The following is a 55389-nucleotide window of genomic DNA, read 5'->3' as shown; positions in this document are numbered from 1 at the left end:
ATCGCCATGATGCACTTGTCGCGCTTCTCCGAAGAGCTGGTGCTGTGGACCAGTGCACAATTCCAGTTCATCGATCTGCCGGACCGCTTCTGCACCGGCAGCTCGATCATGCCGCAAAAGAAAAACCCCGACGTTCCGGAACTGGTGCGCGGCAAGAGCGGCCGGGTGTTCGGCGCGCTGATGGGCCTGTTGACCCTGATGAAAGGCCAGCCCCTGGCCTACAACAAGGACAACCAGGAAGACAAGGAACCGCTGTTCGACGCTGCCGACACCCTGCGCGACTCGCTGCGGGCCTTTGCCGACATGATCCCGGCGATCAAGCCAAAACACGCCATCATGCGTGAAGCGGCCCTGCGTGGCTTCTCCACCGCGACAGACCTCGCCGACTACCTGGTCCGCCGCGGCCTGCCGTTCCGTGACTGCCACGAAATCGTCGGCCACGCCGTGAAGTACGGCGTGGAAAGTGGCAAGGACCTGGCGGAAATGAGCCTGGAAGAACTGCGCAAGTTCAGCGACCAGATCGAGCAGGACGTGTTTGCCGTGCTGACCCTGGAAGGTTCGGTCAATGCCCGTAACCACATTGGCGGCACTGCACCGGCTCAGGTGAAGGCGGCGGTGGTTCGCGGCCAGGCGCTGCTGGCCAGCCGTTAAACGCTGAAAGCTTCGCTGGCGGCCGCTTGCGGCTCGCCAGCGAAAGCTCTACTTCCTTGAGGCGATCATCGCCAAAAATGCAGGCATCCCTGCCTCTTTGTCGGCATTGATGCGCTGCGCAATCGGCGTTTCCTGCAAGCGCTCCAGCAATGCCCTGGCCGCCGGCAGCTCTGCCAACAGGTCCAGCTCGAACAGTTTTTTACCCACCGCACAGGCCAGGCTGACGCTGTACAGGAAGTACAGATCGGCGATGCTCAGGCTGTCCCCCGCCACGTAGGGGGCAAACTTGCCATGCCGCCCCAGGGACGCAATACCCAGCAGCAACTCGCCCTTGGCTTTTTCCTTGATCGCGTCGGGTACCGACATGCCAAAAAACGCCTCGGCGAAACACGCGCGGGCGGGCAGTTCGATGTACAGCTCGATTTCCTTGGCCAGTGCCAGCACCTGAGCCCGCTCGAACGGTGCCTTGGGCAGCAGCGCAGGGCCAGCCTGGGTGTCTTCAAGGTACTGCAGGATCACACTCGTCTCATTGACAAACCCCTGCTCGACCTCCAACACCGGGACTTTGCCGCGCGGGCTGATCGCCAACGCCTCCGGGCTTTGGCCGGCATAAAAGGCGACCTCCTCGAACGCCAGGCCCTTCTCCAGCAAGGCGTGCTTGACCATGTTGTAGTAATTACTGACGGAAAAACCATAAAGCTTGAGCATCACAAAGCCTCCAGGCCGTGCAGGGGGTTGGCAGCGACTGTTATAGATCCTCGGGCGCACTCTCGCCAGCAGCATCACGGCGCTGAATGCAGGTAAACTGCAGGCCTTACCTTGAGGAGCCTGCCATGAGCGAGCTGACCCCCGGCACCAATGCGAACGACGACATCGACGACGAAACGTTCGCCGAGAACACCCTGATCGAAGCCATCGAAAACCAGATCGAAAGCGATAACCCGCCTGCGGCCAAAGCCACCTTCAACAAACTGACCCTGGTGGGTTACGAGCGCGAGGAAATCCTCAACCTGATGGCCCACGTGCTGGCGGTGGAAATCGACGCGATCCTCGAAGAAGACCGCGCGTTCGACACCCAGTGGTACGAAGCCGCCCTGCGCGCCCTGCCCGAGCTGCCACCGGAAAAGAAATAAGAATCACCCCAGCGGGCGAAAAGCCCGCAGCCAACACTGGACAGCTCGCCCGAGTGCGTTCACCTTAGGGGCGCTACAGTCATATTCCTAGAAAGTCTGGAGTCCTTATGTCGCTTACCCCTGAGCTGGTTGCCGAACTGGAAATCCTTGCACTCTTCAACCTGGACAGTTCCCAGGAAGGTTTGAAAATTCATCAGACCGCTGCCCCGAAAGCTATTGCTGCCGCACAACGCCTGTTCGAAAAAGAATTGATCGATCAACCCGACGGCGGTTATCTGACCAGCCTGGGGCGTGACGCCGCGCAGAATGTGCAGACTCTACTGACCATCCTGTCCGTCGAAGAAACCGCATAACGACACCGGTATCGCCCACGGGAACCCCTGTATCGGGATTTCCGCGGGCAGACTGTCGCCAAGCGATAGAAATTTGGCGCCAGAAATCACTAATCAGCTTAAAAGTCCTGCGCGCGAGGCTGTAGACTGACTCCCGCCCTGAGACTTTCCCACGTTCGTTGACTGCGAGCCGGTTTGAGCTGACATGACCCGCACCCATGAAATCCGCCCCGACCTGGACGAGGGAATCGATCGCAAGGTTCTCAGTCAGTTGCGCGCACGCTTCCTCACGCTCAATGAAGGCCGCATGGCCCGGGCCATGGAAGGGTTATCGCCGCGCCAGCAAATGGTCCTCAAGCTGCTGCCGCTGTTTTTCCATGTCAATCATCCCCTGTTGCCGGGCTACGTCTCGGGCAGCACCCCTGCCGGAGTGGCGAACTTCGAACCTGACGCCGCCACCCTCGCGGAAGCGCAGCGCCTGACCCGATCCTTTTCCTACAAGGCCCGTCGCGGCAACTCACCACAGCCGATTCACGGCCTGTTCCTGATGGGCAGCCTCGGCACCCTGGCCCAGGCCGATCAGAGCGACATGGACCTGTGGATCTGCCACGCCCCGGACCTCAGTGCGGACGAGCTCGCCGAACTGGGCAAAAAATCTCAGTTGCTCGAAGCCTGGGCCGCCAGCCAGGGCGCCGAGGCCCATTGCTTTCTGATCGAGCCGCAGCGGTTTGTCCGCGGCGAGCGTGATAGCCAGCTCAGCTCCGAAGACTGCGGCACCACCCAGCACTACCTGCTGCTGGACGAGTTCTATCGCACCGCAATCTGGCTCGCCGGGCGCACGCCGATCTGGTGGCTGGTGCCGGTGTATGAAGAAGCCGGCTACGAGCTGTACACCCATACCCTGCTGTCCAAACGCTTTATTCGCGCCGACGAGACCCTTGATCTCGGTCACCTGACCCACATTCCGCCCGGCGAGTTCATCGGTGCCGGGCTCTGGCAATTGTTCAAAGGCATTGAGTCGCCCTACAAGTCGGTGCTCAAGCTGCTGCTGATCGAGGTCTACGCCAGCGAGCATCCGCAGGTCGAATGCCTGAGCCTGCGCTTCAAGCAGGCCGTGTTTGCCAACCGCCTGGAGCTGGACGAGCTCGACCCCTACATCATGGTGTACCGGCGCATCGAGCACTACCTGAGCGCCCGGGGCGAGACGGAGCGCCTGGAGCTGGTGCGTCGCGCCTTGTACCTCAAGGTCAACCGCAAACTCACCGGGGCCAACGCTCAACGCAACAGCCGCTGGCAGAATCAGCTCCTGCAGCGACTGGCCGAAGAGTGGCGCTGGGACCATCGACAGCTGGCACTGCTCGACAGCCGCAGCCAGTGGAAGGTCCGTCAGGTCAGCGCGGAGCGCCGGGCCCTGGTCAACGAGCTCAACTTCAGCTATCGCTTCCTCAGCCAGTTTGCCCGCACGGAACGCAGCGTCAGCCTGATCAACAAACGCGACCTCAATGTACTCGGCCGTCGGCTCTATGCGGCCTTCGAACGCAAGGCCGACAAGGTCGAGTTCATCAACCCGGGCATTGCCCCGGACCTGGCCGAAGACACCCTGACACTGGTGCACTCCACCAACAAAAAAGCCCCCGGGCAAACCCAATGGGGCCTGTACAACGGCAGCCTGGGCAACCTGGAGTGGGAGCACTTCGCGCCGCTCAAGCGCAGCAGCCAACTCTTGGAGTTGCTGACCTGGTGCCACCGTAACGGCGTGATCGACAGCAGCACGCGCCTGGCACTGCACCCGGGCAGCAGCGACCTGAGTGAGTTCGAGCTGTTCAACCTGCTGGGCAGCCTGCAACAGACCATCGCCCTGCCCCTGGCCAGCGTCGACGAGGAGCCACTGCTGCGTGCCAGCGAGCCGGTCGAAGTGCTGATCCTGGTGAACGTGGGCATCGACCCGCTCAAGCATCACCGCGACCTGAATATCCTGATGACCACCGAGCGCACCGACTCGCTGAGTTATGCCGGGGTCCGCGAAAACCTGGTACTGACCCTCGACCAGGTCACGCTCAACAGCTGGAATGAAGTGCTGGTCAATCGTCATGAGGGGCCCCATGCCCTGCTCGACTGCCTGCGCGACTACCTCAACCACCTGCCCCAAGGCCCCCGGCAACCGCACCTGCGGGTCCAGTGTTTCTGCCACAACCGCGCGCCGTTCATTGCCCGGCGCGTCGAAGAAATCTTCGACACCGCACAGCACCTGCTGCTGAGCGACCTCAACCAGCGCTACCTGATTCAGGTCCAGCAGCACTACCACGTGCTGGAGTTGGTGCCCGGACAGGTCCGGCATGTGGCCCTGGGCACCCTGCCCGCACTGCTCGACTACCTGGGCCAGGAGCAGAGCGCCTACAGCCCGCTGCACCTGGACCCGATGGCCCTGGAAGAACTCGACCTGGCGCTGATCCTGCCGATGGGCCAGCCCGGCTGTATTCAAGTGTTCTACCGCGTCGGCGACAGCGGGGCCGAGCTGTACGTGCTGGATGAGTTCAACGCCCTGTGGCACCAGCGCCAGCCCTATCACGATGACAGCAGCCTGCTGGTGCCCCTGCAGCGATTCGTGCAGTCGATCCTGTTCCGCCGCGATGCCATGCTGCCCATGGACGCCACGCAGCCGCTGCCGCAACTGGACATCCACTACTACCAGTTGCTGCCTGCGGGCACTGGGCGTGCGCGCCGGGTCGAGCCGCAGCCAGCACCGCAGATACCCGCCGACAGGCCGCGCTATGACGTGCAGGCGATTGTCGGCAAAGCTGCGCCGGGGAAGGTGCAGGTCACCCTGTATTGCAATCAACGGGAGTACAGCGAACTGGAGTACGGCGATCAGCTGTTTGCCGTGGTGGCGCGGGAGATCGTCGGGCAACGCCGGGAGTTGCAGCCCTATCGCTGCTACATCACCGACCTGGATCTGTCAGGGCTGCTGGGTGACAGCCCGGGCTCGAGCAATCTGTACCTGCGCTACAAGGCAGACCTGGAGCGCGCTTTGAACAAGGCGCTCGAACAGGTTTGAAGCCTTCTCAGAGGGAGAAATCGCCGCCATTGGCCGGCTGGTTTTCGACTTCGAGCAGGGTCAGCTTCAGGGTCTTGCCACTCGGCGCCGGCCAGTCGATGTGCTGGCCAACCTTCAGGCCCAGCAAGGCGCTGCCGACCGGTGCAAGAATGGAAATCTTGCCTTCGTCGGCATTCGCGTCCTTGGGATAGACCAGGGTCAGGTGATAGTCCTTGCCGCTGCTTTCTTCACGGCAATGAACACGCGAGTTCATGGTTACGACATCGGCAGGCACCTCATCGTGACCGACCAGAGTATCGGCGCGATCCAGTTCGGTTTGCAGCGCGATCACGCCCGGCAGCGTGTCATCCAGGCTGTCGATCAGGCGCTCCAGACGTTGTACGTCCAGACGGGTAAGAGTGATGGAAGGTACGGTCATGATTCAGGCAGACTCCTTTCTTCTGCACGAAAAAAGCAAAACCCCGCCATAAACAGGCGGGGTTTTCACGCGCCTCGATGGGTTGAGGCGTAACCGGACACTATCACAGCTCAAAAAATATACAAGCCGGTCGCGGCAGGTGTCGCCTACGGAGCGATGCGGGCACGGCGATTGTGCGCCTGGGCGCAAATCACCCGGCGTCGTTCATCGTCCGCCGAACGCCATTCACGAATGTCCTCGACATGGCGAAAACAGCCCTTGCAGACTTTCTCCTCGTCCAGCCGGCAGACATTGGTGCAGGGCGACGGCACGGCCGGGCTGACATTGCTGTACAGCGGCTTGGGCGCACGAACGGGGGCAGGTTCAGTCACGCTGTCAGAGACCTTCGAAGTCGAGCTCGGCGTCGGCTTGCTGCTTGACGATGCGCTCAAGCATTTCGCCCAGTTGCTCTTCGCTCTTGTCACACATCCAGCGCTCGCTTTCTTCGTCGTAGTCGAAGTGGAAACCGCCGGACACCGCTGCCAGCCACAACTGACGCAGTGGCTCCTGGCGGCTGAAGATCAACTGGCTGCCGCCTTCGAACTTGACGGTCAGGACCCCGGCCGAACTTTCCAGATCCACATCCAGGCCGCTGTCGTCGAAAATATCTTCCAGTGTCTGCTGGGTGGCATCGACCAGGTCGTGGAAACGGGCTTCAGTCAAACTCATTGCGGCAACCTCAAAAAGTGTCTACTTACGCTCAAGCGCCGCAAGATACGGACGCGCCCCGGCGATTGCAAAGGATACCGACCAAGCACCGGACAAGGTGGACCCATAAACGCCCACCACTGACTGCCCGATCGCAGGCGGCGGGCAAAGGCCCGCCGGACGGGTGGCCCGTCGCATAGGCAAGCTGCCGGGTGGCCGGTATACTCCGGCGCAATTAACGCATTCTCAAGGATTTCGCCATGAAGCGCCTGATCTCTTCCCTTGCTGCGCTCGCTTCGCTCGTCGCTTTTACCTGCCTGTTATCAGCCTGCGGTCAAAAAGGCCCGCTGTACCTGCCCGATGACAGCAAGCCTGCTGATGAACAGGCGAAATCGTCGCAGTCCAAAGCGCACGAACACAGCAACAGCAACAGCACCTACTAAGGGAACATCATGGACGCTTTTAACTACCGTGACGGTGAGCTGTTCGCGGAAGGTGTTGCCTTGTCCGCCATCGCCGAGCGCTTTGGCACCCCCACCTATGTCTACTCCCGTGCGCACATCGAAGCCCAGTACCTGGCGTATGCCGATGCCCTGGCAGGCACCCCGCACCTGGTCTGCTTCGCGGTCAAGGCCAACTCCAACCTGGGTGTACTGAATGTCCTGGCGCGCCTGGGCGCCGGTTTTGACATCGTCTCCCGTGGCGAGCTGGAACGGGTTCTGGCTGCAGGCGGCGCGGCCGACAAGATCGTGTTCTCCGGTGTTGGCAAGACCCGCGACGACATGCGCCGTGCTCTGGAAGTCGGCGTGCACTGCTTCAACGTCGAGTCCACCGATGAGCTGGAGCGCCTGCAAGTGGTGGCCGCCGAGTTGGGTGTGCGTGCACCGATCTCGCTGCGCGTGAACCCGGACGTCGATGCCGGCACCCACCCGTACATCTCCACCGGCCTCAAAGAAAACAAGTTCGGCATCGCTATCGCCGACGCCGAAGACGTCTATGTGCGCGCCGCCCAACTGCCGAACCTGGAAGTGGTCGGCGTCGATTGCCACATCGGTTCGCAACTGACCACCCTGCCCCCGTTCATTGATGCCCTCGACCGCCTGCTGGCGTTGATCGACCGCCTCAGCGATTGCGGGATCTACCTGCGCCACATCGATTTGGGGGGTGGCCTGGGTGTGCGTTATCGCGATGAAGAGCCACCGCTGGCGGCCGACTACATCAAGGCCGTGCGCGAGCGTATCGACGGTCGCGACCTGGCGCTGGTGTTCGAGCCAGGTCGCTTCATCGTCGCCAACGCCGGCGTGCTGCTGACCCAGGTCGAGTACCTCAAGCACACCGAACACAAGGATTTCGCCATCGTCGACGCGGCGATGAACGACCTGATCCGCCCGGCGCTGTACCAGGCCTGGATGGACGTCACGGCCGTGCGCCCACGCGACAACGCCGCCCGTGCCTACGACATCGTCGGCCCGATCTGCGAAACCGGTGACTTCCTGGCCAAGGATCGTCAACTGGCGCTGGAAGAAGGCGACCTGCTGGCGGTGCATTCGGCCGGTGCCTACGGGTTTGTCATGAGTTCCAACTACAACACCCGCGGCCGTTGCGCCGAAGTGCTGGTGGACGGTGACCAGGCATTTGAAGTGCGTCGCCGCGAGACGGTAGCCGAGTTGTTTGCTGGCGAAAGCCTGCTGCCGGAGTAACCCCATGCTGCTGCGTTTTACCAAGATGCACGGCCTGGGCAACGACTTCATGGTCCTCGACCTGGTCAGCCAGCACGCGCACATTCTGCCCAAGCACGCCAAACAATGGGGTGACCGACACACCGGTGTCGGCTTCGACCAGTTGTTGATCGTCGAAGCACCGAGCAACCCGGAGGTGGATTTCCGTTACCGGATCTTCAACTCCGATGGCTCTGAAGTGGAGCAATGCGGCAATGGCGCGCGTTGCTTCGCCCGTTTTGTGCTGGACAAGCGCCTGACGGCCAAGCGCCAGATCCGCGTCGAGACCAAGAGCGGCATTATCGAACTCGATATCCGCAATGACGGTCAGATCAGCGTCAACATGGGGGCACCGCGCCTGGTACCGGCGGACATCCCGTTCCAGGCCGACGTGCAAGCCAACAGCTACCCGGTCGAGGTCGACGGCCAGACCGTCGAGTTGGCCGCCGTGTCCATGGGCAACCCGCACGCCGTGCTGCGCGTGAACGACATCAACAACGCGCCGGTGCATGCACTGGGGCCGAAGATCGAACATCACCCGCGCTTTCCGGCACGGGTCAACGTCGGTTTCCTTCAGGTCATCGACCGCAATCGTGCGCAGCTGCGCGTCTGGGAACGGGGTGCCGGGGAAACCCAGGCCTGCGGTACCGGTGCCTGCGCCGCTGCAGTGGCCGCGATCAGCCAGGGGTGGATGGATTCGCCGCTATTGATCGACCTGCCCGGCGGGCGCTTGTCCATTGAATGGGCAGGCCCTGGCCAACCGGTGATGATGACCGGTCCGGCAGTGCGCGTATACGAAGGACAAGTGCGTCTTTGAGTGAGCCAAATCCATGACTGATCAGCCCAAGGTTCCAGCCCCGCAGCCCGACGAATGCCCTTCCGAGAGCCTGGAGGCGGCGGCAATTGCCGCGTACCTTGAGGCTCATCCGGATTTCTTCGTCGAACACGAGGACCTGCTCCCGGCCCTGCGCATACCGCACCAGCGTGGCGACACCATCTCGCTGGTCGAGCGGCAGATGAAAATCCTGCGCGAACGCAACATCGAGATGCGCCACCGCCTTTCGCAGTTGATGGATGTCGCCCGCGACAACGATCGGCTGTTCGACAAGACCCGCCGCCTGATCCTCGCCCTGATGGACGCCAACAGCCTGGATGACCTGGTCATCAGTGTCGAAGACAGCCTGCGCCAGGACTTCCAGGTGCCCTTTGTCAGCCTGATCCTGTTCAGCGACGAGCCCTTGCCGGTCGGCCGCTGGGTCAGCGATGCCGAAGCGCACAAGGCCATTGGCGGGCTGCTGTCCGAAGGCAAGAGCGTCAGCGGCACCCTGCGCGAGCATGAACTGGACTTCCTGTTTGGCGAAGAACAACGCCTGCAGATCGGCTCCACGGCCGTGGTCGCCATCAGTCACCAGGGCCTGCACGGTGTGCTGGCCATCGCCAGCCGTGACCCGCAGCACTACAAAAGCTCGGTAGGCACCCTGTTCCTCAGCTACATCGCCGAAGTCATGGGCCGCGTCTTGCCACGGGTCAACACCACCCTGCGCTCGGTACGCTGACCATGGAACGGCAACTGGACGCCTACTGCGAGCACTTGCGCAGTGAGCGTCAGGTGTCGCCACACACGCTTGAAGCCTACCGCCGCGACTTGAACAAGGTCCTGGCACACTGCGAGAAGCTGCACATCGCCAGCTGGAGCGCACTGGACATTCAGCGCCTGCGCGGCCTGGTCGCGCGCCTGCATGCCCAGGGCCAGTCATCGCGCAGCCTGGCGCGCCTGCTGTCGGCCGTGCGCGGGCTCTATCACTACCTGAACCGCGAAGGCCTGTGCGACCACGACCCGGCCAATGGCCTGGCCCCGCCCAAAGGCGAGCGCCGCCTGCCCAAGACCCTCGACACCGACCGCACACTGCAGCTGCTCGAAGGGGCGGTCGAGGACGACTTCCTGGCCCGTCGCGACCAGGCGATTCTCGAGCTGTTCTACTCCAGCGGCCTGCGCCTGTCGGAGCTCACCGGCCTGAACCTCGACCAGCTCGACCTCGCGGACGGCCTGGTGCAAGTGCTCGGTAAGGGCAGCAAGACCCGAGTGCTGCCCATCGGCAGGAAAGCCCGCGAGGCCCTGGAATACTGGCTGCCCTTGCGCGCCCTGGCCAATCCGCCGGACGATGCGCTATTCGTCAGCCAAAAAGGCCGGCGCCTCGGTTCACGCGCCGTGCAACTGCGGGTCAAGGCCGCAGGCGAGCGGGAGTTGGGGCAGAACCTGCACCCGCACATGCTCAGGCACTCCTTCGCCAGCCACGTGCTGGAGTCCTCCCAGGACTTGCGCGCCGTGCAGGAACTGCTTGGACACTCGGACATCAAGACCACCCAGATCTACACCCACCTGGACTTCCAGCACCTGGCCACGGTCTACGACAGCGCCCACCCTCGGGCCAAACGCATCAAGGGCGATGAGCAATGACAATCCAACTGATCACCTTCGACCTCGACGACACCCTGTGGGACACCGCCCCGGTGATCGTCAGCGCGGAAGCCGCACTGCGCCAATGGCTAACCGAGCACACGCCGGTCCTGGGCGCCTTGCCGGTCGAGCATTTGTGGGCCATCCGTGAACGGGTACTCAGCCTCGAACCCCAGCTCAAGCATCGCATCAGCGCCTTGCGTCGCCGGGTGTTGCTGCACGCCCTGGAAGAAGCCGGCTACGCCCACCCACAGGCCAGCGAACTGGCCGAGCAAGCGTTCGAAGTCTTCCTGCACGCACGGCACCAGCTCGAGATTTTCCCCGAGGTGCAACCGACGCTGGAGATCCTGCGCAACCGCTACGCCCTGGGCGTGGTCACCAACGGCAACGCCGATGTGCGCCGCCTGGGGCTGGCTGACTACTTCAAGTTTGCCCTGTGCGCCGAAGACATCGGCATCGCCAAGCCCGACGCCCGCCTGTTCCACGAAGCCCTGCAGCGTGGTGCAACCACGGCCGCCAGCGCGGTGCATGTCGGCGATCATCCCGGTGATGACATTGCCGGGGCCCAGCAAGCGGGATTGCGCGCCATCTGGTTCAACCCGATGGGCAAGGCGTGGGAAGCAGACAAGGCACCGGATGCCGAGATTCGTTGCCTGACAGAACTGCCAGAGTTGCTGGCACGCTGGTCGGAGCTGCGTTAAGCCCGAGCGTGTGGTATTGAACCGGAGGCGATGCCCCTCCATCACCCATGAAAAAGCCCGCAGCGACGGCGGGCTTTTTCAATCAGCACAGTGCAGACCCTTAGATAGGTCGGCTGCCGTACTTGTTATCAGGCTTCTTTGGTGGATCGGCCACCACGTTGGCCTCGACTTCCTGAACCTTGCCGCCTTTGGCCAGGAACTCTTCCATCGCACGTGCCAGAGCATCACGCTCCTTGTTCTTGGCTTCAACGCTCGGCAGTTCGTCTACCGACACCGCAGCCTTGGCCTTGCCTTTGGCGGTCGGGACCGGCGTATCGTCGCCACCGTCGTCGTCAGCAACGTCTTCCGCTGCTGCTTCAAGGCCTTCTTCGGTCTCGTCTTCGTCGCCTACTTCGAGGTCGTCGTTTTCCAGATCATCGTCGCTCATGTTCTACCTCATGACTTGCGAAAAGCAGATTAGTTATAGCCCAGCTTCGTCGTCTGTCGACGACTGCCAGAAAAAATTCAAAATCCACTGGTAACCAGCGGTTTATGCCCCTTCACCGTGTACGGTGGCGAGGACTTTACGAGCACCGCCATGATCACGGTGCTCGCCCAGATAAACACCTTGCCAGCTACCTAACGCCAATCGGCCCGCCGTGATCGGCAAACTCAATTGACAGCCTAGCAAACTGGCCTTGAAGTGCGCCGGGAGGTCGTCCAGGCCTTCGTCGTTATGCTCATAGCCGGCTGCGCCTTGTGGGATCAGCCGGTTGAAAAACCGTTCGAAGTCGCGACGTACCGCCGGATCGGCGTTCTCGTTGATGGTCAACGACGCCGAGGTATGCTGCAGCCATAAGTGCAACAGACCGACCCGACATGCCTTGAGTTCAGGCAAGCCGGCGAGTAACTCGTCCGTCACCAGATGAAAGCCCCGGGGCTTGGCCCGCAGGGTAATCAGAGTCTGTTGCCACATACAGTTCTCCGCACGTTCGGGGCGCATTCTAGCGCGCTCTGGGAAAAAACAAAGACCCTAATATTCGCGCCATGCTGTAAGCCATCGCCCCTGGAAAAACCGCTGCGGCAAACCTCGTCAAAGCTGTCTGAAAAATCCTTTCAGCCTGGGCCTGAGTGACAAATCCAGGATAAAAAAATGCCCGGCAAGCCGGGCAAGTTTTTTTCGGCGCCTGCTTACAGGTTGTAGCCGCGCTCGTTGTGTTGTGCCAGGTCCAGGCCGACGGCCTCTTCCTCTTCGGTCACGCGCAGCCCCATCACGGCATCAAGTACCTTGAGGATGATGTAGGTGACGATCGCGGTGTAGATCACCGTGAAACCCACGCCTTTGCACTGAATCCAGACTTGTGCGGCGATGTCGGTCACGGTGCCGAAGCCACCCAGCGACGGAGCAGCAAACACGCCGGTGAGGATGGCGCCGAGGATACCGCCAATGCCGTGCACGCCGAAGGCGTCGAGGGAATCGTCGTAGCCCATTTTGCGTTTCAGGGTCGTGGCGCAGAAGAAGCACACCACGCCGGCCGACAGGCCGATCACCAGGGCGCCCATCGGGCCCACGGTACCCGCGGCTGGAGTAATGGCCACCAGGCCGGCAACCACACCCGAGGCGATGCCCAGGGCACTAGGTTTGCCGTGGGTCAGCCACTCGGCCAGCATCCAGCCCAGGGCAGCGGCAGCGGTTGCGATCTGGGTTACCAGCATTGCCATACCGGCAGTACCGTTGGCCGCCGCGGCGGAACCGGCGTTGAAACCGAACCAGCCAACCCACAGCATGGCCGCGCCCATCAAGGTGTAGCCCAGGTTGTGCGGCGCCATTGGGGTGGTTGGGAAACCCTTGCGCTTGCCCAGCACCAGGCAGGCCACCAGACCGGCGATACCGGCGTTGATGTGCACCACGGTGCCGCCTGCGAAGTCCAGGACGCCCCAGTCCCACATCAGGCCGCCGTTGCCGGCCCAGACCATGTGCGCGATCGGTGCATACACCAGGGTGAACCACACACCCATGAAGATCAGCATTGCGGAGAACTTCATCCGCTCGGCGAAGGCACCGACGATCAGCGCCGGGGTGATGATCGCGAAGGTCATCTGGAAGGTGATGAACACCGCTTCAGGGAACAGTGCCGCCGGCCCTGTCACGCTCGCCGGGGTGACACCGGCCAGGAACGCCTTGCCCATGCCGCCGAAGAACGAGTTGAAGTTGACGACGCCCTGCTCCATGCCCGTGGTATCGAACGCAATGCTGTAGCCATAAATGACCCACAGGACGCTGATCAGACCGGTAATGGCGAAGCACTGCATCATCACGGAAAGAATGTTTTTGGAGCGCACCATGCCGCCGTAGAACAGCGCAAGGCCGGGAATGGTCATGAACAGCACCAAGGCTGTCGCGGTCAGCATCCAGGCGGTATCGCCAGAGTTGAGGACTGGAGCCGCCACTTCGTCTGCCGCCATGGCCAGGCTGGGCATTACGAGGGACAACAGGGCTCCTAGCCCTGCGAATTTACGCAGAGTCATATTGTTTTCTCCTGGGGCGTTGGGGTTGTGGCGGCTTAGATTGCGTCGGTATCGGTTTCGCCGGTACGGATGCGAATAGCCTGTTCCAGATTGACCACGAAGATCTTGCCGTCACCAATCTTGCCGGTGTTGGCCGCCTTGGTTATCGCCTCGATAACCCGGTCCAGATCCTTGTCGTCAATGGCGACATCGATCTTCACCTTGGGCAGGAAATCGACCACGTACTCCGCGCCGCGATACAGCTCGGTGTGACCCTTCTGCCGACCGAAGCCTTTGACCTCAGTGACGGTAATGCCCTGCACGCCGATCTCGGACAATGCCTCGCGGACGTCATCCAGTTTGAACGGCTTGATGATGGCAGTGACTAGCTTCATGAAAACTCTCTCCCGAATTGGTGGACTTGCCCCAGGAAAACAAACCCGACTCAAGTCTAAGCGCAGTGCCTGGCTTTGTAACGCATCGTCGGCCGTACCTGCCCGACTGACGCCAGTTAACCGCTGCCGACGAAACTCCCCGCTTCGCCTGCCGCACTGCATTCGTCACAGCGACTGCATCAGTGCATGGGTCACAGAGGTCTTAGCAGAAAGCTTGCCATCTCCAGAAAAACCACTGATTTCAATCCCTTGCCATTGAAACCAAGCGATTGCACGAAAGTGCGCGCACAGATACGCACAATAACGGTGCGCCGACCAACCAGCGAATGCGCGAAAAGCGTGCGCCGTAGCAGCACAAATGAGCCTGAACGCTGCGTGATACACTGCCCGCCATCAGTTTAAGGACTCCCTCACATGCTCGCGCCCAAAGACCTCCTCGACGCCCTGAGCGGCCACGCCTCCCGCCTGTTCAGCGGCGACACCCCGCTGCCCAAAAGCGAAATCGAAAGCCAGTTCAAGGCCCTGCTGCAAAGCGGCTTCAGCAAGCTGGACCTGGTCAGCCGGGAAGAATTCGACAGCCAGATGGTCGTCCTGGCCCGCACCCGGGCACGCCTGGAAAGCCTTGAAGCGAAAGTCGCGGAGCTGGAAGCCAGGCTCAATCCGCCTGCCGAGTAATACTCTGCCCCATGGTGGGAGCGACCCTGCTCGCGATGGACGTCAACGATACTGCGTCAAGCCTGACTCAACGCGTCGTCCTTGAGTGCTTCGCGAGCAAGCTAGCGCCTACGCAAAACCCCGCACAGGCCGCCGGCAACATCCTGCGAATCTTTGCCACCCCGCGCGCTGCGCTAAAACACCCCCTCGCAACTACCCTTGAACAACCGCAGGAAGCGGTTCTTTTTCGTTCAAGGAATGCTCATGTCCCTGTCCATCGTCCACAGCCGCGCCCAGATTGGCGTGGAGGCGCCGGCTGTCACCGTTGAAGTCCACCTGGCCAATGGCTTGCCATCACTGACGATGGTCGGCTTGCCCGAAGCGGCGGTCAAAGAGAGCAAGGATCGGGTGCGCAGCGCGATCATCAATTCGGGCCTGCAGTTTCCGGCACGGCGCATCACCTTGAATCTCGCCCCCGCCGACTTGCCCAAGGACGGCGGGCGCTTCGACCTGGCGATTGCCCTGGGGATACTTTCGGCCAGCGTACAGGTGCCCACCCTGACCCTGGACGACGTGGAGTGCCTGGGCGAACTGGCGCTGTCCGGTGAGGTGCGGGCCGTACGCGGAGTGCTGCCGGCCGCCCTGGCGGCGCGCCAGGCCGGCCGGGTGCTGGTGGTGCCCTGGGCGAATGCCGAGGAAGCCTGCCTGGCCTCCGGACTCAAGGTGATCGCGGTGCATCACTTGCTGGAGGTGGTCGCTCACTTCAATGGCCATACCCCCATCGAACCTTATCGCTCCAATGGCTTGCTCCACGCCATCAAGCCCTACCCCGACTTGAGCGAAGTACAGGGCCAGGCCGCCGCCAAGCGGGCCCTGCTGATTGCCGCAGCGGGCGTCCATAACCTGCTGTTCAGCGGACCACCCGGCACCGGGAAAACCCTGCTGGCCAGTCGCTTGCCCGGGTTGCTGCCGCCGCTGACGGAAAGCGAGGCGCTGGAAGTGGCGGCGATCCAGTCGGTTGCCAGTGGTGTGCCGTTGAGTCATTGGCCGCAACGTCCTTTCCGCCAACCCCATCACTCAGCGTCCGGCCCGGCGCTGGTGGGTGGCAGTTCAAAACCCCAGCCCGGGGAAATCACCCTGGCCCATCACGGCGTGCTGTTTCTTGACGAGTTGCCGGAGTTCGATCGCAAGGTGCTGGAGGTATTACGAGAGCCGCTGGAGTCCGGTCATATCGTGATTGCCCGGGCCCGGGACCGCGTGCGTTTCCCGGCCCGTTTCCAGTTGGTGGCGGCCATGAACCCCTGCCCCTGTGGCTATCTGGGCGAACCCAGCGGCCGCTGCTCCTGCACCCCGGAGATGGTCCAGCGTTATCGGCACAAGCTCTCCGGCCCGCTGCTCGACCGCATCGACCTGCACCTGACCGTCGCCCGCGAAGCCACTGCACTCAATCCCGCCACCCAGCCGGGTGACAACTCCGCCTGTGCCGCCGAGCGCGTGGCCAGGGCTCGCGAGGTTCAGCAGCAGCGCCAGGGCTGCCCCAACGCCTTCCTCGACCTGCCTGGCCTGCGCCAGCATTGCCAGTTATCCACAGCAGACGAACACTGGCTGGAGAGCGCCTGCGAACGCCTGACCCTGTCGCTCAGGGCCGCCCACCGACTGCTCAAGGTCGCCCGCACCCTGGCCGATCTCGAGCACGTTCAGGGCATCAGCCGCGAACACCTGGCCGAAGCGCTGCACTATCGGCCGACCAATCAGTGAGTTTGCCGCCGACTCATTCCAGACGCTCGACGTCCGGCAACTCCATGGCCTGCGCTTCGCCTTGCAGGAAGTCGCTGAGCCGGCGCAAACGTTCACCACCTGGGCGGGTTTTCGGCCACACCAGGTAGTAATTCAGGCCACTGGCAACGGCGGTCGGCCAGGGCAGGCTCAGGCGCCCCTGTGCCACATCCTCGGCCACCATCAACAGGTCACCCATGGACACCCCATAGCCACGCGCCGCGGCGATCATCCCCAGCTCCAGGGTATCGAACACTTGCCCGCCCTTGAGCGACACCAGCTCGGAGAGCCCCATGCGCTCCAGCCAACTGCGCCAGTCGCGACGATCAGGGGTGGGGTGCAGCAGTTCGGTAAGGGCCAGCCGCTCGACATCCCAGGGCTGATCGTTGAGCAGGTTCGGCGCACCGACCGGGATCAACAGCTCCGCGAACAGGTAACTGGCTTCCCAGTCCGGTGGAAAATGCCCGTTGCTCAGCAATACCGCGCAGTCGAAGGGTTCATGATTGAAATCCACCGAGTCGACGTCCATCCAGGCGCTGGTCAGTTGCACTTCATTGCCCGGCTGCAGATGCCGAAAGCGGCTGAGCCGCGCCAGCAACCAGCGCATGGTCAGGGTCGAAGGGGCTTTCATGCGCAAGATGTCATCTTCGCTGCGCAAGGTGCTGCAGGCGCGCTCCAGGGCACCAAAACCTTCACGCACACCGGGCAGCAACAGGCGAGCGGCCTCGGTCAATTGCAGGTTGCGACCACTGCGCTGAAACAGTCGGCAGGCAAAGTGCTCTTCCAGTGTCCGGATATGCCGGCTGACGGCGCTCTGGGTAATCGACAGTTCTTGCGCGGCACGGGTGAACGAACTGTGGCGGGCCGCAGCCTCGAAAGCACGCAGGGCATACAGCGGAGGAAGACGACGGGACATCGGGAAAGCTCCTATAGCGCAATGGGCAAACCCTAGCAGAATCTCCCCAGCATGAGTTTTAATCATGCCAGCGATCGTTTTTATCCCTTTGTGCATTCGCCTCGGAGCGCCGAGAATCAGCGGCTCACCCCTATTTCCAGGAAACCCGCGTGATGACCATGCAGCATCCAGCACGTATCGAACTGCGGGCCATCCTACGGCTGGCGGGGCCGTTGATCGCCTCGCAGTTGGCGCACATGCTGATGGTGCTCACCGACACCTTGATGATGGCCAAAATCAGTCCCGAGGCGCTGGCCGGTGGAGGCCTGGGTGCGGCGACCTATTCGTTCGTATCGATCTTCTGCATCGGCGTGATCGCCGCAGTTGGCACGCTGGTGTCGATCCGCCAGGGCGCAGGCGACATTCCGGGTGCGGCACGCCTGACCCAAGCCGGGTTATGGCTGGCTTGGCTGATGGCGTTGGTCGCGGGCCTGCTGCTGTGGAACCTCAAGCCGGTCCTGCTGTTGTTCGGCCAGACGGCCAGCAACGTCGAGATGGCCGGCCAGTTCCTGTTGATCCTGCCGTTTGCCTTGCCTGGCTACCTGAGCTTCATGGCCTTGCGCGGCTTCACCAGCGCCATTGGCCACGCCACGCCGGTGATGGTCATCAGCGTCATCGGCACCCTGGCCAACTTCCTGCTCAACTACGCGCTGATCACCGGCATGTTCGGCCTGCCGAAATTGGGCCTGATGGGGATCGGCCTGGTGACTGCGATCGTGGCCAACTGCATGGCCCTGGGCCTGGCCTGGCACATTCGCCGGCACCCGGCGTACGAGGCTTACCCGTTGCGCGCAGGCCTGTCCCGGCCCAATCGCCAGTACCTGCGGGAGCTGTGGCGACTGGGCCTGCCGATTGGCGGTACTTATGCGGTCGAGGTCGGGCTGTTCGCCTTCGCGGCCCTGTGCATGGGCACCATGGGCAGCACGCAACTGGGCGCCCATCAGATTGCCCTGCAGATTGTCTCGGTAGCGTTCATGGTGCCGGCGGGGTTGTCCTATGCCATCACCATGCGCATCGGCCAGCATTACGGCGCCGGGCAACTGCTCGATGCACGCCTGGCCGGACGTGTAGGCATCAGCTTTGGCGCGGTGGCGATGCTCGGTTTCGCCATGGTGTTCTGGCTGCTGCCCAATGAACTGGTCGGCTTGTTCCTGGACCACAACGACCCGCAGTTTGCCGACGTCATCCAACTGGCCGTCAGCCTGCTGGCCGTGGCCGCGTGGTTCGAGCTGTTCGACGGCGTGCAGACCATCGCCATGGGCTGCATACGTGGCCTCAAAGACGCCAAGACCACCTTCCTGGTAGGCCTGGGCTGCTATTGGCTGATCGGCGCTCCGGCCGCCTGGTGGATGGCCTTCCACCTGCACTGGGGGCCGACCGGCGTCTGGTGGGGCCTGGCCCTGGGGCTGGCCTGTGCGGCGGTGAGCCTGACGCTGGGGTTTGAATGGAAGATGAGACGGATGATTCGCCAGGAGCCGGCGCCGCACGCTGATTTCCAGATGCCTCAGCCGGATTGACCCGCCTGTGGGGCGAGCTCAGTTGACGATTTCCAGCACCGGCTGCTGGCTGGAGCCGAACGTCAGGTATTCCACCAGTTCGCTCAGCGGCAACGGCTTGCTGATCAGGTAGCCCTGCACCTGGTCGCAACCGAAGCCGCGCAACAGCTCTAGTTGCTCCGGGGTTTCGACGCCCTCGGCGACCACCTCCAGATGGAGGTTGTGAGCCAGGTTGATCATCGCGTGGACCAGCTTGCGATTCTCCTCACGCCGCTCCATGCCTGCGACAAAGCTCTTGTCGATTTTCAACAAGGCGATCGGCAGGCTGTTGAGGTGCACGAACGAGGAGAACCCGGTGCCAAAGTCGTCCAGGGAAAACCGCACGCCGAGTCGCCCCAGGGCATCCATGGTCTGCTGGACCAGATCACTGCGCCGCATCACCGCGGTTTCAGTGAGTTCGAACTCCAGCCACTGCGCATCGACTCCCCGCTCGGTGATCAGGCGGCTCAAGGTCGAGAGCAACTGGCTGTCCTGGAACTGGCGGAATGACAGGTTGACCGCCATGTGCAACGGCGGCAGGCCGCGCTCGCGCAACGCCTGCATGTCCCGCAGAGCGCGGGAGATGACCCAGTAGCCAAGCGGCACGATCAGCCCGCTCTGCTCGGCGAGCGGCACAAACTCACTGGGCGGCAACAAGCCACGCTCGGCATGTCGCCAGCGCACCAGGGCTTCGAGGCCGACAATCTGCCCGTCCTCCAGGTTCAGCCGTGGCTGGTAATGCAGCTCCAGCTCGTCGCGGCGCAAGGCTCGGCGCAACTCGCTTTCCAGGTCCGCCATGCTGCGGGCGTTGCGGTTGATCCGCTCGTTGAAGATATGGAAGGTGCAACCCTGGGTGCTCTTGGCCTGCTGCATGGCGATATGGGCATGCCACATCAGCGGGTCGGCCCCGGCCTGGGCGCGTGCGTGGGCAATCCCCAGGCTGGCGCCGATCAACAGGCTTTCACCGTCGATCCAGTAGGGTTCGGACAAGGCTTCGGTGATGCGCTCGGCCATCCACTCGGCGCGTTGTGGCGCGCGGCGGGTGTCGATGAGCAAGGCAAATTCATCACTGCCCAGCCGCGCCAGTTGATCACCGGCCTCCAACTGGCTCTTGAGCCGCGCAACCACCTGCAAAATCAACCGGTCGCCGGCCTGATGGCCCAGGGCGTCGTTGGCGTAGCGAAAGTTGTCGAGGTCCAGGTGCCCCAGTGCCAGGCCCCGGCCGTCATTTTCCGCCAGGCGCGTGGCCAGCAAGGTCTGGAAGCCCTGGCGATTGGCGATGCCGGTCAAGGGGTCCTGTTCGGCAAGACGCTGCAAAGTGTTTTCCAGCACCCCGCGCTCACGCACATGCCGTAGGCAACGCCGCAGCATGCCCGCATCCAGTGCATCGCGCACCAGCCAGTCGCTGACACCGTCCGGCGGGGTGAGGGGTTCGTGTTCGAGCAGCAACACCGTTGGCAGGCTGCACCGCCCCGGCTCCGGTTGCAGGGCAGGAATAGTCAGCAGGACCGCAGTGCGGTTGTCGGTAAATAGACTGCTCACCGACTCCCAGGTCGGTGCACTGATCAGCACAGCCGAGCTCCCCATCGGAGCCAGACACTCGCGCAACAACGCTGCCCACACTGGCTCTTCGGCCAGCAGCAACAAGCGCAAGGGTTCGACAGGCGTAGACAAGCTAGCTCCCTAGACTCTGCAAAGGTGTTGGCGGCGGCATTATGACGCACCGATGATCAATGACAAATGCCATTGATTCTCAATAATAGCGTTGTGCCACTTCAGAGATCGAACATTAGACGCAAATTCTTCCTGCATCCTGCGCGAAAGTAACAAAACCGGCAAATACAGATCGAGTGCTGCGTCACAAGTCGGAGAGAGGCGGCAGAATCCGTGCATCCTGTTAAAATGCCCGCCCTTTTCGCAAACGACTCCTTTTTCCGTCATGTCCCGACTCAATCCCCGGCAGCAAGAAGCCGTGAGCTACGTCGGCGGCCCTCTTTTGGTGCTCGCCGGCGCTGGCTCCGGCAAGACCAGCGTGATCACCCGCAAGATCGCGCATCTGATCCAGAACTGCGGCATTCGCGCCCAGTACATCGTCGCCATGACCTTTACCAACAAGGCGGCGCGCGAGATGAAGGAGCGCGTCGGCACCCTGCTCAAGGGCGGTGAAGGCCGCGGCCTGACGGTGTGCACCTTCCACAACCTGGGGCTGAACATCATCCGCAAGGAGCATGTGCGCCTGGGCTACAAGCCCGGTTTCTCGATCTTCGACGAAACCGACGTCAAGTCCCTGATGACCGACATCATGCAGAAGGAATACTCGGGCGACGACGGCGTCGACGAGATCAAGAACATGATCGGCGCCTGGAAGAACGACCTGATCCTGCCGCCCGAGGCGCTGGAGAATGCGCGCAATCCCAAAGAACAGACCGCGGCCATCGTCTACACCCACTACCAGCGCACGCTCAAGGCGTTCAACGCAGTGGACTTCGACGACCTGATCCTGTTGCCGGTCAAGCTGTTCCAGGAACACGCCGACATCCTCGAAAAGTGGCAGAACAAAGTCCGCTACCTGCTGGTGGACGAGTACCAGGACACCAACGCCAGCCAGTATTTGCTGGTGAAGTTGCTGATCGGCAAGCGCAACCAGTTCACCGTGGTGGGCGACGATGACCAGTCGATCTACGCCTGGCGCGGCGCCCGTCCGGAAAACCTGATGTTGCTCAAGGACGACTACCCGTCCTTGAAAGTGGTGATGCTGGAGCAGAACTACCGCTCCACCAGCCGCATCCTGCGCTGCGCCAACGTGCTGATCTCCAACAACCCCCACGAGTTTGAAAAACAACTGTGGAGTGAGATGGGCCACGGGGACGAGATCCGCGTGATTCGCTGCCGCAACGAAGATGCCGAAGCCGAGCGCGTGGCCGTGGAAATCCTCAGCCTGCACCTGCGCACCGACCGCCCGTACAGCGATTTTGCGATCCTCTACCGGGGCAACTACCAGGCCAAGCTGATCGAGCTCAAGTTGCAGCACCACCAGGTGCCGTATCGCCTGTCCGGCGGCAACAGCTTTTTCGGACGCCAGGAAGTCAAAGACCTGATGGCCTACTTCCGGCTGATTGTGAACCCGGACGACGACAACGCCTTCCTGCGCGTGATCAACGTCCCGCGCCGGGAAATCGGCTCGACCACCCTGGAAAAGCTCGGCAACTACGCCACCGAACGCAAGATTTCGATGTACGCCGCCACCGACGAGATCGGCCTGGGCGAGCACCTGGACAACCGCTTCACCGACCGCCTGGCGCGCTTCAAGCGCTTCATGGACAAGGTCCGCGAGCAATGCGCCGGCGAAGACCCGATTTCGGCCCTGCGCAGCATGGTCATGGACATCGATTACGAGAACTGGCTGCGCACCAACAGCTCCAGCGACAAGGCCGCCGACTACCGCATGGGCAACGTCTGGTTCCTGATCGAGGCGTTGAAAAACACCCTCGAGAAGGACGAAGAAGGCGACATGACCGTGGAGGATGCCATTGGCAAGCTGGTCCTGCGTGACATGCTCGAACGCCAGCAGGAAGAGGAAGACGGCGCCGAAGGCGTGCAGATGATGACCTTGCACGCCTCCAAGGGCCTGGAATTCCCCTACGTGTTCATCATGGGCATGGAAGAAGAAATCCTCCCGCACCGCTCCAGCATCGAAGCCGACACCATCGAAGAAGAACGTCGCCTGGCCTATGTCGGGATTACCCGCGCACGCCAGACCCTGGCCTTCACCTTTGCCGCCAAGCGCAAGCAGTACGGCGAGATCATCGACTGCTCCCCGAGCCGGTTCCTCGATGAGCTGCCGCCGGACGACCTGGCCTGGGAAGGCAATGACGACACCCCGACCGAAGTCAAAGCCGTGCGCGGTAATACCGCATTGGCCGATATACGCGCGATGTTAAAGCGCTAGAATCGACTACTTTTTAATCTACTTTCGGCGCCGTCGCGCCACCAGAGGAAGCTGTTGTGGAAGCACTGCACAAGAAAATTCGCGAAGAAGGCATAGTGCTTTCCGACCAGGTCCTGAAAGTCGACGCCTTTCTGAACCACCAGATCGACCCGGCTTTGATGAAGCTGATCGGCGACGAATTCGCCGCGCTGTTCAAGGACTCGGGCATCACCAAGATCGTCACCATCGAAGCCTCCGGCATTGCCCCGGCTATCATGACCGGCCTGAACCTGGGCGTTCCGGTGATCTTCGCCCGCAAGCACCAGTCCCTGACCCTGACTGAAAACCTGCTGTCGGCGACCGTGTACTCGTTCACCAAGCAGACCGAAAGCACCGTGGCCATCTCCCCGCGCCACCTGACCAGCAGCGACCGCGTGCTGATCATCGATGACTTCCTGGCCAACGGTAAGGCGTCCCAGGCCCTGATTTCGATCATCAAGCAGGCGGGCGCCACCGTGGCCGGCCTGGGCATCGTGATCGAGAAGTCGTTCCAGGGCGGCCGCGCCGAGCTGGACTCCCAGGGCTACCGAGTAGAATCCCTGGCCCGGGTCAAATCCCTGGCAGGCGGCGTAGTGACCTTTATCGAGTAATGCCCCCCGGCTCGCTCCCACCGATGTTTGGTGGGGGCCGCTACTGCGCCGTGGCCTTCAAGCCTGCCAGCAGTAACCGCTGATACAGATCCTGCTTCAAGCCCTCAGGCTTCGTCAGTTGCATGCGCGCCAGGTGCTGCGGGTACTCTGACGGCGGCGGCGCATCCAGCGCTGCCTTGCCCAACTGCAGGATCTCGGTCAGCTTGAATTTGCTCTTGAGCCAGTTCAACGCCCGCAACACGTCCCGCTCCTCGCTGGAAAAATCACTGCCCAACGGATACTCCGGGAACAACTGCGGGTGCCGCGCGGCGATGGCCTGCAAACGCTGCGGGGTATTGTCGGTGAAGCGCGCGTCCAGGCGGAAATCCTTCGCCAGCTTGCCGGCTTTCTGCGCCTGCTCGATCAAGCCGGGCTGGAAACGTGAGTCGCTGATGTTGAGCAGCAATTCGATGACCTTGGCATCGGTTTGACCGCGCAGGTCGGCGATCCCGTACTCGGTGATCACGATGTCGCGCAGGTGCCGCGGGATCGTGCAGTGGCCGTACTGCCAGACGATGTTGGAGCTGATGTCGCCACCGGACTCACGGCAACTGCGCAGAATCAGGATCGAGCGCGCGCCCTCCAGGGCATGGCCCTGGGCGACAAAGTTGTATTGCCCGCCGACCCCACTCAGCACCCGCCCATCTTCCAGTTGGTCGGCCACCCCGGCCCCCATCAGGGTCATGGTGAAGGCACTGTTGATGAAGCGTGCATCCTGGCGCTGCAAGCGCTTGAGCTGCTCCTGGCCGTACAGCTCGTTGATATAGCTGATGGCGGTCATGTTGAATTCGCCGAGCTGGTCCCGGGGCAGATCGCGCAGGCGCTGATAGAAGCTGCGCGGGCCGAGGAAGAATCCACCGTGAATCGACACGCCCCCCTGCGCCACCGTCTCATCCAGGGTGCCCGCATTGGCCTGCTGTTGCAGGGCAATGCTGGGGTAAACCTTGCGCCGCACGATGCCGGCGTCAGACAACGCCAGCAGGCCGTTGACGAACATCTCGCTGCAACCGTACAGCCCCTTGGCAAAAGGCTCGACGCCACCTTCGCGACTGATCAGGGGGGCCCAGTAGTGCGCGTCGAGGTCGGTCAGCAGCGTGCGGTACTGCTCGTTGTCCGCTTGCCGCGCGAGCAACGCGGCGGTCAGCGCATCGCCCATGGAGCCAATGCCGATCTGCAAGGTGCCGCCGTCGCGCACCAGGGTGCTGGCGTGCAGGCCAATGAAATGATCCTGGAAACCCACTGGCATGTTGGGGGTGGAAAACAGGGTGCTGCGCTCCTCCTCGTCGATCAGCCAATCGAACGTCTGGCGGTCGACTTCTGAATCGCCGGGCATGTACGGCAGGTCGCTGTGCACCTGGCCGAGCATCAGGATGGTTTCGCCCGCCGCCCTGCGCTTGGCGATCATGGGCAGCAGGTCGAGGGTGATATCGGGATTGCAGCTCAGGCTCAGGCGGCCCGGATGCTGCGGGTCCTGGGCCACCAACTGCGCCACCAGGTTCAAGCCAGCGGCGTTGATATCCCGGGCGGCGTGGCTGTAATTGCTGCTGACGTAGTCCTGCTGTGCCGAGGCGCTGTGCAGCAAGCTGCCAGGCTGCATGAAAAATTGCTGGATGTGGATGTTCGCGGGCAGTTGGTCTTTACGCAGGTCCGCGAGGAAGTCCAGCTCCGGGTAGTCGCCAAACACGCGCTCGATGAAAGGCTCCAGGAACCGCCGCTGCAGGCCGTCGCCCAAGGGCGGACGCCCCAGGCTCAAGGCGGTATAGACCGTCAGTTGGCGCTCGGGCAACTGGGCGATGCGCTGATAGAGCGCGTTGACGAAGCGGTTGGGCTTGCCCAACCCCAACGGCATGCCCAGGTGGATGTGCGCGGGTAATCGCGCCAGTACTTCATCGACTGCCTGCTCGATTGAAACGGACTGCACCATCAGACCCCTCCCGACCTATCCATGAACAACGCTTGCCCGAGCTTGCCGGGTCTTGCGCGCCATGACCAGTCGTGAGGTCAAATCCCAGGCACAAAAAAGCCGCTCGCAAGCGGCTTTTTTGCTGAAGATGGCGGCTTATTTCAGGCCGGACATCTTCTGGATAGCGCCTTTGAGGTCATCATCGGAGCAATCTGCGCAGGTGCCTTTAGGTGGCATTGCGTTGATCCCGGTGATGGCCTTGGCCAGGATGCCGTCAAGGCCGCCCTGGTGATCGGCACGCTCTTTCCAGGCTGCAGTGTCACCGATTTTCGGTGCACCCAGCAGGCCACTGCCGTGGCAAGCGTTGCAATGTTTGGCAATGATCTCGTCCGGGGTTTTCGCCCCGCCGCCGCCTGCCGAAGCAGCGACTTCCATCCCCTTGCACTCCTGACCTTGCACACAGACCTGACCGACTGGTTCAAGGCGTTTGGCAATATCGTCGTTGGTCGCAGCTTGAGCGCTGACTGCCCAAAGGGCCAATACGGTTGCTGGTGCGGCCAGCATTTTCATAATTAGGTTCACGCGTACACCCTCAATGGTGGCTAGTCACGCCCACGGCCACGGTTTCGCAGGCGGGCGCAAGTATAACGGTTAGCCCGCCACACTGAAACAACCCTAAAGTCCTAGGGGTATTAAGTCATGGCGAAATACTGCTCGGGCGCCTCGAAAAACCTTGGCGGACGCCTCTTTTCTTAGAAATTGGCCGGCGTGGCTGCGCTGATTAGTCGCGCTGGCGCATCAAACGGATTGCGGAAACGATGGGGCTTGGTGCTTTCAAAGTAGTAGCTGTCACCGGCTTCGAGCACGAAGGTCTCAAGCCCGACCACCAGTTCCAGACGCCCTTCAAGCAGAATCCCGGTTTCCTCCCCTTCGTGGATGAGCATCTCTTCACCGGTATCGGCACCCGGTGGATAGATCTCGTTGAGGAAGGCGATTGCACGGCTCGGATGGGCCTTGCCCACCAGTTTCATGGTCACCGCGCCATCAGAGATATCGATCAGCTCGCTGGCTTTATAGACGATCTGCGTGGGTTTTTCCTGGAGGATCTCTTCGGAAAAGAACTCGACCATGGACATGGGGATGCCGCCAAGCACCTTCCTCAGCGAACTGATGGAAGGGCTGACACTGTTTTTCTCGATCATGGAAATGGTGCTGTTGGTCACACCCGCGCGTTTGGCGAGCTCACGCTGGGAAAGACCTTTGAGTTTACGGATCGATTGCAGTCGTTCACCGACGTCCAATGCATTTGCCTCCCAGGATTCAGGTTATGTAAATATTGAGCGTTATCATGGCGACAGCGTTCAGTATTTACAACACTTGAGCCCAGGTCCTGTTCGGCAGAAGCCCGGCGGCTGTAGCCCGCGGCCCGTCAGACCTCGGAATAGAGCCGTGGCACCCGACGCAGGTTGCAGAAGATCTGATAAGGAATGGTGTCCGCAGCCATCGCGATATCGCTGGCGAGGATGTTCTTGCCCCATAACTCGACCGTCGAGCCCAGGCCTGCCTGGGGCACATCGGTCAAATCGATGCACAGCATGTCCATCGACACTCGCCCCAGCAACTGACTGCGCTGCCCCGCCACCAACACCGGCGTACCGGTCGGCGCCTGACGCGGATAGCCGTCGGCATAGCCCATGGCGACCACGCCAAGGCGCATGGGTTTAGGCGTGATGAAGCGGGCGCCATAACCCACGGGTTCACCGGCGGGCAACTCGCGCACACTGATGACTTTCGACTCCAGGGTCATCACCGGTTGTAAACGCGCGGCCACCGCGTTGGCTTCCTCGAACGGGGTGGCGCCGTACAGCATGATGCCGGGACGCACCCAGTCGCTAGGCACCTGCGGCCAACCCAGCACCGCCGGGGAGTTACGCAGGCTGACCTGCGCCGACAAGCCCTGGCGCGCCGCTTCAAATACCGCGACCTGCTCGCTGGCGCTGTTGCTGTCGAGCTCATCGGCGCGGGCGAAGTGGCTCATCAGCACGATCTTCGCGACCTTGCCGCTGGCCAGCAGCCGTTGATACGCCGCCTGATAGTCCGCCGGGTGCAGACCGACCCGGTGCATGCCCGAGTCCAGCTTGAGCCAGACCGTGATCGGCTTGCGCAGCGTAGCCTGCTCGATGGCTTCGAGCTGCCACAACGAATGCACCACGCACCACAAATCCTGCTCGACGATCAGCGACAGCTCATCGGCTTCGAAAAAGCCTTCGAGCAGCAGCACCGGCGCACGAATTCCAGCAGCGCGCAGCTCCAGGGCTTCTTCGATGCAGGCCACGGCAAACCCATCGGCATCCGCTTCCAGCGCCTGGGCACAGCGCACTGCGCCATGGCCATAGGCATCGGCCTTGATCACCGCGAGGGCGCGCGCCCCCGAGACTTCACGGGCCAGTTGGTAGTTGTGACGCAGGGCTTGCAGATCAATCAGGGCACGAGCAGGACGCATGGCGGCAGGCTTCCAGGCGGTTGGCGGGGGGGAAAGAAAAAACCGGTGCTGGAGACAGTATGAACCGCCAACAGCACCGGCAGAGGGATCATTTACGGCAGCGCGGCAACGACCGACATTTCCACCAGGATTTCCGGTTCACACAGCTTGGCTTCCACCGTCGCCCGCGCTGGCGCGACGTTCTTGGGCAGCCAGCTGTCCCAGACACTGTTCATGCCCTGGAAATCGGCATCGATGTCTTTCAGGTAGATCGTCACCGACAGCAACCGGGTCTTGTCGGTACCGGCCAGGTCCAGCAAACGCTCGATGTTGGCCAGGGTCTCGCGGGTCTGCTGTTCAATCCCGGCGTTCATGTCGTCGCCGACCTGTCCCGCCAGGTACACCGTACCGCTGTGGACTACGATCTGGCTCAAACGCTCATTGGTGAGCTGGCGCTGGATTGACATGTTTTGCAGACTCCTGGTGGGTGTTGCCATAACGGGAAATATCGAGGCCTTCGGCGCTGATCTGCGGCGTTTTCTTGGCCATCAGGTCAGCCAGCAGGCGGCCGGAGCCACACGCCATGGTCCAACCGAGCGTGCCGTGGCCGGTGTTCAGGAACAGGTTCTTGAACGGGGTGGCACCGACAATCGGCGTGCCATCCGGCGTGGTCGGACGCAGACCGGTCCAGAAGCTGGCTTGCTGCAGGTCGCCGCCCTGAGGATAGAGATCGTTGACGATCATCTCCAGCGTTTCACGCCGACGCGGATTCAGCGACAGGTCAAAACCGGCAATCTCCGCCATGCCGCCGACGCGGATGCGGTTGTCGAAACGGGTAATCGCGACCTTGTAGGTCTCGTCGAGAATGGTCGAGGTCGGGGCCATGGCCGGATTGGTGATCGGCACGGTCAGCGAGTAACCCTTGAGCGGATACACCGGGGCCTTGATGCCCAACGGCTTGAGCAACTGCGGCGAGTAACTGCCCAGCGCCAGCACGTAGCGGTCGGCGGTTTCGAGCTTGCCGTCGATCCACACGCCGTTGATCCGGTCACCGGCGAAGTCCAGGCGCTGGATGTCCTGGCCGAAGCGGAATTCAACACCCAGCTTGATCGCCATTTCCGCCAGGCGGGTGGTGAAAATCTGGCAGTCGCCGGTCTGGTCGTTCGGCAGGCGCAGGGCACCGGCCAGGATGTCGGTGACGCTGGCCAGGGCCGGTTCGACGCGGGCAATGCCGGCGCGGTCGAGCAGCTCGAACGGTACGCCGGACTCCTTGAGTACCGCGATGTCCTTGGCGGCGCCATCAAGTTGCGCCTGGGTGCGGAACAGCTGGGTGGTCCCCAGGCTGCGGCCTTCGTAGGCGATGCCGGTTTCGGCACGCAATTCGTCGAGGCAGTCACGGCTGTACTCGGACAGACGGACCATGCGCTCCTTGTTCACCGCATAACGGCTGGCGGTGCAGTTGCGCAGCATCTGCGCCATCCACAGGTACTGGTCGATATCGGCGGTGGCCTTGATGGCCAGCGGGGCGTGGCGCTGCAGCAGCCACTTGATGGCCTTGAGCGGCACACCCGGGGCAGCCCATGGCGACGCATAGCCCGGCGATACCTGGCCGGCGTTGGCGAAACTGGTTTCCATGGCAGCGGCCGGTTGACGATCCACAACCGTCACTTCAAAGCCGGCCCGAGCCAGATAGTAGGCACTGGCGGTACCGATTACGCCGCTACCCAAGACCAGAACGCGCATTTTTTTATCCCTCATCGCGGCAAACCGCTGACGTTGTTGTGTACAAGCATTGATGAGCGCAGTGTAAAAAACATTTGCCAGTGCTTTTCACTATATAAGTGCCTATATTTGGCGACAATTCTCGGCAATTTGGCTTTTCACGGAGGCGCATCCCCTATGCGGACCAACACTCAAACCAAACGCGAGCTGGACAAGATCGACCGCAACATCCTGCGCATCCTCCAGGCTGACGGGCGCATTTCGTTTACCGAGCTGGGGGAGAAGGTCGGCCTGTCGACCACGCCCTGTACCGAGCGGGTGCGGCGCCTGGAGCGCGAAGGGATCATCATGGGCTACAACGCCCGGCTCAATCCGCAACACCTCAAGGGCAGCCTGCTGGTGTTCGTCGAGATCAGCCTGGACTACAAGTCCGGTGACACCTTCGAAGAATTCCGCCGCGCGGTGCTGAAACTGCCTCACGTACTGGAATGCCACCTGGTGTCCGGGGATTTCGACTACCTGGTGAAGGCGCGGATTTCCGAGATGGCCTCATACCGCAAATTGCTCGGCGATATCCTGCTCAAACTGCCCCACGTGCGTGAGTCCAAGAGCTACATCGTGATGGAAGAGGTGAAGGAGAGTTTGTGCTTGCCGATTCCGGATTGAGGCTTGTGGTGCGTGTTTGGACGCTTCGCGAGCCCTAGACCAGAACCTGTCGGTTCGCAGCCATGTACTCGAACACCTGTGCCTCGGCCCGTGGGTGGATCAACTCCACCGGCCCACGACCGTTGGGGCATGGCAGGGTCTTGGTGGTGCCGAACAAGCGACAGATCAGCGGCCGCTCCTCGTACACGGTGCAGCCGTTGGGGCCCAGGTGTACGCAGTTCAGTTCTTCCAGGGCGGCATCCTGCTCGGCGCGGGTCTTGCGTGGCAGGCGGGACATTTCTTCCGGCGAGGTGGTGACCGGACCACAGCAGTCATGACAGCCGGGCACGCACTCGAATGTGGGGATCTGCTGGCGCAGGGTACGAACGGTCTCGCGGTTGCAGCTCATCGAAACAAATACCCCTAAGGTGAACAAGGACGGATTTTGCCCTAAAAGCCCTGCGCCAGACAGCAACAACCGACCAGTGTTGCCCAGGCTGAAAGGTCCGGCTTATGCTCCGTAAAATTTACTCAACACCCGATAATCAGGATCATCCCATGACTGCCCGTGTTCAGCCGCCTGTCCCGAGCACCCACATCGCCTCCTATTACGCCGCCAGCAGCCTGCCGCAGCCGGATCATCCGGTGCTTGCGGGTGAACAGCTGGCCGACGTGTGCGTGGTGGGCGGCGGCTTTTCCGGGCTGAACACGGCCATCGAACTGGCCCAGCGCGGCCTCAGCGTGGTGCTGCTGGAGGCACACAAGATCGGCTGGGGCGCCAGCGGACGTAATGGCGGGCAGTTGATTCGTGGCGTCGGCCATGGCCTGGACCAGTTCAGCAATGTGCTGGGGGCCGAAGGCGTCCGCCAGATGAAACTGATGGGCCTGGAAGCGGTGGACATCGTTCGCCAGCGGGTCGAGCAGTTCCAGATCCCCTGCGACCTGACCTGGGGCTACTGCGACCTGGCCAACAAACCCCGCGACCTGGAAGGTTTCGCCGCAGACGCGGACGAGCTGCGCAGCCTCGGCTATCGCCACAGCACCCGTCTGCTGCAAGCCCACGAAATGCACAGCGTGGTCGGCTCGGACCGCTACGTGGGCGGGCTGATTGACATGGGTTCGGGCCACCTGCACCCGCTGAACCTGGCCTTGGGTGAAGCCGCCGCTGCCCAGCAACTGGGGGTCCGCCTGTTCGAGCAATCGGCAGTGACCCGCATCGACTACGGGCCTGAGGTCAAGGTCCATACCGCGCAAGGTTCGGTCCGCGCCAAGACCCTGGTGCTGGGTTGCAACGCTTACCTCAATCACCTCAACCCGCACCTGAGCGGCAAGGTGCTGCCCGCCGGCAGCTACATCATCGCCACCGAACCCCTGAGTGAAGAGCAAGCCCACGCCTTGCTGCCGCAGAACATGGCCGTGTGCGACCAACGCGTGGCACTGGACTATTACCGGCTTTCGGCGGACCGGCGCCTGCTGTTTGGCGGCGCCTGCCACTATTCGGGCCGCGATCCGGCAGACATCGGCGCCTACATGCGGCCGAAGATGCTGGAGGTTTTCCCGCAACTGAGCGCGGTGAAGATCGACTATCAGTGGGGCGGCATGATCGGCATTGGCGCCAACCGCCTGCCCCAGATCGGCCGGCTCAAGGACCAGCCGAATGTGTATTACGCCCAGGCGTACTCCGGACACGGGGTGAATGCCACTCACCTGGCCGGCAAACTGCTGGGTGAGGCCATCAGCGGCCAGCACAGCGGCGGTTTCGACCTGTTCGCCAAAGTACCGCACGTGACCTTCCCGGGCGGCCGCTACCTGCGCTCGCCACTGCTGGCCCTGGGGATGTTGTGGCACCGGCTCAAAGAGCTGGCCTGAGCCGAAGGCCGTTCAAAGCCGCCAGAACGGCTTCAGCGCCTCCTCCTTCGCCTGCTCATGACTCAAGCCGACGTCGCGCAGTTGTTCCGGGGTGAGTTCGAGCAAGGCCTTGCGCGTGTGCAGACGATGCCAGAGCAGGCCCCAGCGCCCCAGGCAGGACGGCGCATTGCGGATCGCCGTCGGCTGCATGCCCTGATCGTGCCCTGCCACCAGTTCCTGACTGTGTAACGTCAGCCGCACATCGCTCAAGCCGTTCATTTTTAGTGCTCCTGTTTACTTGGGTAGCCAGAGATTCCATGATGCGCGGGCAGGCAAAACCATTACAGATTCAATGGACCTGTATTACATCCATACAGATTTGCCGAATTAACCGCTGAATGATGGTTTTTTGCCTAATCTGTACTGGTCCCTCCTCTCTCGCCGAGGCCGCACCATGACGCTGTACGTCAACCTCGCCGAATTGCTCGGCACGCGCATCGAACAGGGCTTCTACCGGCCCGGTGACCGCCTGCCGTCGGTGCGGGCCTTGAGTGTCGAGCATGGCGTCAGCCTGAGCACCGTGCAGCAGGCCTATCGGGTGCTGGAGGACAACGGGCTGGCGCGGCCAAAGCCCAAGTCCGGCTACTTTGTCCCTGTGGGGCGCGAACTGCCCGAACTGCCGGCGGTGGGCCGCCCGGCCCAGCGCCCGGTGGACATTTCCCAGTGGGACCAGGTGCTGGAGCTGATCCGCGCCGTGCCCCGCAAGGACGTGGTGCAACTGGGCCGCGGCATGCCGGATATCACCACACCGACCATGAAACCCCTGCTGCGCAGCCTGGCGCGCATCAGCCGACGCCAGGACATGCCGGGGCTGTATTACGACAACATCTACGGGGTGCTGGAACTGCGTGAGCAGATCGCCCGCCTGCTGCTCGATTCCGGCAGCCAACTGAGCGCCAGCGACCTGGTGATCACCACCGGTTGCCACGAAGCGTTGTCCTCCAGCATTCGCGCCATCTGCGAGCCGGGCGACATCGTGGCCGTGGATTCGCCAAGCTTCCACGGCGCCATGCAGACCCTCAAGGGGTTGGGCATGAAGGCCCTGGAGATTCCCACCGACCCCCTCACCGGGATCAGCCTCGACGCCCTGGAACTGGCCCTCGAGCAGTGGCCAATCAAAGCCATACAGTTGACCCCCAACTGCAACAACCCGCTGGGCTACATCATGCCGGAATCGCGCAAACGTGCGCTGTTGACCCTGGCACAACGGTTTGACGTGGCCATTATCGAGGACGATGTGTATGGCGAACTGGCCTACACCTACCCTCGACCGCGCACCATCAAGTCCTTCGATGAAGACGGTCGCGTGCTGCTCTGCAGTTCGTTTTCCAAGACCCTGGCGCCCGGCCTGCGGATCGGCTGGGTCGCTCCGGGACGCTACCTGGAGCGGGTGCTGCACATGAAATACATCAGCACGGGCTCGACCGCACCACAGCCACAAATCGCCATCGCCGAGTTCCTCAAGGGCGGGCATTTCGAGCCGCATTTGCGGCGGATGCGCAACCAGTACCAGCGCAACCGCGACCTGATGCTCGATTGGGTCAGCCGCTACTTTCCCCTCGGCACCCGCGCCAGCCGCCCCCAGGGCAGCTTCATGCTGTGGGTCGAACTGCCGGAGGGCTTCGATACGCTCAAGCTCAATCGGGTGCTGCTCGACCAGGGCGTACAGATTGCCGTGGGCAGCATTTTTTCCGCCTCAGGCAAGTACCGTAACTGCCTGCGCATGAACTACGCGGCCAAACCCACGGCCCAGGTCGAGGAAGCCGTGCGCAAGGTGGGCGCAGCGGCGATCGCCCTGCTGGCCGAGAACCGTTAGCGCCTCTGGAAACTCGATGTCCGACAGTTTCCCAGGCGCCATCGCCACGCCATGACGACATCGCCAACCGTGCCATACTCCAAACCTGCCCTTTTGCGGGAACATTCGACTTGCGCCCAGAAAAAGCCCTGCTCTGCGTGTTGTTCGCCGCGTTGCTGAGCAGTTGCGCCTCGCTCAACGTACCCCGTGAACCCAGCCAGGCGTTGCCGGCTGCCGAGTCTGCCTTCGGGCGCTCGATCCAGGCCCAGGCCGCCCCCCATGCAGGGCGATCCGGATTTCGCCTGCTATCGGACAGCAGCGAGGCCTTTGCCGCCCGTGCCGAGTTGATCCGCAACGCGCAGCGCAGCCTCGACCTGCAGTACTACATCGTGCAAGACGGCATCAGCACCCGATTGCTGGTCAGCGAACTGCTCAAGGCCGCTGACCGTGGCGTGCGGGTGCGCATCCTGCTTGACGACCTCACCAGCGATGGCCAGGTCCAGACCATTGCCACACTGGCCGCTCACCCACAGATTCAGATTCGCCTGTTCAATCCGCTGGAGCTGGGTCGCGGTACCGGTGTCACCCGCGCCATGGGCCGGCTATTCAATCTCTCGCAGCAGCACCGTCGCATGCACAACAAGCTGTGGCTGGCGGACAGCAGCGCCGCCATCGTCGGCGGGCGCAACCTGGGTGACGAGTACTTCGACGCGCAGCCCAAGCTCAATTTCACTGACATCGACCTGCTGGGTGTCGGACCTGTCGCTGAACAGCTCGGCCACAGTTTCGATCAGTACTGGAACAGCGCCCTGAGCACGCCGATCGATGAGTTGGTCTCCAGCCAGCCCACGGCCAACGATCTGGCCAAGACGCGGGCGCAGCTGCAAGCGTCCCTGGACGAAAGCCATCGGCAGAACCAGGCCCTGTACCAACAATTGAAGGCCTACCAGACCGATCCGCGCCTGGACCTCTGGCGCAGCGAGCTGATCTGGGCCTGGAACCAGGCGCTGTGGGACGCGCCGAGTAAGGTGCTGGCCAAGGGTGAGCCAGATCCGTAACTGCTGCTGACCACCCAACTGACCCCTGAACTGCAAGGGGTGAGCAAAGAGCTGATCATGATCTCGGCGTACTTTGTGCCTGGCCCACCCGGGCTGGTGTACCTCACAGGGCGGGCCGATGCCGGGGTGTCCGTCAGCTTCCTGACCAACTCGCTGGAGGCCACCGACGTGCCCGCCGTCCACGGCGGCTACGCCCCCTACCGCAAGGCGCTGCTGGAACACGGCGTGCAACTGTTTGAACTGCGCCGGCAACCAGGCGCAGGTGGCGGTAGCGGACCAAGCCTGTTTCGCAGCGCCAGCTACCGCGGCTCCGAATCCAGCCTGCACAGCAAGGCGATCATCTTCGATCGGCAAAAGGCATTCATCGGTTCATTCAACTTCGACCCGCGTTCGGTGCTGTGGAATACCGAAGTCGGGGTGCTGGTCGACAGTCAGGCGCTTGCCGAGCGAGTTCGCGAACTCGCCCTGGAAGGCATGGCGCCTCCCCTCAGCTATGCGGTGCGGTTACAGGAGGGTCAACTGGTCTGGGTCACTGAAGACGATGGCAAGCTGCACACCCTGACCCGCGAACCGGGAAATGGGTGGCGCCGCTTCAATGCCTGGTTCAGCGACATCCTGGGCCTGGAACGGCTACTGTGAACCCCGGCCCACAGTGGCCACAGGTCAAACCGGCTCCGCCGCCTCGCCAAACGCCCCTTGGCGCAGCAACAGCAGCACCAGGCCAAAGGCCCCGGCTGCCATCAGCAACGGCAAGGCGTGCCCGCTGACCCACTGACTGCCGGCACCGGCTGCAAGCGGGCCGATCAGACAACCGATCCCCCACAGCTGGGCGATGTGGGCGTTGGCCCGCACCAGCGCATCATCGCGATAACGCTCGCCCACCAGAATCAGCGACAGGGTGAACAAGCCGCCGGCACTGGCACCGAACAGCACCCACAGCGGCCAGATCAGCAGCGTGTCGAGCAACAGCGGGATCGCCAGGCTCGACAGCATCAGGATCACCGCGCAGCCGGCAAACAAGGTTCGCCGCGACAGATAGTCCGCGAGGGCACCAATGGGCAGTTGCAGCAAGGCATCGCCGACGACCACGGTGCTGACCATGGCCAGGGCAATGTCTGCGGTGAACCCCTGTTGCAGGCAGTACACCGGCAGCAAGGTCAGGATCATCGCCTCGAACGCAGCAAACAACGACACCGCCCAGGCGATGGCCGGCAGGCCGCGACAGAAACCCAGCAAGTCACTGAAGGTCACACTCAGGGCTTCGCTGCTCGGCGCCCCGCTACGCCCCAACAAGACCAGCGGTGAAGTCACCAGCAGCGCGACCCCGACCCAGAAACCGATGTCGTTGTCGGTGCCCAGCACCCCCAGCAGCAACGGCCCAGCCAATTGGCTCAAGGCATAGCTGCAGCCATACAGCGCCACCAGCCGACCGCGCCATTGCTCAACCACCAACTGGTTGATCCAGCTCTCGCCGAGAATGAACACGATGGTCAGGATGACCCCGATCATCAGCCGCAGTACCAGCCACACCGGGTAGCTGGGCAACAACGCCAGCAGGCCGATGGAGAGGGCTCCGGCCCACAGGCACAGGCGCATCAGGTTGGCCGTGCCCAGGCGGGCCGCCAGGTGGCTGGAGATCTTCGCCCCCAGCAGGACGCCAATGGCCGGCATGGCCGCCATCACCCCGATAGCAAACGAGCCGTAGCCCCAGCTTTCCAGGCGAAACGACACCAGCGGCATGCTGACGCCCAGGGCCAGGCCGACACTCAGGACCGAGGCCAGAACGGCGAAATAAGTCGCCCAACGCATGTTCCACGCTCCTGTGGATATTTTCATGTGTGGCACAAAGCATTGTGGGAGCGAACCTGCTCACGATGGCGGCGCAACATTCAACACGACGTCGACTGTCATACCACTATCGCGAGCAGGCTCGCTCCCACAAGGGATCTGCGTCGTTCAGGGAGCCAGGCTCCCTGAAAGGCTTACAGCTTGATCCAGGTCGCCTTCAGCTCGGTGTACTTGTCGAAGGCGTGCAGCGACTTGTCACGGCCGTTGCCCGATTGCTTGAAGCCACCGAACGGGGCGGTCATGTCGCCGCCATCGTACTGGTTGACCCACACGCTACCGGCGCGCAGGGCCTTGGCCGTCAGGTGAGCCTTGGAGATGTCCCGGGTCCATACCGCTGCGGCCAGGCCATAGGGCGTGTCGTTGGCGATCTGGACGGCCTCTTCGGCGGTATCGAAGGTGATGACCGACAGTACCGGGCCAAAAATTTCTTCCTGGGCGATCTTCATGGCATTGCTCACGCCGTCGAAAATCGTCGGCTCCACGTAGGTGCCACCGGTTTCCTCAAGAATACGCTTGCCGCCCGCCACCAGTTTGGCGCCGTCGGTATGGCCAGACTCGATGTACGACAGCACGGTATTCATTTGCTGGGTATCGACCAACGCACCCACGGTAGTGGACGGGTCCAGCGGATTGCCCGGCTTCCAGGTTTTCAGGGCCTCGATCACCAGTGGCAGGAACGTGTCCTTGATCGAACGCTCCACCAGCAGGCGTGAACCGGCGGTGCAGACTTCGCCCTGGTTGAACGCAATCGCGCCGGCAGCGGATTCGGCGGCGGCCTGCAGGTCCGGTGCATCGGCAAACACGATGTTCGGGCTCTTGCCGCCGGCTTCCAGCCAGACGCGCTTCATGTTCGACTCACCGGAGTAGATCATCAGTTGCTTGGCGATCTTGGTCGAGCCGGTGAACACCAGGGTATCGACGTCCATGTGCAGGGCCAGGGCCTTGCCCACGGTGTGGCCGTAGCCTGGCAGCACGTTGAGCACGCCTTTGGGGATACCGGCCTCGACGGCCAGGGCCGCGATGCGGATGGCGGTCAATGGGGATTTTTCGGACGGCTTGAGGATCACCGAGTTACCGGTGGACAGCGCCGGACCGAGTTTCCAGCAAGCCATCATCAGCGGGAAGTTCCACGGCACGATAGCGCCAACCACGCCCACTGGCTCACGGGTCACCAGACCCAGTTGATCATGAGGGGTCGCCGCCACTTCATCGTAGATCTTGTCGATGGCTTCACCGCTCCAGCTCAGTGCCTGGGCGGCACCCGGAACGTCGATGCCCAGGGAATCGCTGATCGGCTTGCCCATGTCCAGGGTTTCCAGCAGGGCCAGCTCCTGGGCATTTTGCTTGAGCAGGCCGGCGAAACGGATCATGACGGCCTTGCGCTTGGCCGGAGCCAGGCGGGACCAGACACCGGAATTGAACGTGGCACGGGCATTGTCCACGGCGCGCTGGGCGTCGGCGGCATCACAGCTGGCAATCTTGCCCAGCAGACGGCCATCGACCGGGCTGATGCACTCGAAGGTCTCGCCAGAGACCGCGTCGGTGTATTCGCCATTGATGTAGGCGCGGCCTTCGATTTTCAGGTCGCGGGCACGTTGTTCCCAGTCGGCACGAGTCAGGGTGGTCATACGAGTGTCCTCCTCTTATTAAATACGACACCCGCGTTCTTCACGGGCGCTGTCAGGAATTCTGCCCGGCCAGCCTTGAAATCGGCCCGAGGCACCCGCCACCCTAAACCAGCCGCCCCTCAAGTTTCAATATATTTGACATAAGGCCGGCAAACGACCTTGCGATGTTCATTTTAATAAACATAGACTCGGGGCTTTCCAAGCAAACACGGGGGGATTACCAGTATGAGCATCCAGGACATCGTCGATTTCAGCCAGGCCGGCACCGCCGCCGAACGCTACCGCCCGGACGCGGCCAAAATCCTCAAGGGCGACCCTGAGCAAACCGTCTACAACCACTACAACAGCCCGTGCGGCCAGCTCAATGCCGGTGTCTGGGAGGGCGCGGTCGGGCAGTGGACGGTCAATTTCACCGAACACGAGTACTGCGAAATCGTCCAGGGGGTTTCGGTGCTACGCGACACCGAAGGCCATGCCAAGACCCTGCGCACCGGTGATCGGTTTGTCATCCCAGCCGGATTCCGGGGCACCTGGGAAGTCCTGGAAACATGCCGCAAGATCTACGTGGCGTTTGAACAGAAACCATAGATATATACCGCACATCGGGTCATGGCTCAGAGGAGAATCGAACTGTCCCAACGGACAATAATCGTTCACTTAAAGGATTAATGAACATGACCAATGAAGAAGTCCTCCAACAGCTTCAACACCTGATCGGCCAGCCTTATGTGGCTTCCATGAAGGCCTACATCAGCGAACTGACTGCGCGACGCGTAGTCGGCGCCAGTGAAGTCGCGACCAAGGAACTGGATAGCACGCGAATTCACGTCGTCACCAATGCCTCCGGCACCATTGAGGCGTTCAACTTCGGTTGAGTGCTCGCCGAGCGGCACTGGCGTAAGTAAAAAGGCCGGTATCTCGCGATACCGGCCTTTTTTTAGCAAGAGCGCACAGGACGTGCCTCAATCCAGACCCACAACGCAAGGAGGCAACATGCCCGACACTCAAGACTCATGCGACGTCACGATCGCTGAATACACCATCGGCCAGACCTGCACCCCTCAGTTGCTCGAGGAGGTACGAGCCCAGGCCAATGGCGCACCGGTGCGGGTCACCGGCCCTCGCTACGCCTCAGACCACAAGCGAGTCCCACGACGAATCAGCCTGCTGACCAATGCCGACAATGTCATTGTCAGCATTCAGTGCGGTTGAGCACGTGAAGCTTTTCCCCCGGCCACAAAAAAGGCCCGTATCTTGCGATACGGGCCTTTTTCTTAAGAGGGAAAAATCAATTACTTGATTTTGCCTTCTTTGTAGATCACGTGCTTGCGAACAACCGGATCAAATTTCTTGATCTCGATTTTGTCCGGAGTAGTGCGCTTGTTCTTGTCGGTAGTGTAGAAGTGACCAGTACCGGCGCTCGAAATCAAACGAATCAATTCACGCATGATTAGCTCCCTTAGATCTTGCCAGCTTTGCGGATTTCGGCCAGCACGACAGTGATGCCACGCTTGTCGATGATACGCATGCCTTTGGCAGATACGCGCAGACGCACGAAACGTTTCTCTTCTTCAACCCAGAAGCGATGATGCTGCAGGTTCGGCAGGAAACGACGACGGGTTTTGTTGTTTGCGTGGGAAATGTTATTCCCAGTCACCGGACCCTTACCGGTAACTTGACATACTCTCGACATGCCTCAGCCCTCTAAAACCACATGCCCAACCCGGCATGGGTTGGCCGCTTAATCTCTCAGTCATTTGGCGCCAGGCGCCGCGTTTCTTTAGAGGTCTTACCGGCTACACCTACAGTGAAGGAACCGGGCCCCTAGAAAAGAGCGCTGCTTTATACCAGAAAGACCCCATAGCAACAACTATTGGTGTGAAGAGAGTTTTCAAAAACCCCGGATTTACGACGCCAGACGCCTTGGATAAAGGCTATCGATGGCAGTGACCGCTCGTCGCAGAGCAACACCCTGCCCCCTCGCACAGAGGGTGCCGGCACGCCACCTTACGCTATTTCGCCCCGGCCCAAGCGCAATAAACGGCGAAAACATGCACCGTCGAGCAGGACACAAATCAAAAAAGGGGATAGTCATTTGCCTGGCAGGCCACTAGGGTAAGCCTTTTCCAGACTGCACTCGCAGATGGGCCTCCGATCTGCAAAGGAATCCACACATGCGCCTCGCTGCCCTACCGCTGTTGCTTGCCCCACTGCTGCTGAGCCCTTTGGCCCAGGCTGCCGCCCTGAGCGTCTGCACCGAGGCCAGTCCGGAAGGGTTCGACGTCGTTCAATACAACTCGCTGACCACCACCAACGCCTCGGCGGACGTGCTGATGAATCGCCTGGTGGATTTTGACACCGTCAGTGGCAAGGTCGTGCCGAGCCTGGCTGACAGCTGGGAAGTCTCGGCCGACGGCCTGATCTATGTCTTCAAGCTGCGCCCGGAGGTGAAGTTCCATCGCACCGAGTACTTCAACCCGAGCCGCACCCTGACCGCCGAAGACGTGAAGTTCAGCTTTGACCGCATGCTGGATCCGGCACAGCCCTGGCACAAGATCGCCCAGAGTGGCTTCCCTCACGCCCAATCGATGCAGCTGCCTGCGCTGATCAAGAAAATCGACGCCCTCGACCCGCTGACCATTCGCTTCACCCTCGACCACCCCGACTCGACCTTCCTCGCCACACTGAGCATGGGTTTCGCCTCGATCTACTCCGCGCAATACGCCGATCAGTTGCTCAAGGCGGGCACACCCGAGAAACTCAACAGCCAGCCGATCGGCACTGGGCCGTTCATTTTCGGACGTTTCCAGAAAGACGCATCGATCCGCTACAAGGCAAACCGCGACTACTTCGCCGGCAAGCCCGCGATCGACACCCTGGTGTTCGCCATTACCCCGGACGCCAACGTGCGCCTGCAGAAACTGCGGCGCAACGAATGCCAGATCGCCCTGTCGCCCAAACCGCTGGACGTCCAGGCTGCCGCCCAGGAGCCGAGCCTCAAGGTCGAGAGCACGCCAGCCTTCATGACCGCCTTCGTCGCCATCAACAGCCAGCATCCGCCGCTGGACAAACCGGAGGTGCGCCAGGCGATCAATCTGGCCTTCGACAAGGCCAGCTACCTCAAGGCCGTGTTCGAAGACACCGCCCAAGCCGCCAACGGCCCTTACCCGCCCAACACCTGGAGCTATGCCAAGGACCTGCCGGGCTATCCGAAGGACCTCACCAAGGCGCGCGCGCTGATGGCCAAGGCCGGACTCAAGGACGGCTTCAAGACCACCATCTGGACCCGCCCTTCCGGCAGCCTGCTCAACCCCAACCCGAGCCTGGGCGCTCAATTGCTGCAGGCGGATTTGGCGGAACTGGGGATTCAGGCGGAAATTCGCGTGATCGAATGGGGCGAACTGATTCGTCGGGCCAAAGCCGGCGAGCACGACCTGCTGTTCATGGGCTGGGCCGGTGACAACGGCGATCCGGACAACTTCCTGACCCCGCAATTCTCCTGCGCGGCCGTGCAGTCCGGGACCAACTTCGCACGGTACTGCGATCAAGGCCTGGACAAGCTGATCAACGCCGGCAAGACCACCACCGAGCAGGGCGTGCGCACCAAGCTCTACGAGCAGGCCCAGGGGCAAATCCAGCAGCAGGCGCTGTGGCTCCCCCTGGCCCACCCGACCGCCTACGCCCTGACCCGCAAGGAGATCCAGGGCTACTCGGTCAGCCCGTTCGGCCGCCAGGACTTCTCGAAAATCAAACGCTAGGCGCGAGCTTGCTCGCGAAAAAACTCAATCCTCACGCAGCGGTCCGGGTGGAGCGCTGCGTGCTGAGCACTACTCCCGCATGGCCATGGATGGGGGACGCATTCGGCGCCTAGATCCACCCATACTCGGCCATCGACAACGGATCACCGTCACCGACGATGAAATGGTCGAGCACTCGCACATCGACCAACTCCATCGTCTCCTGCAAACGCTTGGTCAGCGCCCGGTCGGCCGGGCTCGGCTCGGCGTTTCCCGAGGGGTGGTTGTGGCACAGGATCAACGCCGCCGCGTTGTGCGCCAGGGCGCGCTTGACCACCTGGCGCGGATGAACGCTGGTGGTGTCGATCGAGCCGCGAAACAGGATCTCGAATGCCAGGACCCGATGCCGGGAATCGAGGAACAGACACGCAAACACCTCGTGGGGCTCATGCCGCAGCATGGCCTTGAGGTAGTTGCGCACCTCGATCGGGCTCTTGAGTACTGAGGCCTGGCGCAGGTGCTCGGCCAAGTGCCGACGCGCCATCTCCAGTACCGCCTGCAATTGGGCGAATTTCGCCGGCCCCAACCCCAACTGGCCGGCGAACGTCTGCTGGTCCGCCTCCAGCAAGTTACGCAAACTGCCAAACTGCTGCAGCAAGTGCCTGGCCAGGTCTACCGCGCTTTTCCCGGCGACCCCGGTGCGCAGAAAGATCGCCAACAATTCCGCGTCGGAGAGGCTCGCCGAACCCTGCTCCAGAAGTTTCTCCCGTGGCCGCTCTGTCGTCGGCCAATCTCGAATGCTCATAGCACCTCCCTGTCGATGGGCGCCGCTGTTCCGTAGCGGTCGCTGTGATATCGTAGCCCATCTTTTTTGCGGGCGATTGTTCCCTGGGGAGGGGGTTTCGCCACGTATGTCACCAACGAATTGAAAGGCAGACCTATGCAGCGGCTGTATCGGAAACGCATCGTTCTGGGCGTCGGCGGCGGCATTGCTGCCTACAAGAGCGCCGAACTGGTTCGCCGCCTGATCGACCAGGGCGCCGAAGTGCGCGTGGTCATGACCCGCGGCGGCAGCGAGTTCATCACCCCGCTGACCATGCAGGCCCTCTCCGGGCACCCGGTGCACCTCGACCTGCTGGACCCGGCGGCCGAAGCCGCGATGGGCCACATCGAGCTCGCCAAGTGGGCTGACCTGGTGCTGATCGCCCCCGCCACCGCGGACCTGATTGCCCGCCTGGCCCAAGGCATTGCCAACGACCTGCTGACCACCCTGGTCCTGGCCACCGACGCCACCATCGCCCTGGCGCCAGCCATGAACCAGGCAATGTGGCGCGACCCGGCCACCCAGGCCAATACCCAGTTGCTTGAAAGCCGCGGCTTCAAGGTCTTCGGCCCGGCCTCGGGCAGCCAGGCCTGCGGCGACGTCGGCATGGGCCGCATGATGGAGGCCGATGACCTGGCCCAGTGCGCGGCCGATTGTTTCCAGCGCCAGGCGCTGACCGGCCGGCACGTGCTGATCACGGCCGGTCCGACCCAGGAAAACATTGACCCGGTCCGCTACATCACCAACCACAGCTCCGGAAAAATGGGCTTTGCCCTGGCCGAAGCCGCGGTGGAAGCCGGTGCCCGCGTGACCCTGATCACCGGCCCCGTGCACTTGCCGACCCCGGACCGGGTGACGCGCATCGATGTGGTCAGCGCCCGCGACATGCTGGCCGCCTGCGAGGCCGCGATTCCTTGCGACCTGTTCATCGCGTCCGCTGCGGTTGCGGACTACCGCCCGGAAGTCGTCGCCCCGCAAAAACTCAAGAAAGACCCTACGACAGGCGACGGCTTTGTCCTGCAAATGGTGCGCAACCCAGATATTCTGGCCACCATTGCCACCCGACCTGACCGTCCGTTCAGTGTCGGATTCGCCGCCGAAACCGAACACCTGCTCGATTACGCCGCACGCAAGCTCAAGGACAAGAACCTCGACCTGATCGTCGCCAACGACGTGGCCAACCCCAGTATTGGCTTCAACAGCGAGGAAAACGCCTGCAGCGTGATCGACCGTGAGTTGCACGCCACCCTTTTCGCCCAGACCAGCAAGGGCAAGATTGCCCGCCAACTGATCACTTTTATCGCCGAACGTCTGAACCAGGTTTAATTCGTATGCACGCTTTGCAAGCCAAGATCCTCGACCCACGCATCGGCAGCGAATTTCCGCTGCCCCAGTACGCCACACCTGGTTCCGCCGGCCTTGACCTGCGGGCCATGCTGGAACAAGACACCATTATCCAGCCCGGCGAAACGGTGCTGATCCCTACCGGCCTGTCAGTGTACATCGGCGATCCGGGCCTGGCCGCGCTGATCCTGCCGCGCTCGGGCCTGGGCCATAAGCACGGGATCGTGCTGGGCAACCTGGTCGGCCTGATCGACTCCGACTACCAGGGCCCACTGATGGTGTCCTGCTGGAACCGCGGCCAGAGCGCATTCACCATGACGGTCGGCGAACGCCTGGCGCAATTGGTGCTGGTGCCGGTCGTGCAGGCGCATTTCGAGATGGTTGAAGAGTTCGTTGAAACCGAGCGCGGCGTCGGTGGTTTCGGCCACACCGGCGCCAAATAGCGGGACCCGGACTGGGGCAGGTTCGAATGAACGGATTGACGCCGAAAATCGAGCTACTGGCGAAACAAAGCCACGCCCCACGATGCATCATGGCCCTTTCATACCACGAACTATGGGTGGAAAACGCCGTCATACCCTTCAGTTTGAATCCGCCGTCGAATGAATTGACGGTTTGTCCTGCCACTTTCGAAATGGAGCATTTCCGCAGATGAGCACCCCAAGCAAGATTGCCCCGACGCTTCCCGACAGCATCTTTCGCGCCTATGACATTCGCGGCACCGTACCGAAATTCCTCAACGCCGAAACCGCTTACTGGATCGGTCGCGCCATCGGCGCCCAGACCCTGGCCCAGGATGAACCGAACATCAGCGTCGGCCGTGACGGCCGCCTGTCCGGCCCGGAACTGGTTGAGCAACTGATCCAGGGCCTGGCCGATGCTGGCTGCCATGTCAGCGACGTCGGCCTGGTGCCAACTCCGGCGCTGTACTACGCCGCCAACGTCCTCGCGGGCAAGTCTGGGGTGATGCTCACCGGCAGCCACAACCCGTCGGACTACAACGGCTTCAAAATCGTGATCGCTGGCGACACCCTGGCCAACGAACAGATTCAGGCCCTGCACGAGCGCCTGAAAAGCAACAACCTGACCAGCGGCCAGGGCAGCATCACCAAGGTCGAGATTCTCGATCGGTACAGCGCCCAGATTGTTCAGGACATCAAGCTCGCACGCCGCCTGAAAGTGGTGGTTGACTGCGGCAACGGCGCTGCCGGCGTGATTGCCCCCCAACTGATCGAAGCCCTGAATTGCGAAGTAATCCCGCTCTTCTGCGAAGTCGACGGCAACTTCCCCAACCACCACCCGGACCCGGGCAAACCAGAAAACCTGGTGGACCTGATCGCCAAGGTCAAGCAAACCAATGCCGACCTGGGCCTGGCCTTCGACGGTGACGGTGACCGTGTCGGCGTGGTGACCAATACCGGCGACATCGTGTTCCCGGACCGCCTGCTGATGCTCTTTGCCAAGGACGTGGTCGCACGTAACCCGGACGCTGAGATCATCTTCGACGTCAAATGCACCCGCCGCCTGACCCCGCTGATCAAGGAATATGGCGGTCGCCCACTGATGTGGAAAACCGGCCACTCGCTGATCAAGAAAAAAATGAAGCAGTCCGGTGCCCTGCTCGCTGGCGAAATGAGCGGGCACATCTTCTTCCAGGAGCGCTGGTTCGGTTTTGACGACGGCATTTACAGCGCCGCTCGCCTGCTGGAGATCCTCAGCCAGGAGAAATCCACGGCTCAGGAACTGTTCGAGACCTTCCCGAACGATATTTCCACGCCGGAAATCAATATCCATGTGACCGAAGAGAGCAAATTCAGCATCATTGATGCACTGCACGACGCCCAGTGGGGCGACGGCGCCGACCTGACCACCATTGACGGTGTGCGAGTCGACTACGCCAAAGGCTGGGGCCTGGTTCGCGCCTCCAACACCACACCGGTGCTGGTGCTGCGTTTCGAGGCTGACGACGAGGCCGAATTGCAGCGCATCAAGGATGTGTTCCACGCTCAGCTGAAACGTGTTGCACCTGACCTCCAACTCCCGTTTTGATTATTTGAAGCGCCTTTTACACAAGTGCCGGAGCCCTGAATGACCCTCGAACGCGAAGCCGCCGCCAACACCGCCAAGGTCCTGTCCGAAGCGCTGCCTTATATTCGCCGCTATGTCGGCAAGACGCTGGTGATCAAATACGGCGGCAACGCGATGGAAAGCGAGGAGCTCAAGACTGGCTTCGCCCGTGACATCGTGATGATGAAAGCCGTGGGCATCAACCCGGTGGTGGTGCACGGGGGTGGCCCGCAGATCGGCGACCTGCTCAAGCGCCTGTCGATCGAGAGTCATTTCATCGACGGCATGCGGGTGACTGACGCCCAGACCATGGACGTGGTGGAGATGGTGCTCGGCGGCCAGGTCAACAAGGACATCGTCAACCTGATCAACCGTCATGGCGGCAGCGCCATCGGCCTGACCGGCAAGGACGCCGAGCTGATTCGCGCGAAGAAGCTGACTGTCACCCGCCAGACGCCGGAGATGACCCAGCCGGAAATCATCGACATCGGGCAAGTGGGCGAAGTGGTCGGGATCAACACCGACCTGCTCAACCTGCTGGTCAAGGGCGACTTCATTCCGGTGATTGCACCGATCGGCGTAGGGGCCAACGGCGAGTCGTACAACATCAACGCCGATCTGGTGGCCGGTAAAGTGGCCGAAGCGCTGAAAGCCGAGAAGCTGATGCTGCTGACCAACATCGCCGGCTTGATGGACAAGTCAGGCACTGTGCTGACTGGCCTGACGACCCAGCAAGTCGACGAACTGATCGCCGACGGCACCATCTACGGTGGCATGCTGCCGAAGATTCGTTGCGCGCTGGAAGCGGTACAGGGTGGCGTGGGCAGTTCGCTGATCATCGATGGCCGGGTACCCAATGCGATCCTGCTGGAAATCTTCACCGATACCGGTGTGGGCACCCTGATCAGCAATCGCAAGCGCCCATAAGCGCTGGCACCTGTAAAAAGACCCCGCTCAGCCAGGCTGAGCGGGGTCTTTTTTTGTCCGGCGACGGCTACACGCCGAACTGCGCGCGGTAGGCTTCTACGGCTGGCAGATGCTGCTTGAGCTGAGGATCGTCGGCCAGGAACTCCAGGACCTGGTTCAACGAAACGATGCTGATGACCGGAATCCCGAAGTCACGCTCCACTTCCTGGATCGCCGACAGCTCACCATTGCCGCGCTCCTGACGGTTGAGGGCAATCAACACGCCAGCAGCCTTGGCGCCGTCCTGGGAAGCGATGATCTGCATCACTTCACGGATCGCGGTGCCCGCGGTGATCACGTCGTCGATGATCAGCACGTCGCCGGTCAGCGGTGCGCCCACCAGGCTGCCGCCTTCGCCGTGGGCCTTGGCTTCCTTGCGGTTGAAGCACCATGGCAGGTCACGGTTGTGATGCTCGGCCAGCGCCACGGCGGTGGTTGCCGCCAATGGGATGCCCTTGTACGCCGGGCCAAACAGCACGTCGAAGGAAATACCGCTCTCGACGATGGCCGCCGCATAAAAGCGACCCAGCTGCGCCAGGGCGCTGCCGGAGTTGAACAGGCCGGCATTAAAGAAGTAAGGACTGGTACGCCCGGACTTCAGGGTGAACTCACCGAAGCGCAAAACGCCGCGATCGATGGCAAAACGAATGAAATCGCGCTGATACGCTTGCATGCAAAAAACCCCAAATACCACGGATTTAGCTAATTAGCTTGACGCCGTGTATCATACACGCACGCGATTTTTGGGGCCATTTATGCGGATCATCAGTGTGAACGTCAATGGTATTCAGGCGGCAGTCGAGCGCGGTTTGCTCAGTTGGCTGCAAGCCCAGAATGCCGACGTCATCTGCCTGCAGGACACCCGCGCCTCCGCCTTTGAACTGGACGATCCAGCCTTCCAACTGGATGGCTACTTCCTTTATGCCTGCGATGCCGAAGTCCCCGCCCAAGGTGGCGTGGCTTTGTATTCGCGGCTGCAACCGAAGGCTGTCATCAGCGGTCTCGGTTTCGAGACGGCCGACCGCTACGGGCGCTACCTGCAAGCCGATTTCGACAAGGTCAGCATCGCGACCTTGCTGCTCCCTTCGGGGCAGAACGGCGATGAAGACTTGAACCAGAAGTTCAAGCTAATGGACGATTTCGCCCGTTATCTGGATAAACAGCGGCGCAAGCGGCGCGAGTACATTTATTGTGGCTCGCTGTACGTGGCGCAACAGAAGCTGGATATCAAAAACTGGCGCGACAGCCAGCAATCCCCGGGCTTCCTGGCACCTGAACGTGCCTGGATGGACGAGATTGTCGGCAACATGGGTTATGTCGACGCCCTGCGCGAAGTCAGCCGTGAAGGCGACCAGTACAGCTGGTGGCCAGACAACGAACAGGCTGAGATGCTCAACCTGGGCTGGCGCTTCGACTACCAGCTGTTGACCCCAGGCCTGCGCCGCTTTGTTCGCAGTGCACGTCTGCCCCGTCAACCGCGGTTCTCGCAGCACGCACCGTTGATCGTGGACTACGACTGGACGCTGACCATCTAGGCGTCGATACGCAAGACACAAAAAAGCCGACAGCGATGTCGGCTTTTTTGTGGGAGCGGGCTTGCCCGCGATGAGGCCATGACATTCAGCCCATGTGCTGCCTGCCAGATCGCTATCGCGGGCAAGCCCGCTCCCACAGGAACTGCATCTGGTTATTACTTGATCAACCGCCAGGTGAACGGGTAACGATACACCTGCCCCTCATTGGCCTTGACCCCGGCAATGATGGTCAGCACCAGCGCGCCAATGGCCAGCAGGCCAAACAGGAAGAACCCGATCACCACCACCATCAACAGCAGGCATATGGCCGAGGCAATGGCCACGCTGATCTGGAAGTTCAGCGCCTCCTTGCCCTGATCGTCGACGAACGGGTCCATCTCACGCTTCATCTGCCACAGAATCAGCGGGCCGATCAGTGAGCCGAACGGCACCCAGATCCCCAGCAAGGCCGAGAGATGGCAGAACATCGCCCACTGACGAACCTCACGGCTCGGCGCGGGCACCGGTAGTTGCTCATCACTCATGACGCTCTCCTTGCTGGCGACCGGAACAATCAGTCCGCCAGCGCAGCCTGTTGCAAGTCGAAAATCTCGGCCATGCCTTTTTTCGCCAGCTCCAGCATCGCCGTCAGCTCTTCAGGCTGGAACGGCGCGCCTTCGGCGGTGCCCTGCACTTCGATGAAACCACCGGTGCTGGTCATCACCACGTTCAGGTCGGTCTCGGCTGCCGAATCTTCCAGGTAGTCCAGGTCCAGCACTGGCTCGCCCTGGTACATGCCCACCGACACGGCTGCGATCATTTGCTTGAGCGGGTCGCCGCCTTTCAGGCCGCCACGCTTCTTGATCACTTTCAAGGCATCGACCAGGGCCACCATGGCGCCGGTGATCGAGGCAGTACGGGTACCGCCGTCGGCCTGGATCACGTCGCAATCGACGTACAGGGTCACATCGCCGAGCTTGGACATATCCAGCGCAGCGCGCAGCGAACGGCCGATCAGGCGTTGGATTTCCAGGGTGCGGCCGCCTTGCTTGCCACGGCTTGCTTCGCGCTGGTTACGCTCGCCGGTGGCGCGCGGCAGCATGCCGTACTCGGCGGTCAACCAGCCCTGGCCCTGGCCCTTGAGGAAGCGCGGTACGCCGTTCTCGACGCTGACGGTGCAGATCACCTTGGTATCGCCAAACTCGACCAGTACAGATCCCTCGGCGTGTTTGGTGTAGTTGCGGGTGATGCGGATCGAGCGAAGCTGATCGGCAGCGCGACCACTTGGACGTTTCATAGGGGATACCTGTACGAAGGACGGAAATCTGCCGAGCATTATAGGGCGGCCGGGCACGCCTGGGCACTTCTAAAAAAAACCGGCGACGAGCGAGGGCTCTGCCGCGCACGCTGCGACGAGCTGCAGCGCTTTGTCGCACGCCTCGTTTGGGAGCTCCCCCTGCACTGCGCTACAATCCTGCGCCTTTGTTGCCTGTGGGCTTTAATTCATTCAAGCAGGTTCGCCGAACCCCGGGGTTCGCTGGCGATCTGCATCGCGAGGTACCGCCATGGTGCACAGCATGACCGCCTTTGCCCGCGTCGAAAAAGCCGGCAGCCAGGGCACCCTGAGCTGGGAGCTGCGCTCGGTCAACAGCCGCTATCTGGAACCGCACCTGCGCCTGCCAGAGTCCTTTCGTGACCTCGAGGGCAATGTGCGCGAGGCCCTACGCCAGGGCCTGTCGCGTGGCAAGCTCGAGTGCACCCTGCGTTTTACCGAAGAAACCACCGGCAAGGCGCTGCAGGTTGATCGCGAGCGCGCCGCGCAACTGATCGCCGCCGCCGAAACCATTGCCAGCCTGATCAGCAATCCTGCGGCACTCAACCCGCTGGAAGTGCTGGCCTGGCCGGGGGTCTTGGTGGCCGACGCCAGCGACCCACAAGCGCTCAATGCCGAGGCACTGGCGCTGTTCAACCAGGGCCTCAAGGAGCTCAAGGCCGGCCGCGAGCGCGAAGGCGCGGAGCTGGCACGGCTGATCAACGAGCGCCTGAGCGCCATTGAAGAAGACGTCGTGACCCTGCGTGAGCTGGTCCCGCAGATGCTCGCCACCCAGCGCCAGAAAGTCCTCGACCGCTTCGCCGACATGCAGGCCGAACTCGACCCGCAACGCCTGGAGCAGGAAATGGTCATGCTCGCGCAAAAGAGCGACGTTGCCGAAGAACTGGATCGCCTGAGCACCCACATCATTGAAGTTCGCCGCGTCCTCAAGTCCGGCGGTGCCGCCGGCCGGCGCCTGGACTTCCTGATGCAGGAGCTCAACCGCGAAGCCAACACCCTGGGCTCCAAAGCCTTCGACCCGCGCAGCACCCAGGCTGCGGTCAACCTCAAAGTGTTGATCGAGCAAATGCGCGAACAAGTGCAGAACATTGAGTAAGGCTACCCCGACATGACCCACAGCACTGGCACCCTGTACATCATTTCCGCCCCCTCGGGCGCGGGCAAGAGCAGCCTGGTCAAGGCCCTGACCGACACCAACCCGGAGATTCGCGTATCGATTTCCCACACCACCCGCGCCATGCGTCCGGGCGAAGTGGACGGCGTGAACTATCACTTCGTGACCCGCGAAGCCTTTGTGAAAATGGGCGAACACGGCGATTTCCTGGAGCGCGCCGAAGTATTCGGCAACTTCTACGGCACCTCGCAAAGCCATCTGCAGCAAACGCTGGACGAAGGTCACGACCTGATTCTGGAGATCGACTGGCAAGGCGCCGAGCAAGTGCGCAAGCTGATGCCCCAGGCGCGTTCAATTTTCATTCTGCCGCCATCGCTGCAAGCCTTGCACCAGCGTCTGACCAACCGTGGCCAGGACAGCGACGAGATCATTGCCAACCGGATGCGTGAAGCCGTCAACGAAATGAGCCACTATGTCGAGTACGACTACCTGATCATCAATGACGATTTCTCCCACGCGCTGGATGACTTGAAGGCGATTTTCCGTGCCAATCAATTGCAACAGAAGCGCCAACAGGTGCGTTTCGGTATGTTGCTGGCTGAATTACTGGGCTGAAACAGCACTTCCCAAAACCGCTGCAAGGGCTTTACATTGGCACTTGCAGCGCGTTGAAGAGCTTGGTTAAAAAATCAGCGCTTCCCTAATCGCTGGTGATTTTTTAAACTGTTGAGTCCGCTCGCCCAACCGGGCAGCGCGCATATTGCATTCGCTCCGAGGAATACCATGGCCCGCGTAACCGTTGAAGACTGCCTAGAACACGTGGAAAACCGCTTTGAGCTGGTCATGCTCTCTACCAAGCGTGCCCGTCAACTGGCCACCGGCGGCAAAGAGCCACTGGTCCAGTGGGAAAACGACAAGCCTACCGTTGTCGCCCTGCGTGAAATCGCCGAAGGCCTGATGAGCTACGAGTTCATCGCCAATGCTGAAATCGTCGAAGACGAACCGCTGTTCGCAGCGTTCGAGGACGAGTCCAACGAGGCCGTCTAAGCCTATGCCTGGTCGACGTAGCACGGCGCGGGATCACAGCCATCGGCAGGAGTCATCATGCCGAGCATAGACGCCCTCGCCGATCGCTTATCGACCTACCTCGGCAATGACCAGGTCAACCTGGTCCGCCGAGCGTACTTCTACGCCGAACAAGCCCACGACGGCCAACGCCGCCGTAGCGGCGAGGCGTACGTCACGCACCCTCTTGCGGTGGCGAATATTCTTGCCGACATGCACATGGACCATCAGAGCCTGATGGCAGCAATGCTGCATGACGTGATCGAAGACACCGGTATTGCCAAGGAAGCGCTACAAGCGCAGTTCGGCGAAACCGTGGCCGAACTGGTCGACGGGGTCAGCAAACTGACCCAGATGAATTTCGAGACCAAGGCCGAAGCCCAAGCGGAAAACTTCCAGAAAATGGCCATGGCCATGGCGCGCGACATTCGCGTGATCCTGGTCAAGCTGGCCGACCGCCTGCACAACATGCGCACGCTGGAGGTGCTGTCCGGTGAAAAACGCCGGCGCATCGCCAAGGAAACCCTGGAAATCTATGCCCCCATCGCCAACCGGCTGGGCATGCACGCCATCCGCATAGAGTTCGAAGACCTCGGCTTCAAGGCCATGCACCCGATGCGTTCCGCGCGGATCTACCAGGCCGTCAAACGCGCCCGGGGCAACCGCAAGGAAATCGTCAACAAAATCGAAGAGTCCTTGAGCCACTGCCTGGCGATCGATGAAATCCAGGGCGAAGTCAGTGGCCGGCAGAAACACCTCTACGGCATCTACAAAAAAATGCGCGGCAAACGTCGGGCCTTCAACGAGATCATGGACGTCTACGCGTTCCGGATCATCGTCGACAAGGTCGACACCTGCTACCGCGTGTTAGGTGCTGTACATAATTTGTACAAACCGCTGCCGGGGCGCTTCAAGGACTACATCGCGATCCCCAAAGCCAACGGCTACCAGTCGCTGCACACCACGCTGTTCGGCATGCACGGCGTACCGATCGAGATCCAGATCCGTACCCGTGAAATGGAAGAGATGGCCAACAATGGCATCGCCGCGCACTGGCTGTACAAGTCCAGCGGTGACGAGCAGCCAAAAGGCACCCATGCCCGCGCCCGCCAGTGGGTCAAGGGCGTGCTGGAAATGCAGCAACGCGCCGGCAACTCGCTGGAATTCATTGAAAGCGTGAAGATCGACCTGTTCCCGGACGAGGTCTACGTGTTCACGCCCAAAGGCCGGATCATGGAGCTGCCCAAAGGCTCCACGGCGGTCGACTTCGCCTACGCGGTGCACACCGACGTCGGCAACAGCTGCATCGCCTGCCGGATCAACCGCCGTCTGGCGCCGCTGTCCGAGCCTCTGCAAAGCGGCTCCACGGTCGAGATCGTCAGCGCCCCGGGCGCCCGACCAAACCCGGCGTGGCTCAATTTTGTGGTCACCGGCAAGGCCCGTACCCACATCCGCCATGCGCTGAAACTGCAACGCCGTTCCGAGTCCATCAGCCTCGGCGAACGCTTGCTGAACAAGGTGCTCAACGGCTTTGACAGCTCGCTGGAAAAAATCCCTGCCGAGCGGGTCAAGGCAATGCTCACCGAGTACCGCCTCGAACTGATCGAAGACCTGCTCGAAGACATCGGCCTGGGCAATCGCATGGCCTATGTCGTGGCTCGCCGCCTGCTGGGCGAAGGCGAGCAACTGCCCAGCCCGGAAGGTCCGCTGGCAATCCGCGGTACCGAAGGCCTGGTGCTCAGCTACGCCAAGTGCTGCACGCCGATTCCGGGCGACCCGATCGTCGGCCATCTGTCCGCGGGCAAAGGCATGGTCGTGCACCTGGACAACTGCCGCAACATCAGCGAAATCCGCCACAACCCGGAAAAATGCATCCAGTTGTCGTGGGCCAAGGATGTCACCGGCGAATTCAACGTCGAGTTGCGCGTCGAACTGGAACACCAGCGCGGCCTGATCGCCCTGTTGGCCAGCAGCGTCAATGCCGCCGACGGCAACATCGAGAAAATCAGCATGGACGAACGCGATGGTCGCATCAGCGTGGTTCAACTGGTGGTCAGCGTGCACGACCGCGTGCACCTGGCCCGCGTGATCAAGAAACTGCGCGCCCTGACCGGGGTGATCCGCATCACCCGCATGCGTGCATAGCTCGCCAACGTAGCCAAGCCATTACAAGGAGTCATCAATGACCAAGACTGTTATCACCAGCGACAAGGCCCCAGCCGCTATCGGCACTTATTCCCAGGCGATCAAGGCCGGCAACACCGTCTACATGTCCGGTCAGATCCCCCTCGATCCAAAAACCATGGAACTGGTCGAAGGCTTCGAAGCCCAGACCGTCCAGGTGTTCGAGAACCTCAAGGCCGTTGCAGAAGCTGCCGGCGGTTCGTTCAAGGACATCGTCAAGCTGAACATCTTCCTCACCGACCTGAGCCACTTCGCCAAGGTCAACGAGATCATGGGCAAGTACTTCGACCAGCCTTACCCTGCCCGCGCCGCCATCGGCGTGGCTGCCCTGCCTAAGGGCTCCCAGGTTGAAATGGACGCCATTCTGGTAATCGAGTAACACGCGCGGCGTTACCTGACAGGTAACGCCGACCCCGCTCCCAAAGGATTTCCTCATGCGCAAAGCGCTAGCTCTCTCGTTGCTTGCGGTGCTGCTCGGCGGCTGTGCCAGTGACCCTGCCGACCGCGACATCAGCGGCACGTGGATCAACCAGGCGGCGATCGATGCCGCAGCCAAGGGCGTTCCGCTGCGTGAAGCCCTGCAAGCCAATGGCCCGAACCTGGAATGGGACGTCAACACCAAGGCCAGCCAGGCGCGTTACACCAACGGCTTTGAAAACATCGAGGGCAAGATCCTCGGCG

At 61.8% G+C, this 55389-nt stretch carries 58 protein-coding genes and 2 pseudogenes (2 of these 60 running past the window's edge); 34 read left to right on the top strand and 26 right to left on the bottom strand.

The genetic code is table 11. The features are described from left to right. Positions 1-651, top strand: partial view of an argininosuccinate lyase gene (argH, locus tag H7995_RS12535; protein ID WP_166589248.1) — the final stretch only. 744 nt of this gene lie to the left of the window's left edge; the window shows 651 of its 1395 coding nt (coding positions 745-1395); its start codon lies off the left edge, out of view; its stop codon occupies positions 649-651. 48 nt (positions 652-699) lie between these two features. Here the strand turns inward: argH and H7995_RS12530 are convergent, their stop codons facing one another. Then, positions 700-1359 (bottom strand): glutathione S-transferase family protein, encoded by a 660-nt coding sequence (locus tag H7995_RS12530; protein WP_166589249.1) that lies wholly within the window; start codon positions 1357-1359, stop codon positions 700-702. A 125-nt stretch (positions 1360-1484) separates the two neighbouring features. On the opposite strand from H7995_RS12530, the gene H7995_RS12525 reads away from it, so the two are divergent. From H7995_RS12525 to H7995_RS12515, 3 genes are all read left to right on the top strand, one after another. Next, the gene (locus H7995_RS12525; RefSeq protein WP_166589250.1) at positions 1485-1784 is read left to right on the top strand and encodes a hypothetical protein; all 300 of its coding nucleotides are present in this window, start codon (positions 1485-1487) and stop codon (positions 1782-1784) included. Between the two features lie 107 nt (positions 1785-1891). After that, the gene (locus H7995_RS12520; RefSeq protein WP_007942381.1) at positions 1892-2137 is read left to right on the top strand and encodes a TIGR02647 family protein; all 246 of its coding nucleotides are present in this window, start codon (positions 1892-1894) and stop codon (positions 2135-2137) included. Between the two features lie 184 nt (positions 2138-2321). Further along, positions 2322-5171, top strand: coding sequence for a class I adenylate cyclase (locus tag H7995_RS12515; RefSeq protein WP_185818438.1), 2850 nt, complete (start codon positions 2322-2324; stop codon positions 5169-5171). 7 nt (positions 5172-5178) lie between these two features. Here the strand turns inward: H7995_RS12515 and rnk are convergent, their stop codons facing one another. The 3 genes from rnk to cyaY all read right to left on the bottom strand — a co-directional run bounded on the left by rnk (position 5179) and on the right by cyaY (position 6297). Beyond that, the gene (rnk, locus tag H7995_RS12510; RefSeq protein WP_185818437.1) at positions 5179-5589 is read right to left on the bottom strand and encodes a nucleoside diphosphate kinase regulator; all 411 of its coding nucleotides are present in this window, start codon (positions 5587-5589) and stop codon (positions 5179-5181) included. 146 nt (positions 5590-5735) lie between these two features. Next, positions 5736-5960, bottom strand: a complete 225-nt coding sequence (locus tag H7995_RS12505) for a DUF1289 domain-containing protein (protein WP_166589253.1) — start codon at positions 5958-5960, stop codon at positions 5736-5738. A 4-nt stretch (positions 5961-5964) separates the two neighbouring features. Then, positions 5965-6297 (bottom strand): iron donor protein CyaY, encoded by a 333-nt coding sequence (gene cyaY / locus H7995_RS12500; protein WP_166589254.1) that lies wholly within the window; start codon positions 6295-6297, stop codon positions 5965-5967. 239 nt (positions 6298-6536) lie between these two features. On the opposite strand from cyaY, the gene lptM reads away from it, so the two are divergent. The 6 genes from lptM to H7995_RS12470 are packed head-to-tail and all read left to right on the top strand — an operon-like array spanning position 6537 to position 11153. Beyond that, positions 6537-6719 carry an LPS translocon maturation chaperone LptM gene (gene lptM, locus H7995_RS12495; protein ID WP_095164813.1) on the top strand — a complete coding sequence of 61 codons (183 nt, stop codon included), beginning with the start codon at positions 6537-6539 and terminating at the stop codon, positions 6717-6719. A 9-nt stretch (positions 6720-6728) separates the two neighbouring features. Next, complete coding sequence (lysA, locus tag H7995_RS12490) at positions 6729-7976, top strand: diaminopimelate decarboxylase (protein ID WP_166589255.1); 1248 nt, start codon at positions 6729-6731, stop codon at positions 7974-7976. A 4-nt stretch (positions 7977-7980) separates the two neighbouring features. Next, on the top strand, positions 7981-8811 hold the full coding sequence (dapF, locus tag H7995_RS12485; RefSeq protein WP_166589256.1) for a diaminopimelate epimerase: 831 nt from the start codon (positions 7981-7983) through the stop codon (positions 8809-8811). A gap of 13 nt (positions 8812-8824) precedes the next feature. Continuing rightward, the gene (locus tag H7995_RS12480) at positions 8825-9550 is read left to right on the top strand and encodes a DUF484 family protein (protein ID WP_166589257.1); all 726 of its coding nucleotides are present in this window, start codon (positions 8825-8827) and stop codon (positions 9548-9550) included. Positions 9551-9552: 2 nt separating this feature from the next. Continuing rightward, the gene (gene xerC, locus H7995_RS12475) at positions 9553-10452 is read left to right on the top strand and encodes a tyrosine recombinase XerC (protein ID WP_166589258.1); all 900 of its coding nucleotides are present in this window, start codon (positions 9553-9555) and stop codon (positions 10450-10452) included. Continuing rightward, positions 10449-11153, top strand: a complete 705-nt coding sequence (locus tag H7995_RS12470) for an HAD family hydrolase (RefSeq protein ID WP_182342835.1) — start codon at positions 10449-10451, stop codon at positions 11151-11153. Before xerC ends, H7995_RS12470 begins: the two co-directional genes overlap by 4 nt. 100 nt (positions 11154-11253) lie before the next feature. On the opposite strand, the gene sutA is transcribed toward H7995_RS12470, so the two are convergent. The 4 genes from sutA to glnK all read right to left on the bottom strand — a co-directional run bounded on the left by sutA (position 11254) and on the right by glnK (position 14035). Further along, entirely contained in the window at positions 11254-11580 is a 327-nt protein-coding gene (gene sutA, locus H7995_RS12465; protein ID WP_019694242.1) for a transcriptional regulator SutA, read from the bottom strand. Positions 11581-11682: 102 nt separating this feature from the next. Then, on the bottom strand, positions 11683-12108 hold the full coding sequence (locus H7995_RS12460; RefSeq protein WP_185818436.1) for a secondary thiamine-phosphate synthase enzyme YjbQ: 426 nt from the start codon (positions 12106-12108) through the stop codon (positions 11683-11685). 215 nt (positions 12109-12323) lie between these two features. After that, on the bottom strand, positions 12324-13661 hold the full coding sequence (locus H7995_RS12455; protein WP_166589261.1) for an ammonium transporter: 1338 nt from the start codon (positions 13659-13661) through the stop codon (positions 12324-12326). Between the two features lie 35 nt (positions 13662-13696). Beyond that, positions 13697-14035: a P-II family nitrogen regulator gene (gene glnK / locus H7995_RS12450; protein WP_095164831.1), complete on the bottom strand. Its 339-nt coding sequence runs from the start codon at positions 14033-14035 to the stop codon at positions 13697-13699. A gap of 414 nt (positions 14036-14449) precedes the next feature. Between glnK and H7995_RS12445 the strand changes: the two genes are divergently transcribed. Both H7995_RS12445 and H7995_RS12440 read left to right on the top strand, forming a co-directional pair. Continuing rightward, positions 14450-14710 carry an accessory factor UbiK family protein gene (locus tag H7995_RS12445; RefSeq protein WP_095164833.1) on the top strand — a complete coding sequence of 87 codons (261 nt, stop codon included), beginning with the start codon at positions 14450-14452 and terminating at the stop codon, positions 14708-14710. A gap of 243 nt (positions 14711-14953) precedes the next feature. Then, entirely contained in the window at positions 14954-16447 is a 1494-nt protein-coding gene (locus H7995_RS12440; RefSeq protein WP_182342837.1) for a YifB family Mg chelatase-like AAA ATPase, read from the top strand. Between the two features lie 13 nt (positions 16448-16460). Here H7995_RS12440 and H7995_RS12435 read toward each other — a convergent pair whose 3' ends face one another. Then, positions 16461-17381 (bottom strand): LysR substrate-binding domain-containing protein, encoded by a 921-nt coding sequence (locus H7995_RS12435; protein ID WP_166589268.1) that lies wholly within the window; start codon positions 17379-17381, stop codon positions 16461-16463. 158 nt (positions 17382-17539) lie between these two features. On the opposite strand from H7995_RS12435, the gene H7995_RS12430 reads away from it, so the two are divergent. Then, the gene (locus H7995_RS12430) at positions 17540-18937 is read left to right on the top strand and encodes a NorM family multidrug efflux MATE transporter (protein WP_166589338.1); all 1398 of its coding nucleotides are present in this window, start codon (positions 17540-17542) and stop codon (positions 18935-18937) included. An 18-nt stretch (positions 18938-18955) separates the two neighbouring features. Here the strand turns inward: H7995_RS12430 and H7995_RS12425 are convergent, their stop codons facing one another. Further along, complete coding sequence (locus tag H7995_RS12425) at positions 18956-20629, bottom strand: putative bifunctional diguanylate cyclase/phosphodiesterase (RefSeq protein WP_166589269.1); 1674 nt, start codon at positions 20627-20629, stop codon at positions 18956-18958. Positions 20630-20894: 265 nt separating this feature from the next. Here H7995_RS12425 and rep point away from each other — a divergent pair, with 265 nt between their 5' ends. Next, a complete protein-coding gene (gene rep / locus H7995_RS12420; RefSeq protein ID WP_166589270.1) occupies positions 20895-22904 on the top strand; it encodes a DNA helicase Rep in 2010 nt (669 codons plus the stop codon). Positions 22905-22960: 56 nt separating this feature from the next. Next, positions 22961-23533, top strand: a complete 573-nt coding sequence (locus tag H7995_RS12415; protein WP_095081958.1) for a xanthine phosphoribosyltransferase — start codon at positions 22961-22963, stop codon at positions 23531-23533. 40 nt (positions 23534-23573) lie between these two features. Here H7995_RS12415 and H7995_RS12410 read toward each other — a convergent pair whose 3' ends face one another. The 6 genes from H7995_RS12410 to dadA all read right to left on the bottom strand — a co-directional run bounded on the left by H7995_RS12410 (position 23574) and on the right by dadA (position 29700). Further along, positions 23574-25496 carry an acetyl-CoA hydrolase/transferase family protein gene (locus H7995_RS12410; protein WP_185818435.1) on the bottom strand — a complete coding sequence of 641 codons (1923 nt, stop codon included), beginning with the start codon at positions 25494-25496 and terminating at the stop codon, positions 23574-23576. Positions 25497-25631: 135 nt separating this feature from the next. Beyond that, complete coding sequence (locus H7995_RS12405; RefSeq protein WP_095164845.1) at positions 25632-26045, bottom strand: c-type cytochrome; 414 nt, start codon at positions 26043-26045, stop codon at positions 25632-25634. A 182-nt stretch (positions 26046-26227) separates the two neighbouring features. Next, complete coding sequence (locus H7995_RS12400) at positions 26228-26776, bottom strand: cupin domain-containing protein (protein WP_166589272.1); 549 nt, start codon at positions 26774-26776, stop codon at positions 26228-26230. Positions 26777-26904: 128 nt separating this feature from the next. Next, complete coding sequence (alr, locus tag H7995_RS12395) at positions 26905-27978, bottom strand: alanine racemase (RefSeq protein WP_166589273.1); 1074 nt, start codon at positions 27976-27978, stop codon at positions 26905-26907. Between the two features lie 92 nt (positions 27979-28070). Continuing rightward, positions 28071-28424 (bottom strand): RidA family protein, encoded by a 354-nt coding sequence (locus H7995_RS12390; RefSeq protein WP_166589274.1) that lies wholly within the window; start codon positions 28422-28424, stop codon positions 28071-28073. Next, entirely contained in the window at positions 28396-29700 is a 1305-nt protein-coding gene (gene dadA / locus H7995_RS12385) for a D-amino acid dehydrogenase (protein ID WP_095164851.1), read from the bottom strand. Before dadA ends, H7995_RS12390 begins: the two co-directional genes overlap by 29 nt. Positions 29701-29856: 156 nt before the next feature. On the opposite strand from dadA, the gene H7995_RS12380 reads away from it, so the two are divergent. After that, positions 29857-30345 carry an Lrp/AsnC ligand binding domain-containing protein gene (locus H7995_RS12380; RefSeq protein WP_010465173.1) on the top strand — a complete coding sequence of 163 codons (489 nt, stop codon included), beginning with the start codon at positions 29857-29859 and terminating at the stop codon, positions 30343-30345. 34 nt (positions 30346-30379) lie between these two features. Here H7995_RS12380 and H7995_RS12375 read toward each other — a convergent pair whose 3' ends face one another. After that, complete coding sequence (locus H7995_RS12375) at positions 30380-30733, bottom strand: YkgJ family cysteine cluster protein (protein WP_166589275.1); 354 nt, start codon at positions 30731-30733, stop codon at positions 30380-30382. A gap of 149 nt (positions 30734-30882) precedes the next feature. Between H7995_RS12375 and H7995_RS12370 the strand changes: the two genes are divergently transcribed. Beyond that, entirely contained in the window at positions 30883-32193 is a 1311-nt protein-coding gene (locus tag H7995_RS12370; RefSeq protein WP_166589276.1) for an NAD(P)/FAD-dependent oxidoreductase, read from the top strand. Positions 32194-32205: 12 nt separating this feature from the next. Here the strand turns inward: H7995_RS12370 and H7995_RS12365 are convergent, their stop codons facing one another. Further along, the gene (locus H7995_RS12365) at positions 32206-32451 is read right to left on the bottom strand and encodes a DUF1127 domain-containing protein (RefSeq protein ID WP_166589277.1); all 246 of its coding nucleotides are present in this window, start codon (positions 32449-32451) and stop codon (positions 32206-32208) included. Positions 32452-32626: 175 nt separating this feature from the next. Between H7995_RS12365 and H7995_RS12360 the strand changes: the two genes are divergently transcribed. Both H7995_RS12360 and H7995_RS12355 read left to right on the top strand, forming a co-directional pair. Further along, a complete protein-coding gene (locus H7995_RS12360; protein ID WP_185818434.1) occupies positions 32627-34048 on the top strand; it encodes an aminotransferase-like domain-containing protein in 1422 nt (473 codons plus the stop codon). A gap of 128 nt (positions 34049-34176) precedes the next feature. Next, positions 34177-35724: pseudogene (locus tag H7995_RS12355) on the top strand (phospholipase D family protein). Positions 35725-35748: 24 nt separating this feature from the next. Here H7995_RS12355 and H7995_RS12350 read toward each other — a convergent pair. Further along, positions 35749-36894, bottom strand: coding sequence for an MFS transporter (locus H7995_RS12350; protein WP_166589280.1), 1146 nt, complete (start codon positions 36892-36894; stop codon positions 35749-35751). Between the two features lie 173 nt (positions 36895-37067). Next, entirely contained in the window at positions 37068-38561 is a 1494-nt protein-coding gene (locus tag H7995_RS12345; RefSeq protein ID WP_166589281.1) for an aldehyde dehydrogenase, read from the bottom strand. Between the two features lie 225 nt (positions 38562-38786). On the opposite strand from H7995_RS12345, the gene H7995_RS12340 reads away from it, so the two are divergent. From H7995_RS12340 to H7995_RS12330, 3 genes are all read left to right on the top strand, one after another. Next, positions 38787-39149: a cupin domain-containing protein gene (locus tag H7995_RS12340; RefSeq protein ID WP_182342850.1), complete on the top strand. Its 363-nt coding sequence runs from the start codon at positions 38787-38789 to the stop codon at positions 39147-39149. Positions 39150-39235: 86 nt separating this feature from the next. After that, a complete protein-coding gene (locus H7995_RS12335; RefSeq protein WP_166589283.1) occupies positions 39236-39436 on the top strand; it encodes an I78 family peptidase inhibitor in 201 nt (66 codons plus the stop codon). A 118-nt stretch (positions 39437-39554) separates the two neighbouring features. After that, on the top strand, positions 39555-39773 hold the full coding sequence (locus H7995_RS12330; protein ID WP_166589284.1) for a peptidase inhibitor: 219 nt from the start codon (positions 39555-39557) through the stop codon (positions 39771-39773). Between the two features lie 80 nt (positions 39774-39853). On the opposite strand, the gene rpmG is transcribed toward H7995_RS12330, so the two are convergent. Both rpmG and rpmB read right to left on the bottom strand, forming a co-directional pair. Beyond that, the gene (rpmG, locus tag H7995_RS12325) at positions 39854-40009 is read right to left on the bottom strand and encodes a 50S ribosomal protein L33 (RefSeq protein ID WP_007894709.1); all 156 of its coding nucleotides are present in this window, start codon (positions 40007-40009) and stop codon (positions 39854-39856) included. A gap of 11 nt (positions 40010-40020) precedes the next feature. Continuing rightward, positions 40021-40254, bottom strand: a complete 234-nt coding sequence (gene rpmB, locus H7995_RS12320; RefSeq protein ID WP_007894701.1) for a 50S ribosomal protein L28 — start codon at positions 40252-40254, stop codon at positions 40021-40023. Between the two features lie 481 nt (positions 40255-40735). Between rpmB and H7995_RS12315 the strand changes: the two genes are divergently transcribed. Then, positions 40736-42319 (top strand): ABC transporter substrate-binding protein, encoded by a 1584-nt coding sequence (locus tag H7995_RS12315; RefSeq protein ID WP_182342854.1) that lies wholly within the window; start codon positions 40736-40738, stop codon positions 42317-42319. A gap of 109 nt (positions 42320-42428) precedes the next feature. Here the strand turns inward: H7995_RS12315 and radC are convergent, their stop codons facing one another. Continuing rightward, complete coding sequence (gene radC / locus H7995_RS12310; RefSeq protein WP_166589286.1) at positions 42429-43103, bottom strand: RadC family protein; 675 nt, start codon at positions 43101-43103, stop codon at positions 42429-42431. Between the two features lie 135 nt (positions 43104-43238). Here radC and coaBC point away from each other — a divergent pair, with 135 nt between their 5' ends. The 4 genes and pseudogenes from coaBC (at position 43239) to argB (ending at position 47459) form a co-directional block, all read left to right on the top strand. Then, the gene (coaBC, locus tag H7995_RS12305) at positions 43239-44447 is read left to right on the top strand and encodes a bifunctional phosphopantothenoylcysteine decarboxylase/phosphopantothenate--cysteine ligase CoaBC (protein WP_182342856.1); all 1209 of its coding nucleotides are present in this window, start codon (positions 43239-43241) and stop codon (positions 44445-44447) included. Between the two features lie 5 nt (positions 44448-44452). After that, positions 44453-44908, top strand: a complete 456-nt coding sequence (gene dut, locus H7995_RS12300; protein ID WP_166589288.1) for a dUTP diphosphatase — start codon at positions 44453-44455, stop codon at positions 44906-44908. Between the two features lie 202 nt (positions 44909-45110). Next, positions 45111-46514 (top strand): annotated as a pseudogene (locus H7995_RS12295) (phosphomannomutase/phosphoglucomutase); the annotation flags it as partial. A 39-nt stretch (positions 46515-46553) separates the two neighbouring features. Continuing rightward, positions 46554-47459: an acetylglutamate kinase gene (gene argB / locus H7995_RS12290; protein ID WP_095164880.1), complete on the top strand. Its 906-nt coding sequence runs from the start codon at positions 46554-46556 to the stop codon at positions 47457-47459. 67 nt (positions 47460-47526) lie between these two features. Here argB and pyrE read toward each other — a convergent pair whose 3' ends face one another. Next, positions 47527-48171, bottom strand: a complete 645-nt coding sequence (gene pyrE, locus H7995_RS12285) for an orotate phosphoribosyltransferase (protein WP_150638147.1) — start codon at positions 48169-48171, stop codon at positions 47527-47529. 82 nt (positions 48172-48253) lie between these two features. Here pyrE and H7995_RS12280 point away from each other — a divergent pair, with 82 nt between their 5' ends. Next, positions 48254-49033: an exodeoxyribonuclease III gene (locus tag H7995_RS12280; RefSeq protein WP_003176915.1), complete on the top strand. Its 780-nt coding sequence runs from the start codon at positions 48254-48256 to the stop codon at positions 49031-49033. Positions 49034-49188: 155 nt separating this feature from the next. Here the strand turns inward: H7995_RS12280 and H7995_RS12275 are convergent, their stop codons facing one another. Both H7995_RS12275 and rph read right to left on the bottom strand, forming a co-directional pair. After that, positions 49189-49557, bottom strand: a complete 369-nt coding sequence (locus H7995_RS12275; protein WP_166589290.1) for a DUF4870 domain-containing protein — start codon at positions 49555-49557, stop codon at positions 49189-49191. A 29-nt stretch (positions 49558-49586) separates the two neighbouring features. Then, positions 49587-50309, bottom strand: coding sequence for a ribonuclease PH (rph, locus tag H7995_RS12270; RefSeq protein ID WP_095164885.1), 723 nt, complete (start codon positions 50307-50309; stop codon positions 49587-49589). 268 nt (positions 50310-50577) lie between these two features. Here rph and H7995_RS12265 point away from each other — a divergent pair, with 268 nt between their 5' ends. The 6 genes from H7995_RS12265 to H7995_RS12240 all read left to right on the top strand — a co-directional run. Then, positions 50578-51441: a YicC/YloC family endoribonuclease gene (locus H7995_RS12265; RefSeq protein ID WP_166589291.1), complete on the top strand. Its 864-nt coding sequence runs from the start codon at positions 50578-50580 to the stop codon at positions 51439-51441. A gap of 12 nt (positions 51442-51453) precedes the next feature. After that, positions 51454-52074, top strand: a complete 621-nt coding sequence (gmk, locus tag H7995_RS12260; protein ID WP_166589292.1) for a guanylate kinase — start codon at positions 51454-51456, stop codon at positions 52072-52074. A gap of 168 nt (positions 52075-52242) precedes the next feature. Next, positions 52243-52506, top strand: coding sequence for a DNA-directed RNA polymerase subunit omega (rpoZ, locus tag H7995_RS12255; protein WP_003177259.1), 264 nt, complete (start codon positions 52243-52245; stop codon positions 52504-52506). A gap of 57 nt (positions 52507-52563) precedes the next feature. Continuing rightward, complete coding sequence (gene spoT / locus H7995_RS12250) at positions 52564-54669, top strand: bifunctional GTP diphosphokinase/guanosine-3',5'-bis pyrophosphate 3'-pyrophosphohydrolase (RefSeq protein ID WP_166589293.1); 2106 nt, start codon at positions 52564-52566, stop codon at positions 54667-54669. 37 nt (positions 54670-54706) lie between these two features. Further along, positions 54707-55087: a RidA family protein gene (locus H7995_RS12245; RefSeq protein WP_003229509.1), complete on the top strand. Its 381-nt coding sequence runs from the start codon at positions 54707-54709 to the stop codon at positions 55085-55087. A 55-nt stretch (positions 55088-55142) separates the two neighbouring features. Further along, positions 55143-55389, top strand: partial view of a hypothetical protein gene (locus tag H7995_RS12240; protein WP_182342858.1) — the 5' end (the start) only. 494 nt of this gene lie beyond the right edge of the window; only the first 247 of its 741 coding nucleotides appear in the window; the start codon lies at positions 55143-55145; the stop codon falls past the right edge of the window.

It is taken from the genome of Pseudomonas kielensis, from assembly GCF_014236655.1.
Classification (GTDB): Bacteria; Pseudomonadota; Gammaproteobacteria; order Pseudomonadales; family Pseudomonadaceae; genus Aquipseudomonas; species Aquipseudomonas kielensis.
Note: the sequence above shows the minus strand (reverse complement) of the source record. Positions and strands in the feature narration are given on the sequence as shown.

Bases quoted from the DNA above. Each gene is read 5' to 3' on its own strand.
- H7995_RS12530 (WP_166589249.1), bottom strand. From the start codon at position 1,359: ATGCTCAAGCTTTATGGTTTTTCCGTCAGTAATTACTACAACATGGTC.
- H7995_RS12525 (WP_166589250.1), top strand. From the start codon at position 1,485: ATGAGCGAGCTGACCCCCGGCACCAATGCGAACGACGACATCGACGAC.
- H7995_RS12520 (WP_007942381.1), top strand. From the start codon at position 1,892: ATGTCGCTTACCCCTGAGCTGGTTGCCGAACTGGAAATCCTTGCACTC.
- H7995_RS12515 (WP_185818438.1), top strand. From the start codon at position 2,322: ATGACCCGCACCCATGAAATCCGCCCCGACCTGGACGAGGGAATCGAT.
- rnk (WP_185818437.1), bottom strand. From the start codon at position 5,589: ATGACCGTACCTTCCATCACTCTTACCCGTCTGGACGTACAACGTCTG.
- cyaY (WP_166589254.1), bottom strand. From the start codon at position 6,297: ATGAGTTTGACTGAAGCCCGTTTCCACGACCTGGTCGATGCCACCCAG.
- lptM (WP_095164813.1), top strand. From the start codon at position 6,537: ATGAAGCGCCTGATCTCTTCCCTTGCTGCGCTCGCTTCGCTCGTCGCT.
- lysA (WP_166589255.1), top strand. From the start codon at position 6,729: ATGGACGCTTTTAACTACCGTGACGGTGAGCTGTTCGCGGAAGGTGTT.
- dapF (WP_166589256.1), top strand. From the start codon at position 7,981: ATGCTGCTGCGTTTTACCAAGATGCACGGCCTGGGCAACGACTTCATG.
- H7995_RS12480 (WP_166589257.1), top strand. From the start codon at position 8,825: ATGACTGATCAGCCCAAGGTTCCAGCCCCGCAGCCCGACGAATGCCCT.
- xerC (WP_166589258.1), top strand. From the start codon at position 9,553: ATGGAACGGCAACTGGACGCCTACTGCGAGCACTTGCGCAGTGAGCGT.
- H7995_RS12470 (WP_182342835.1), top strand. From the start codon at position 10,449: ATGACAATCCAACTGATCACCTTCGACCTCGACGACACCCTGTGGGAC.
- sutA (WP_019694242.1), bottom strand. From the start codon at position 11,580: ATGAGCGACGATGATCTGGAAAACGACGACCTCGAAGTAGGCGACGAA.
- H7995_RS12460 (WP_185818436.1), bottom strand. From the start codon at position 12,108: ATGTGGCAACAGACTCTGATTACCCTGCGGGCCAAGCCCCGGGGCTTT.
- H7995_RS12455 (WP_166589261.1), bottom strand. From the start codon at position 13,661: ATGACTCTGCGTAAATTCGCAGGGCTAGGAGCCCTGTTGTCCCTCGTA.
- glnK (WP_095164831.1), bottom strand. From the start codon at position 14,035: ATGAAGCTAGTCACTGCCATCATCAAGCCGTTCAAACTGGATGACGTC.
- H7995_RS12445 (WP_095164833.1), top strand. From the start codon at position 14,450: ATGCTCGCGCCCAAAGACCTCCTCGACGCCCTGAGCGGCCACGCCTCC.
- H7995_RS12440 (WP_182342837.1), top strand. From the start codon at position 14,954: ATGTCCCTGTCCATCGTCCACAGCCGCGCCCAGATTGGCGTGGAGGCG.
- H7995_RS12435 (WP_166589268.1), bottom strand. From the start codon at position 17,381: ATGTCCCGTCGTCTTCCTCCGCTGTATGCCCTGCGTGCTTTCGAGGCT.
- H7995_RS12430 (WP_166589338.1), top strand. From the start codon at position 17,540: ATGCAGCATCCAGCACGTATCGAACTGCGGGCCATCCTACGGCTGGCG.
- rep (WP_166589270.1), top strand. From the start codon at position 20,895: ATGTCCCGACTCAATCCCCGGCAGCAAGAAGCCGTGAGCTACGTCGGC.
- H7995_RS12410 (WP_185818435.1), bottom strand. From the start codon at position 25,496: ATGGTGCAGTCCGTTTCAATCGAGCAGGCAGTCGATGAAGTACTGGCG.
- H7995_RS12405 (WP_095164845.1), bottom strand. From the start codon at position 26,045: ATGAAAATGCTGGCCGCACCAGCAACCGTATTGGCCCTTTGGGCAGTC.
- alr (WP_166589273.1), bottom strand. From the start codon at position 27,978: ATGCGTCCTGCTCGTGCCCTGATTGATCTGCAAGCCCTGCGTCACAAC.
- H7995_RS12390 (WP_166589274.1), bottom strand. From the start codon at position 28,424: ATGTCAATCCAGCGCCAGCTCACCAATGAGCGTTTGAGCCAGATCGTA.
- dadA (WP_095164851.1), bottom strand. From the start codon at position 29,700: ATGCGCGTTCTGGTCTTGGGTAGCGGCGTAATCGGTACCGCCAGTGCC.
- H7995_RS12380 (WP_010465173.1), top strand. From the start codon at position 29,857: ATGCGGACCAACACTCAAACCAAACGCGAGCTGGACAAGATCGACCGC.
- H7995_RS12375 (WP_166589275.1), bottom strand. From the start codon at position 30,733: ATGAGCTGCAACCGCGAGACCGTTCGTACCCTGCGCCAGCAGATCCCC.
- H7995_RS12370 (WP_166589276.1), top strand. From the start codon at position 30,883: ATGACTGCCCGTGTTCAGCCGCCTGTCCCGAGCACCCACATCGCCTCC.
- H7995_RS12365 (WP_166589277.1), bottom strand. From the start codon at position 32,451: ATGAACGGCTTGAGCGATGTGCGGCTGACGTTACACAGTCAGGAACTG.
- H7995_RS12360 (WP_185818434.1), top strand. From the start codon at position 32,627: ATGACGCTGTACGTCAACCTCGCCGAATTGCTCGGCACGCGCATCGAA.
- H7995_RS12350 (WP_166589280.1), bottom strand. From the start codon at position 36,894: ATGCGTTGGGCGACTTATTTCGCCGTTCTGGCCTCGGTCCTGAGTGTC.
- H7995_RS12345 (WP_166589281.1), bottom strand. From the start codon at position 38,561: ATGACCACCCTGACTCGTGCCGACTGGGAACAACGTGCCCGCGACCTG.
- H7995_RS12340 (WP_182342850.1), top strand. From the start codon at position 38,787: ATGAGCATCCAGGACATCGTCGATTTCAGCCAGGCCGGCACCGCCGCC.
- H7995_RS12335 (WP_166589283.1), top strand. From the start codon at position 39,236: ATGACCAATGAAGAAGTCCTCCAACAGCTTCAACACCTGATCGGCCAG.
- H7995_RS12330 (WP_166589284.1), top strand. From the start codon at position 39,555: ATGCCCGACACTCAAGACTCATGCGACGTCACGATCGCTGAATACACC.
- rpmG (WP_007894709.1), bottom strand. From the start codon at position 40,009: ATGCGTGAATTGATTCGTTTGATTTCGAGCGCCGGTACTGGTCACTTC.
- rpmB (WP_007894701.1), bottom strand. From the start codon at position 40,254: ATGTCGAGAGTATGTCAAGTTACCGGTAAGGGTCCGGTGACTGGGAAT.
- H7995_RS12315 (WP_182342854.1), top strand. From the start codon at position 40,736: ATGCGCCTCGCTGCCCTACCGCTGTTGCTTGCCCCACTGCTGCTGAGC.
- radC (WP_166589286.1), bottom strand. From the start codon at position 43,103: ATGAGCATTCGAGATTGGCCGACGACAGAGCGGCCACGGGAGAAACTT.
- coaBC (WP_182342856.1), top strand. From the start codon at position 43,239: ATGCAGCGGCTGTATCGGAAACGCATCGTTCTGGGCGTCGGCGGCGGC.
- dut (WP_166589288.1), top strand. From the start codon at position 44,453: ATGCACGCTTTGCAAGCCAAGATCCTCGACCCACGCATCGGCAGCGAA.
- argB (WP_095164880.1), top strand. From the start codon at position 46,554: ATGACCCTCGAACGCGAAGCCGCCGCCAACACCGCCAAGGTCCTGTCC.
- pyrE (WP_150638147.1), bottom strand. From the start codon at position 48,171: ATGCAAGCGTATCAGCGCGATTTCATTCGTTTTGCCATCGATCGCGGC.
- H7995_RS12280 (WP_003176915.1), top strand. From the start codon at position 48,254: ATGCGGATCATCAGTGTGAACGTCAATGGTATTCAGGCGGCAGTCGAG.
- H7995_RS12275 (WP_166589290.1), bottom strand. From the start codon at position 49,557: ATGAGTGATGAGCAACTACCGGTGCCCGCGCCGAGCCGTGAGGTTCGT.
- rph (WP_095164885.1), bottom strand. From the start codon at position 50,309: ATGAAACGTCCAAGTGGTCGCGCTGCCGATCAGCTTCGCTCGATCCGC.
- H7995_RS12265 (WP_166589291.1), top strand. From the start codon at position 50,578: ATGGTGCACAGCATGACCGCCTTTGCCCGCGTCGAAAAAGCCGGCAGC.
- gmk (WP_166589292.1), top strand. From the start codon at position 51,454: ATGACCCACAGCACTGGCACCCTGTACATCATTTCCGCCCCCTCGGGC.
- rpoZ (WP_003177259.1), top strand. From the start codon at position 52,243: ATGGCCCGCGTAACCGTTGAAGACTGCCTAGAACACGTGGAAAACCGC.
- spoT (WP_166589293.1), top strand. From the start codon at position 52,564: ATGCCGAGCATAGACGCCCTCGCCGATCGCTTATCGACCTACCTCGGC.
- H7995_RS12245 (WP_003229509.1), top strand. From the start codon at position 54,707: ATGACCAAGACTGTTATCACCAGCGACAAGGCCCCAGCCGCTATCGGC.